This is a genomic window from Nonomuraea sp. CA-141351, from assembly GCF_050944675.1.
Taxonomy (GTDB): Bacteria; Actinomycetota; Actinomycetes; order Streptosporangiales; family Streptosporangiaceae; genus Nonomuraea.
In genome coordinates this window covers 1,786,947-1,842,904 of record NZ_CP191982.1, presented here as the reverse complement: position 1 = coordinate 1,842,904, position 55,958 = coordinate 1,786,947, and the positions used below count along the sequence as shown (strand labels likewise).

At 68.3% G+C, this 55,958-nt stretch carries 54 protein-coding genes (2 of these 54 cut by a window edge); 28 read left to right on the top strand and 26 right to left on the bottom strand.

The window, feature by feature from the left end:
- Positions 1–12, top strand: partial view of a DUF4118 domain-containing protein gene (locus tag ACQPWU_RS09190; protein ID WP_433438401.1) — the end only. Its footprint begins 576 nt before the window's first position; only the last 12 of its 588 coding nucleotides appear in the window; the start codon falls outside the window, past its left edge; the stop codon is at positions 10–12.
- Positions 13–51: 39 nt separating this feature from the next.
- On the opposite strand, the gene ACQPWU_RS09185 is transcribed toward ACQPWU_RS09190, so the two are convergent.
- Positions 52–219 (bottom strand): hypothetical protein, encoded by a 168-nt coding sequence (locus tag ACQPWU_RS09185; protein WP_433438400.1) that lies wholly within the window; start codon positions 217–219, stop codon positions 52–54.
- Positions 219–479, bottom strand: coding sequence for an SAV_915 family protein (locus ACQPWU_RS09180; protein ID WP_433438399.1), 261 nt, complete (start codon positions 477–479; stop codon positions 219–221). Before ACQPWU_RS09180 ends, ACQPWU_RS09185 begins: the two co-directional genes overlap by 1 nt.
- Before the next feature lie 434 nt (positions 480–913).
- On the opposite strand from ACQPWU_RS09180, the gene ACQPWU_RS09175 reads away from it, so the two are divergent.
- Positions 914–2,308 (top strand): TROVE domain-containing protein, encoded by a 1,395-nt coding sequence (locus ACQPWU_RS09175; RefSeq protein ID WP_433438398.1) that lies wholly within the window; start codon positions 914–916, stop codon positions 2,306–2,308.
- Positions 2,309–2,417: 109 nt separating this feature from the next.
- On the opposite strand, the gene ACQPWU_RS09170 is transcribed toward ACQPWU_RS09175, so the two are convergent.
- The 3 genes from ACQPWU_RS09170 to ACQPWU_RS09160 all read right to left on the bottom strand — a co-directional run bounded on the left by ACQPWU_RS09170 (position 2,418) and on the right by ACQPWU_RS09160 (position 5,353).
- Positions 2,418–2,888 (bottom strand): hypothetical protein, encoded by a 471-nt coding sequence (locus ACQPWU_RS09170; RefSeq protein WP_433438397.1) that lies wholly within the window; start codon positions 2,886–2,888, stop codon positions 2,418–2,420.
- The gene (locus ACQPWU_RS09165) at positions 2,885–4,678 is read right to left on the bottom strand and encodes an APC family permease (RefSeq protein WP_433438396.1); all 1,794 of its coding nucleotides are present in this window, start codon (positions 4,676–4,678) and stop codon (positions 2,885–2,887) included. The genes ACQPWU_RS09170 and ACQPWU_RS09165 overlap by 4 nt, the downstream gene beginning before the upstream one ends.
- Positions 4,679–4,870: 192 nt before the next feature.
- Positions 4,871–5,353, bottom strand: coding sequence for a hypothetical protein (locus tag ACQPWU_RS09160; RefSeq protein ID WP_433438395.1), 483 nt, complete (start codon positions 5,351–5,353; stop codon positions 4,871–4,873).
- A 607-nt stretch (positions 5,354–5,960) separates the two neighbouring features.
- Here ACQPWU_RS09160 and kdpF point away from each other — a divergent pair.
- The 15 genes from kdpF to ACQPWU_RS09085 all read left to right on the top strand — a co-directional run bounded on the left by kdpF (position 5,961) and on the right by ACQPWU_RS09085 (position 19,981).
- The gene (gene kdpF, locus ACQPWU_RS09155) at positions 5,961–6,050 is read left to right on the top strand and encodes a K(+)-transporting ATPase subunit F (protein WP_350811823.1); all 90 of its coding nucleotides are present in this window, start codon (positions 5,961–5,963) and stop codon (positions 6,048–6,050) included.
- A gap of 20 nt (positions 6,051–6,070) precedes the next feature.
- Positions 6,071–7,711, top strand: coding sequence for a potassium-transporting ATPase subunit KdpA (kdpA, locus tag ACQPWU_RS09150; protein ID WP_433438393.1), 1,641 nt, complete (start codon positions 6,071–6,073; stop codon positions 7,709–7,711).
- 1 nt (position 7,712) lies between these two features.
- Positions 7,713–9,836: a potassium-transporting ATPase subunit KdpB gene (kdpB, locus tag ACQPWU_RS09145; protein WP_433438391.1), complete on the top strand. Its 2,124-nt coding sequence runs from the start codon at positions 7,713–7,715 to the stop codon at positions 9,834–9,836.
- A complete protein-coding gene (locus ACQPWU_RS09140; RefSeq protein WP_433438389.1) occupies positions 9,837–10,679 on the top strand; it encodes a potassium-transporting ATPase subunit C in 843 nt (280 codons plus the stop codon).
- Position 10,680: 1 nt separating this feature from the next.
- On the top strand, positions 10,681–13,218 hold the full coding sequence (locus ACQPWU_RS09135; RefSeq protein ID WP_433438387.1) for a DUF4118 domain-containing protein: 2,538 nt from the start codon (positions 10,681–10,683) through the stop codon (positions 13,216–13,218).
- Entirely contained in the window at positions 13,215–13,883 is a 669-nt protein-coding gene (locus tag ACQPWU_RS09130; RefSeq protein ID WP_433438386.1) for a response regulator, read from the top strand. Before ACQPWU_RS09135 ends, ACQPWU_RS09130 begins: the two co-directional genes overlap by 4 nt.
- A gap of 78 nt (positions 13,884–13,961) precedes the next feature.
- Positions 13,962–14,153 carry a hypothetical protein gene (locus ACQPWU_RS09125; RefSeq protein ID WP_433438384.1) on the top strand — a complete coding sequence of 64 codons (192 nt, stop codon included), beginning with the start codon at positions 13,962–13,964 and terminating at the stop codon, positions 14,151–14,153.
- A gap of 352 nt (positions 14,154–14,505) precedes the next feature.
- Positions 14,506–14,811, top strand: a complete 306-nt coding sequence (locus ACQPWU_RS09120; RefSeq protein ID WP_433438383.1) for a hypothetical protein — start codon at positions 14,506–14,508, stop codon at positions 14,809–14,811.
- A 243-nt stretch (positions 14,812–15,054) separates the two neighbouring features.
- Positions 15,055–15,621 carry a hypothetical protein gene (locus tag ACQPWU_RS09115; protein ID WP_433438381.1) on the top strand — a complete coding sequence of 189 codons (567 nt, stop codon included), beginning with the start codon at positions 15,055–15,057 and terminating at the stop codon, positions 15,619–15,621.
- Between the two features lie 109 nt (positions 15,622–15,730).
- The gene (locus tag ACQPWU_RS09110) at positions 15,731–16,045 is read left to right on the top strand and encodes an SDR family oxidoreductase (RefSeq protein WP_433438379.1); all 315 of its coding nucleotides are present in this window, start codon (positions 15,731–15,733) and stop codon (positions 16,043–16,045) included.
- Positions 16,046–16,375: 330 nt separating this feature from the next.
- Positions 16,376–16,705 carry a PadR family transcriptional regulator gene (locus ACQPWU_RS09105; RefSeq protein WP_433438378.1) on the top strand — a complete coding sequence of 110 codons (330 nt, stop codon included), beginning with the start codon at positions 16,376–16,378 and terminating at the stop codon, positions 16,703–16,705.
- 2 nt (positions 16,706–16,707) lie between these two features.
- Positions 16,708–17,079, top strand: a complete 372-nt coding sequence (locus ACQPWU_RS09100; RefSeq protein ID WP_433438377.1) for a DUF1048 domain-containing protein — start codon at positions 16,708–16,710, stop codon at positions 17,077–17,079.
- On the top strand, positions 17,079–17,843 hold the full coding sequence (locus tag ACQPWU_RS09095) for an ABC transporter ATP-binding protein (RefSeq protein ID WP_433438375.1): 765 nt from the start codon (positions 17,079–17,081) through the stop codon (positions 17,841–17,843). The genes ACQPWU_RS09100 and ACQPWU_RS09095 overlap by 1 nt, the downstream gene beginning before the upstream one ends.
- Positions 17,844–17,852: 9 nt before the next feature.
- The gene (locus ACQPWU_RS09090) at positions 17,853–18,614 is read left to right on the top strand and encodes an ABC transporter permease (RefSeq protein WP_433438373.1); all 762 of its coding nucleotides are present in this window, start codon (positions 17,853–17,855) and stop codon (positions 18,612–18,614) included.
- Positions 18,615–18,772: 158 nt separating this feature from the next.
- Positions 18,773–19,981, top strand: coding sequence for a cytochrome P450 (locus tag ACQPWU_RS09085; protein ID WP_433438372.1), 1,209 nt, complete (start codon positions 18,773–18,775; stop codon positions 19,979–19,981).
- A gap of 257 nt (positions 19,982–20,238) precedes the next feature.
- Here ACQPWU_RS09085 and ligA read toward each other — a convergent pair whose 3' ends face one another.
- Together ligA and ACQPWU_RS09075 are read right to left on the bottom strand one after the other, a co-directional pair.
- Positions 20,239–22,332 (bottom strand): NAD-dependent DNA ligase LigA, encoded by a 2,094-nt coding sequence (ligA, locus tag ACQPWU_RS09080; RefSeq protein ID WP_433438370.1) that lies wholly within the window; start codon positions 22,330–22,332, stop codon positions 20,239–20,241.
- A 338-nt stretch (positions 22,333–22,670) separates the two neighbouring features.
- Positions 22,671–23,639, bottom strand: a complete 969-nt coding sequence (locus tag ACQPWU_RS09075) for an AraC family transcriptional regulator (protein WP_433438369.1) — start codon at positions 23,637–23,639, stop codon at positions 22,671–22,673.
- A gap of 133 nt (positions 23,640–23,772) precedes the next feature.
- On the opposite strand from ACQPWU_RS09075, the gene ACQPWU_RS09070 reads away from it, so the two are divergent.
- Complete coding sequence (locus ACQPWU_RS09070) at positions 23,773–24,711, top strand: NADP-dependent oxidoreductase (protein ID WP_433438367.1); 939 nt, start codon at positions 23,773–23,775, stop codon at positions 24,709–24,711.
- 245 nt (positions 24,712–24,956) lie between these two features.
- Here ACQPWU_RS09070 and ACQPWU_RS09065 read toward each other — a convergent pair whose 3' ends face one another.
- Positions 24,957–25,277, bottom strand: a complete 321-nt coding sequence (locus ACQPWU_RS09065) for an NIPSNAP family protein (RefSeq protein WP_433438366.1) — start codon at positions 25,275–25,277, stop codon at positions 24,957–24,959.
- A gap of 315 nt (positions 25,278–25,592) precedes the next feature.
- On the opposite strand from ACQPWU_RS09065, the gene ACQPWU_RS09060 reads away from it, so the two are divergent.
- The 3 genes from ACQPWU_RS09060 (at position 25,593) to ACQPWU_RS09050 (ending at position 28,768) form a co-directional block, all read left to right on the top strand.
- Positions 25,593–25,955: an ArsR/SmtB family transcription factor gene (locus tag ACQPWU_RS09060; RefSeq protein WP_360703427.1), complete on the top strand. Its 363-nt coding sequence runs from the start codon at positions 25,593–25,595 to the stop codon at positions 25,953–25,955.
- 434 nt (positions 25,956–26,389) lie between these two features.
- The gene (locus ACQPWU_RS09055; RefSeq protein ID WP_433438364.1) at positions 26,390–27,385 is read left to right on the top strand and encodes a zinc-dependent alcohol dehydrogenase family protein; all 996 of its coding nucleotides are present in this window, start codon (positions 26,390–26,392) and stop codon (positions 27,383–27,385) included.
- Positions 27,386–27,688: 303 nt separating this feature from the next.
- Complete coding sequence (locus tag ACQPWU_RS09050) at positions 27,689–28,768, top strand: LuxR C-terminal-related transcriptional regulator (RefSeq protein WP_433438362.1); 1,080 nt, start codon at positions 27,689–27,691, stop codon at positions 28,766–28,768.
- A 22-nt stretch (positions 28,769–28,790) separates the two neighbouring features.
- On the opposite strand, the gene ACQPWU_RS09045 is transcribed toward ACQPWU_RS09050, so the two are convergent.
- Entirely contained in the window at positions 28,791–29,687 is an 897-nt protein-coding gene (locus ACQPWU_RS09045) for a zinc-binding dehydrogenase (protein ID WP_433438360.1), read from the bottom strand.
- Between the two features lie 81 nt (positions 29,688–29,768).
- Between ACQPWU_RS09045 and ACQPWU_RS09040 the strand changes: the two genes are divergently transcribed.
- Positions 29,769–30,638 (top strand): LysR family transcriptional regulator, encoded by an 870-nt coding sequence (locus tag ACQPWU_RS09040; RefSeq protein ID WP_433438359.1) that lies wholly within the window; start codon positions 29,769–29,771, stop codon positions 30,636–30,638.
- A 210-nt stretch (positions 30,639–30,848) separates the two neighbouring features.
- Here ACQPWU_RS09040 and ACQPWU_RS09035 read toward each other — a convergent pair whose 3' ends face one another.
- Positions 30,849–31,760, bottom strand: coding sequence for an NmrA family NAD(P)-binding protein (locus ACQPWU_RS09035; protein WP_433438357.1), 912 nt, complete (start codon positions 31,758–31,760; stop codon positions 30,849–30,851).
- Between the two features lie 113 nt (positions 31,761–31,873).
- Between ACQPWU_RS09035 and ACQPWU_RS09030 the strand changes: the two genes are divergently transcribed.
- The 4 genes from ACQPWU_RS09030 (at position 31,874) to ACQPWU_RS09015 (ending at position 35,377) form a co-directional block, all read left to right on the top strand.
- Positions 31,874–32,872 (top strand): GlxA family transcriptional regulator, encoded by a 999-nt coding sequence (locus ACQPWU_RS09030; RefSeq protein ID WP_433438355.1) that lies wholly within the window; start codon positions 31,874–31,876, stop codon positions 32,870–32,872.
- 95 nt (positions 32,873–32,967) lie between these two features.
- Positions 32,968–33,708, top strand: coding sequence for an SDR family oxidoreductase (locus ACQPWU_RS09025; RefSeq protein ID WP_433438354.1), 741 nt, complete (start codon positions 32,968–32,970; stop codon positions 33,706–33,708).
- Positions 33,709–33,820: 112 nt separating this feature from the next.
- Positions 33,821–34,552 (top strand): SDR family NAD(P)-dependent oxidoreductase, encoded by a 732-nt coding sequence (locus ACQPWU_RS09020; RefSeq protein WP_433438353.1) that lies wholly within the window; start codon positions 33,821–33,823, stop codon positions 34,550–34,552.
- 33 nt (positions 34,553–34,585) lie between these two features.
- Positions 34,586–35,377 carry an SDR family NAD(P)-dependent oxidoreductase gene (locus ACQPWU_RS09015; protein WP_433438351.1) on the top strand — a complete coding sequence of 264 codons (792 nt, stop codon included), beginning with the start codon at positions 34,586–34,588 and terminating at the stop codon, positions 35,375–35,377.
- Between the two features lie 99 nt (positions 35,378–35,476).
- Here the strand turns inward: ACQPWU_RS09015 and ACQPWU_RS09010 are convergent, their stop codons facing one another.
- Positions 35,477–36,943: a PLP-dependent aminotransferase family protein gene (locus ACQPWU_RS09010; protein WP_433438350.1), complete on the bottom strand. Its 1,467-nt coding sequence runs from the start codon at positions 36,941–36,943 to the stop codon at positions 35,477–35,479.
- A 123-nt stretch (positions 36,944–37,066) separates the two neighbouring features.
- Here ACQPWU_RS09010 and ACQPWU_RS09005 point away from each other — a divergent pair, with 123 nt between their 5' ends.
- Positions 37,067–37,756 carry a YczE/YyaS/YitT family protein gene (locus ACQPWU_RS09005; RefSeq protein ID WP_433438349.1) on the top strand — a complete coding sequence of 230 codons (690 nt, stop codon included), beginning with the start codon at positions 37,067–37,069 and terminating at the stop codon, positions 37,754–37,756.
- Positions 37,757–37,978: 222 nt separating this feature from the next.
- Here the strand turns inward: ACQPWU_RS09005 and ACQPWU_RS09000 are convergent, their stop codons facing one another.
- The 7 genes from ACQPWU_RS09000 to ACQPWU_RS08970 all read right to left on the bottom strand — a co-directional run bounded on the left by ACQPWU_RS09000 (position 37,979) and on the right by ACQPWU_RS08970 (position 46,223).
- On the bottom strand, positions 37,979–38,926 hold the full coding sequence (locus ACQPWU_RS09000) for a LysR family transcriptional regulator (RefSeq protein WP_433438347.1): 948 nt from the start codon (positions 38,924–38,926) through the stop codon (positions 37,979–37,981).
- A 191-nt stretch (positions 38,927–39,117) separates the two neighbouring features.
- Positions 39,118–39,906 (bottom strand): MBL fold metallo-hydrolase, encoded by a 789-nt coding sequence (locus ACQPWU_RS08995; RefSeq protein WP_433438345.1) that lies wholly within the window; start codon positions 39,904–39,906, stop codon positions 39,118–39,120.
- A gap of 237 nt (positions 39,907–40,143) precedes the next feature.
- Positions 40,144–40,974, bottom strand: a complete 831-nt coding sequence (locus ACQPWU_RS08990) for an HpcH/HpaI aldolase/citrate lyase family protein (RefSeq protein ID WP_433438344.1) — start codon at positions 40,972–40,974, stop codon at positions 40,144–40,146.
- Positions 40,975–41,005: 31 nt separating this feature from the next.
- Positions 41,006–41,827: an FAS1-like dehydratase domain-containing protein gene (locus ACQPWU_RS08985; protein WP_433438343.1), complete on the bottom strand. Its 822-nt coding sequence runs from the start codon at positions 41,825–41,827 to the stop codon at positions 41,006–41,008.
- A gap of 2 nt (positions 41,828–41,829) precedes the next feature.
- On the bottom strand, positions 41,830–43,341 hold the full coding sequence (locus ACQPWU_RS08980; RefSeq protein ID WP_433438341.1) for an aldehyde dehydrogenase: 1,512 nt from the start codon (positions 43,339–43,341) through the stop codon (positions 41,830–41,832).
- The gene (locus ACQPWU_RS08975) at positions 43,338–44,552 is read right to left on the bottom strand and encodes a CaiB/BaiF CoA transferase family protein (protein WP_433438339.1); all 1,215 of its coding nucleotides are present in this window, start codon (positions 44,550–44,552) and stop codon (positions 43,338–43,340) included. Before ACQPWU_RS08975 ends, ACQPWU_RS08980 begins: the two co-directional genes overlap by 4 nt.
- A 189-nt stretch (positions 44,553–44,741) precedes the next feature.
- A complete protein-coding gene (locus ACQPWU_RS08970) occupies positions 44,742–46,223 on the bottom strand; it encodes an alpha/beta hydrolase family protein (protein ID WP_433438337.1) in 1,482 nt (493 codons plus the stop codon).
- Positions 46,224–46,762: 539 nt separating this feature from the next.
- On the opposite strand from ACQPWU_RS08970, the gene ACQPWU_RS08965 reads away from it, so the two are divergent.
- On the top strand, positions 46,763–47,644 hold the full coding sequence (locus tag ACQPWU_RS08965) for an MBL fold metallo-hydrolase (protein WP_433438335.1): 882 nt from the start codon (positions 46,763–46,765) through the stop codon (positions 47,642–47,644).
- Between the two features lie 14 nt (positions 47,645–47,658).
- Here the strand turns inward: ACQPWU_RS08965 and ACQPWU_RS08960 are convergent, their stop codons facing one another.
- From ACQPWU_RS08960 to ACQPWU_RS08925, 8 genes are all read right to left on the bottom strand, one after another.
- Complete coding sequence (locus ACQPWU_RS08960; protein WP_433438333.1) at positions 47,659–48,096, bottom strand: winged helix-turn-helix transcriptional regulator; 438 nt, start codon at positions 48,094–48,096, stop codon at positions 47,659–47,661.
- Between the two features lie 480 nt (positions 48,097–48,576).
- Entirely contained in the window at positions 48,577–49,968 is a 1,392-nt protein-coding gene (locus tag ACQPWU_RS08955) for an MFS transporter (protein WP_433438331.1), read from the bottom strand.
- A gap of 410 nt (positions 49,969–50,378) precedes the next feature.
- Positions 50,379–51,716, bottom strand: a complete 1,338-nt coding sequence (locus ACQPWU_RS08950) for an IS4 family transposase (RefSeq protein ID WP_433433055.1) — start codon at positions 51,714–51,716, stop codon at positions 50,379–50,381.
- Positions 51,717–51,845: 129 nt separating this feature from the next.
- Positions 51,846–52,202 (bottom strand): ArsR/SmtB family transcription factor, encoded by a 357-nt coding sequence (locus ACQPWU_RS08945; RefSeq protein WP_433438329.1) that lies wholly within the window; start codon positions 52,200–52,202, stop codon positions 51,846–51,848.
- Positions 52,199–52,642, bottom strand: a complete 444-nt coding sequence (locus tag ACQPWU_RS08940; protein WP_433438327.1) for an SRPBCC domain-containing protein — start codon at positions 52,640–52,642, stop codon at positions 52,199–52,201. The genes ACQPWU_RS08945 and ACQPWU_RS08940 overlap by 4 nt, the downstream gene beginning before the upstream one ends.
- Positions 52,643–53,197: 555 nt before the next feature.
- Positions 53,198–53,632: a DUF6196 family protein gene (locus tag ACQPWU_RS08935; protein WP_433438326.1), complete on the bottom strand. Its 435-nt coding sequence runs from the start codon at positions 53,630–53,632 to the stop codon at positions 53,198–53,200.
- A 304-nt stretch (positions 53,633–53,936) separates the two neighbouring features.
- A complete protein-coding gene (locus tag ACQPWU_RS08930; RefSeq protein WP_433438324.1) occupies positions 53,937–54,635 on the bottom strand; it encodes a sensor histidine kinase in 699 nt (232 codons plus the stop codon).
- A 554-nt stretch (positions 54,636–55,189) separates the two neighbouring features.
- Positions 55,190–55,958: the 3' portion of an NADP-dependent oxidoreductase gene (locus ACQPWU_RS08925; RefSeq protein ID WP_433438322.1), read on the bottom strand. 188 nt of this gene lie beyond the right edge of the window; the window shows 769 of its 957 coding nt (coding positions 189–957); the start codon falls outside the window, past its right edge; its stop codon occupies positions 55,190–55,192.

Here is a 55,958-nt window from a genome sequence, read left to right as displayed (position 1 = left end):
GGCCGTCCCTGACGCCTCAACCGACCGGCGGGCCGGCGCCTATCGAGGTCTTCAGGACTCCGGCTGCGTGGGAGGGAAGGCGTGGCAGCGCATGCCGGACTCGCTCACGGCGAAATCCTCAGGTGTCCCCTCAGCGCCCGCGACCGGCTGGAAGCCGGAGCAGCACTCGCCGGCTATCAGCGACTCCTGCTCTGCAAGGTCCTGGTGAAGGACGCACATCAGGCCACCCGCTTCGCGGGCCTGGTCATCGTGCCCGCCGGGTCGATGACGATGCCGATGACGTCCAGCTCGGCGATCATGCCGCGCAGCGCCGGAGCGGTCAGCAGCATCCACTGCTGGCCGGCTCCGAGCACCTTGGCCAGCTTGAGCGGCGAGGAGAATGCGACCGCCGTCCGCTTGCCCGAGGCCGTGCGGAACAACCGAAGGGTCGAGGCGCACGCACCCACCGTGACGGGCACGCACAATCGGGGCTCTGACATCTGCTTCCTTCCAGCGAAGAGTCGTACCCGGCAGACGCTAGAACCGTCACCGGCCACAATCCTCCATCGCTACGCAATTCGGACGCCGGCCGCGGAAATATTGACGCGACGTTGACAGCAGCACCGCCTTTACTGGCATTTATCCATTTCGTACGTGAAGGGCATCAAGGAGCCGTCAAGGTCGCTTGCGGCGGTATTCGGCACCGCGCATAGTGGAAGGCGCTGACACATCCCGTCCTTCCCAGGACACGTGCAGTGCGAGCCAAGCACAGCGGTCCGCGGCGTGCCGCTCCCCATCCCCGATGACCGGCACGAGGCCTCCCGGTGCGCCTGCGGCCACCGCGAGACACGGCCGGGCATGCCGTGTCACGGTCGGCTCCCCTTTCTCGGGAGGCCCCTTCACCCTCTTCGCATCGACCGGAGTTGAGCCATCCATGACCACCCGCGCCTCGACGAGCGTGGAAACGATCAAAAAGGAGATTCTCCTCCTCGCGGCCAGGGCGCTCGGCGACGCACACGCCCGCGTCCCGAGCGGGCGGTACATGGCTCTCGCAACACGGCTGGCCAGGACCGACGAGGGCTGGCTGATCCGGATGCTCGGCTGGATGGGCCGCCATGCCCCACTGCGCAACCTGCGGCTGGCCACGCTGGCCGAGCTGGCGCAGGCCCGCCTCGAGACCGGCTCCGCGGGCACCCGGCAACTGATCGACCAGTGCCTGCACCGCGCCGACGAGCCCGGTGAGCTGCTCGCCTACTGGCTCCAGTGGTACGGCAGATCTCTCCCCCAGCCCGTCAAGCGCGGCATCGCCGACGCCGCCGCCCGGCTCTATGACGAGCTCGCCCTGGCCACCTACGACAGCCCCGGCGCCCCGTTGCGCTTCGCAGACGTGCTGTCGCTGACGCACCCGGTCCCTCAGGGGACGAGGCAGGCGGCCGTGTTCCGCTACGCCGTCGCTCGCAGGCGCGGTGACCTCGACGACATCCCCGCATCGCTCTCCCTGCTTCGCGCCCGCCGAGCCCTCTACCAGCTCCCTCCCGCCCGGCGTCCTGTCCTGCTGGAACGCTCCGGCGCGGCCCGTACGCTGGCGGAGGCCGCTATGACCGGGGCCACCGTGCGACGCTGGCTGCTCGGCACGATGACCGGTCCGGCCTGGGCGGCCGTGGTGCCGTCAATGTCCTACCGGGACCGGCTCACCCACCTGGCCGCCTTCGACCGCGACGGGATGCCCGACGAGATCGCCCATCAAGTGGCCGAGGAGCTCGCGGAGCCCGCGTCGGTGCTGCGCTCCGGCGTGACGCCGCTGGAGGTTTTCACCGCCCTGCGTTCTGTGCCAGGCTCGCGCTGGAGCCGCGCGCTCCGGCTGGCCATGGAGGTCTCGCCGGCCAACATTCCGGTGCTGCCCGGCCGCACGCTCGTGGTGATCGACCGAGGCGACCTCATGGCCGGTCCGGCGAGCGCCGGCTTGACCAGGGCGGACACCGCCACGGTCTTCGGCGCGGCGCTCGCCTGCCGCGCCTCCCACGCTCAGGTCGTCGTGCTCGGTACGCCCGTCGTCACGGTGACGGTCCGGCCGGGAGAGCCGCTGCTGGACGTACTCGACCGCTTCGGTGAGGGCGTGGGCGGCTCGGCGAGCCCGGCCCAGGTCATCCGCGCCCACGTGACCGGTCAGGACCGGGTCGTCGTCCTCACCCATCCCGACCAGGCGGCCGAAGCCGCCCAGGCCATCACGGGCCCGGGCCAGGAACACGTGATCACCGATGTCACCAGCGGCTGGTTCACCGCGATCCCGCACGTCGAGATGGCATGTACGGCGGACTGGCCCTTCTGACGGAAGCCGGCGCGAGCGCCTTGGGACTACCTGAACGTCCACGGCCAGGTCCGCCGGTTCACCAGTGAGATCGGGTGCCACCGCGACCATTGACCGGGTACGCGCCCCGCTACGGCGCTGAGCCGTAGTCGCGCCACTCCCGGTCCACCCGCACAGACGCCCTGCGGGCGACCCACCACGGGAGCAGCACCGTCACGACCAGCCAGCCGGCCGCTCCGGCCGGAACGGCGGCGATGAGGGCGCCGAGGCCGACCTCCGCCGTCCCGATCGGCGGCGGCGTGAGCCGGCCCTGGTCGTCGAGCCAGACCCGGGCGGCGGTGCCGGAGACGCGGTCCAGCGGCATACGGGCCCAGCCGCTGTGCTGTCCGCCGTCCCACGTGACGCGGGACACGGTGGCCCGCTCCTCGACGACCTCCGCGGTGACCTGCCGGTGCGTGGCGTGGTAGGCGTCGATCTCGCGTATGAGTGAGCCGGCGGCCAGCAGCCCGGCGACGCAACCGGCCAGAAGTGTGACCAGGATTGTGAGGCCGGCCGGCCGGTGCCCGCGCGCCGCCCAGGTCCACTCCCCCGTGGGCCTCATGAGACGCGGAAGCGCATCCGGCACACCACCGCGTCGGTGCGCCGCCGCAGCGCCCTGGCCAGCACCGCGCCGCGCTGGTTCTGCAGCATCCGCTGCCAGGCGTGCTCCGGCTCGACCTCGGCGATCAGCACGAACACGTGCGGCTCGGGAACCTCGGCCAGGTACGACAGCAGCGGCTCGTCCAGCCGACGGCGGGCGTCGAAGAGCTGCACCAGCTCCACACCCGGATCCCAGCGGTCCCAATCCTCGACGAACGCCCGTGCCTGCCGTTCCTCCTCGGGATGGGTAACGTTCACGGCCACCACCCGGTCACCCAGCGACAGCGCCGCAGACAACGCGTCCCGGGTCAGCCGGGTGACCGCGTGCACCGGCACCACGACCAGCGAGCGGCGCGGCCGCGGCGGCATCGGGGTCCTGCCCAGCTCCAGCCGCTCCCCGATCCGCACGTACGAGCGGTTCACCCATTCCATACCCGCCACCAGCAGCGGCAGCGCCACCACGATCAACCAGCCGCCCTCACCGAACTTCGAGGTCGTCACCACGATCGCGGCCACGAAGGTCAGCAGCGCGCCGAACCCGTTCAGCCCGGCCCGCCACCGCCACCCGGCGGGCCGGTCGGAGACCCAGTGCCGGACCATGCCCGCCTGCGACAGCGTGAACCCCACGAACACCCCGATCGCGAACAGCGGCACCAGCAGGTTCATCTCACCGCGGGCCACGATGAGCAGCAGGCCGCTGGCCACGGCCAGGAACGCGATGCCGTAGCGGTGCACCTGCCGCTCCGCGCGCAGGGCGAAGAAGTGCGGCAGGTTGTTGTCGCGGGCCAGCAGCTGGGCCAGCACCGGCAGCCCGCCGAAGGAGGTGTTCGCGGCCAGCGCCAGCAGCACCACGGTGGCGAACTGCACCACGTAGAACAGCGGCCCGTCCCCCAGCGACGCCCGCGTGACCTGCGCGAGCACGGTCACCCCATCCACCGGGGCGATGGCGAACTTCTCGATCAGCGCGGCCACGCCCAGCAGCATGAACGCCAGCAGGGCGCCCAACGCGACCTCGGCCCGCTGCGCCCGCCGTACCCGGGGCCTCCTGAAGGACGGCACCGCGTTGGCGATCGCCTCCACGCCGGTCAGCGAGGCGCAGCCGTTCGCGAACGCCTTCAAAAGCAGCAGCACCCCGACCGTCTGCAGGCTGCTCACCTGGTGCGCGACGTCGACGGTCGGCCCACTCCGGACCAGCCCCGCCACGACGACCAGCCCGATCGCACCCACGTAGATCACGGTGGGGGCGATGAACGCGCGGGCGCTGTGCGCGATCCCGCGCAGGTTGATCGCGGTCACCAGCGCCAGCACCGCCAGGCACAGCTCCACCGTGTACGGCAGCAGCCCGGGAAAGGCCGAGGTCAGCGCGGCGACCCCGGCGGCCACCGAGACGGCGACGTTGAGCACATAGTCGATGATCAGTGAGGCCCCGGCCACCAGGCCGGCCCGCCGTCCGAGGTAGGTCTTGGCCACCCCGTACGCGCCGCCGCCCTCCGGGAAGGCGGCGATGACCTGCCGGTAGGAGAGGGTGAGCACGGCCAGCAGGGCCGCGATGGTCAGCGTGACCGGGATGGTGAACCCGAGCCCGGCGCCACCTGCCAGGGCGAGGACCAGCACGATCGCCTCGGGCCCGTACGCCACCGACGCCATCGCGTCCAGCGACAGCGCGGCCAGCCCGCCGACGACCGACAGCCGATGCCGTTCGCCGGTATCGACCGGCTCCTTGGTAGCGGCGGGAGTTTTGACGATGGACATGGAGAATGCTCCTGAATGAGGGTTTCGTCCCCATGCTGCTCCCGATACACCCCCAGGAACGCCCATATATACGCGTTTCAGACGCGAAGCGCCCTAATACCTACGTGAAATCTACGAGGCTGGTCAGCCGACGTGGACGTGCGGCCTGTGCTCCGGGTCCGGCTCGGCCTGGCGCACCCTGATCGGCGGGTATCACCCGTTGCGGGCGTAGTCGCGCCAGCGCTCGTCCAGGTCCTTGACCGCCTTCCTGGCCACCCATCGGTGCGTCAGGGAGCGGGCCTGCCACAACGCCAGCCACACCGCCCCGCCCGCCAAAGTGCCGGTCACCAGGAAGCCGAAGACGACCTCCACCGGCCCGTACGGGCGGGGCACCGGCCGGCCCTGGCGGTCGAGCCAGATCCGGGCGCGCGTGTCGGAAACGTGGTCCAGCGGTGTGCGCACTTGGCCGGCGCGCTGTACGCCGGCTCCGTCCTTCCAGGTCACCTGGGCGACGATGGCCTTCTCCTCGACCACCTGAGCGACGACCTGATGGTGGGTGGCGCGATAGGCGCGGATCGCGTCGGTGACCAGGACGCCGGCGGCGCAGCCGGCCACGAGCGCGATGACGGCCATGATGGCGCGCGATCCGAGCCGGTACGAGTGGGCGACGGTCGCGGGCGTGACGACGCTGGGCATCAACAGGGCTCCTACGTGGGGATTCTCCTCATGTTCGCCTCGGAGGAGCCGCTTGACGCCCGTCGCTACGGAACCTGGACGCCGTTTTGATGCCCGTCTACGGCACCTTTACGGATGTTCTGTTCCTTGGTGAAGCGCAGGTCCTGCCGGTCCAGATGGCGCCGCAGGCGGCGGGTGTCTTCGCTCGAACTGCAGGGAGCTCCAGCACCGCGCCGGAGACCCCGTTCAGCCGTTTTCGCGCCATGGCAATCCTCCGAGGGCCTTGCTCGAGGGCACTATTCCTTCTCTGGGAACGGTCGTCGCCGGTTTGACAGGTCCTGAACGGTTCGGGGCGAGCTTCTACGGGATCCTGACGCGCCACGAAAGCGGTGCGCGAAGCCGCGCGTAGGGATGCCGTTAAAAATCAGGCTCCGGCCGTATGGAACCCGTCAAGAACGCCAAAATCGCCCAAATCTCGGGGTTTGCTTGCCTTGGAGCCGCCCGGGATAGGTGCGGCCGAAACAACTTGTCCAGATTGAGGAGTGGGGATGGCTGACGTCATCTTCGTCGCCCTGACGATCGCGATTTTCGTGGTCTTCGGGCTGGTGGTGAAGGCGGTGGAGCGGCTGTGAGCGCCGTCAATGCCACCGGTCTTGTCGTAGTCGTCGGCCTGGTGATCTTCATGGTCGCGGCCCTGCTCTTCCCGGAGCGTTTCTGATGAGCATGACCGCGGCAGGGATGATCTTCATAGTCTCCCTGATCGTCGCCCTGGCCCTGGTGTACAAGCCGTTGGGCGACTACATGTACCGGGCTTACACGACCACCAAGCACAACGTCGTCGAGCGCGGCATCTACCGGCTGCTGGGGGTGCGCGCGGATGCCGAGCAGAGCTGGGGCGTGTACGCGCGCAGCGTGCTGGCGTTCTCGGTGATCTCGATCCTGGTCGTGTACGGCATCCAGCGGCTGCAGGACAAGCTGCCGCTGAGCCTGGGCATGAAGCCGGTCACCGACCACATCGCCTGGAACACCGCGATCAGCTTCGTCACCAACACCAACTGGCAGGCCTACTCGGGCGAATCCACGATGGGCCACCTGGCCCAGATGATGGCCCTGGCCGTGCAGAACTTCGTGTCCGCCTCGGTGGGCATGGCGGTGGCCATCACCCTGGTACGCGGCTTCGCCCGCCGCACGTCCGACACGATCGGCAACTTCTGGGTGGACCTGGTCCGCGGCACCGTCCGCATCCTGCTGCCGATCGCCTTCGTAGGCGCCCTCGTCCTGGTGGCCGGCGGGCTGATCCAGAACTTCTCCGGCCTGCACGAGGTGACCACGCTGACCGGCGGCACCCAGTCGATCACCGGTGGCCCGGTCGCGAGCCAGGAGGCCATCAAGGAACTGGGCACCAACGGCGGCGGCTTCTACAACGCCAACTCCGCCCACCCCTTCGAGAACGCCACGAGCTGGACGAACTGGTTCGAGATCTTCCTGATCCTCGTGATCCCGTTCTCACTGACGCGCACCTTCGGCAAGATGGTCGGGCAGGTCAGGCAGGGGTACGCGATCCTCGCCGTGATGGCCGTCATCGCGCTGGCCAGCGTGCTGCTCACCAACGTCTTCGAGCTGTCCGGCAACGCGACAGTGCCGCAGGCCGTCGGCGCGGCCATGGAAGGCAAGGAAGTCCGCTTCGGCATCTCCAACTCCGCCACCTTCGCCGCGTCCACGACGCTGACGTCGACCGGCGCGGTGAACTCCTTCCACGACTCCTACACCCCGTTCGGCGGCATGATGACGTTGTTCAACATGATGCTGGGCGAGGTCGCCCCCGGCGGCGTCGGGTCAGGGCTCTACGGCATGCTGATCCTGGCCGTCATCACGGTGTTCGTGGCGGGCCTGATGGTCGGCCGCACCCCCGAGTACCTGGGCAAGAAGATCGGCTCACGCGAGATCAAGCTGGCGTCGATGTACTTCCTGGTCACGCCGGTGCTGGTGCTGATCGGCACCGCGTTCGCGATGGGCTCGGCCGAGCAGCGGGCGAGCATGCTCAACACAGGCCCCCACGGCCTGTCCGAGGTGCTGTACGCGTTCACCAGCGCCTCCAACAACAACGGCTCGGCGTTCGCCGGTATCACGGTCAACACGCCCTGGTACGACGTGGCGCTCGGACTGTGCATGGCGTTCGGCCGGTTCCTGCCGATCATCCTGACGCTGGCGCTGGCCGGCTCGCTGGCCCAGCAGGCACCGGTGCCCGCGGGCGCGGGGACGCTGCCGACGCACCGGCCGCAGTTCGTCGGCATGGTCGTCGGCGTGACGATCATCCTGGTCGCCCTCACCTTCCTCCCGGCCCTCGCGCTCGGCCCCATCGCAGAAGGACTTTCGTAACATGTCAACCCCCGTGCTCGATGCGCCGGGCCAGGCCCCGGCGCCGAAGCGGAACGGCCGCGTGGGCGGCGGTCTGCTGGACCCGAAGCAGATGCTCAGGTCGCTGCCGGACGCGATGAAGAAGCTCAACCCGGTCACGCTGTGGCGCAACCCGGTGATGTTCATCGTCGAGATCGGCGCCGTGTTCACCACCGTGCTCGCGGTCGTCAACCCGTCGTTCTTCGCCTGGGCCATCGTGATCTGGCTCTGGCTGACGGTCGTCTTCGCCAACCTGGCCGAGGCCGTGGCCGAAGGGCGTGGCAAGGCCCAGGCCGCCACGTTGCGCAAGGCCAAGACGGACACGCAGGCCCGCCGGCTCAAGAGCCGCACCTCGGCCGAGTGGGACGTCATCAGAGCCCCGGAGCTCCAGCAAGGCGACATCGTCATCGTCGAGGCCGGCGAGATCATCCCCGGCGACGGCGACGTGATCGAGGGCATCGCGTCGGTGGACGAATCGGCCATCACCGGCGAGTCCGCCCCGGTGATCCGCGAGTCCGGCGGCGACCGCTCCGCCGTCACCGGCGGCACGAAGGTGCTGTCCGACAAGATCATCGTCCAGATCACGCAGAAGCCCGGCGAGAGCTTCATCGACCGCATGATCGCTCTCGTCGAGGGCGCCAACCGGCAGAAGACGCCCAACGAGATCGCCCTCAACATCCTCCTCGCGGCGCTGACCATCATCTTCCTGGTGGCCACCGCGACCATGCAGCCGCTCGCCATCTACTCCAAGTCCATCAACCCGGGAGTGCCCGACTCCCTGGCGCTCACCGGCGACGGAGTCACCGGCATCGTGCTGGTCTCGCTGCTGGTCTGCCTGATCCCGACCACGATCGGCGCCCTGCTGTCGGCCATCGGCATCGCGGGCATGGACCGCCTCGTCCAGCGCAATGTCCTGGCCATGTCCGGCCGCGCCGTCGAAGCCGCCGGGGACGTGTCCACGCTGCTGCTGGACAAGACCGGCACGATCACGCTGGGCAACCGGCAGGCCAGCGAGTTCGTCCCGGTGGCGGGGGTGAGCGAGGCGGACTTGGCGCAGGCGGCGCAGCTGTCCAGCCTGGCGGATGAGACGCCGGAGGGCCGCTCGATCGTGGTGTTCGCCAAGCAGCAGTACGGCCTGCGCGAGCGCCAGCCGGGCGAGCTGGCCCACGCCGACTGGGTGCCGTTCACCGCTCAGACCCGCATGTCCGGCGTCAACCTGGACGGGCGCGAGGTCCGCAAGGGCGCGGCCACCGCGGTGATGAAGTGGGTACGCGATGCCGGCGGCCACCCCACCGACGAGGTCGGCCACCTCGTGGACGGCATCTCCGCCTCCGGCGGCACCCCACTGGTCGTCGCGGAGAAGGGCCGCGTGCTCGGCGTCATCCACCTCAAGGACGTGGTCAAGCAGGGCATGCGCGAACGCTTCGACGAGATGCGCCGCATGGGCATCCGCACTGTCATGATCACCGGTGACAACCCGCTGACCGCCAAGGCCATCGCCGACGAGGCCGGGGTGGACGACTTCCTCGCCGAGGCGACCCCTGAGGACAAGCTGGCGCTGATCAGGAAGGAGCAGGAGGGCGGCCGGCTGGTCGCGATGACCGGCGACGGCACCAACGACGCCCCCGCCCTGGCTCAATCCGACGTCGGCGTCGCCATGAACACCGGCACCTCGGCCGCCAAAGAGGCCGGGAACATGGTGGACCTCGACTCCAACCCGACCAAGCTGATTGAGATCGTCGAGATCGGCAAGCAGCTGCTCATCACCCGGGGCGCGCTGACCACGTTCTCGATCGCCAACGACATCGCCAAATACTTCGCGATCATCCCGGCCATGTTCGCGGCGGTCTATCCCGGCCTGGACGCGCTGAACATCATGCGACTGGCCAGCCCGCAGTCCGCGATCCTGTCCGCGGTCGTGTTCAACGCGCTGGTGATCATCGCGCTGATCCCGCTGGCCCTGCGCGGAGTCAGATATCGGCCCTCCAGCGCTTCCAAGCTGCTCTCCCGCAACCTGTACGTCTACGGCCTGGGCGGCATCATCGCGCCGTTCATCGGCATCAAGCTCATCGACCTGCTCATCCAGTTCCTTCCGGGGATGTCATAAATGGAACGCATGCCTAGCTGGATCCGCCAGCACCTCGCCGCGATCCGGGCGGTCGTCGTCCTGACCGTGCTCCTCGGCCTGATCTACCCACTGGTCACCACCGGCGTCGCCCAGGCACTGTTCAACGGCAACGCCAACGGGTCGATCGTGCAGGCCGGCGGCAAGGACGCCGGCAGCGCGATCATCGGCCAGTCCTTCACCGACGCCGACGGCAACCCGGTCAAGAAGTACTTCCAGTCCCGCCCGTCGGCCGCCGGCGACGGCTACGACCCGACCTCGACCAGCGCCAGCAACCTCGGCCCCGAGGACGTCGTGGACACGCTGCCGGTGCCTGGCACCGAGGACGAGGGGAGGCAGTCGCTGCTCACCCAGGTGTGCGCCCGCTCCAAGGCGATCGGCGAGCTGGAAGGCGTCAGCGGCGCCCGCCCGTACTGCACCTCGGACGGGGTCGGCGCGGTGCTCAAGGTCTTCCCCGACCGCGCGGTCAGCGTCAACCAGGCCTGCCCCGCCACCCCCTTCGTCACCACCTACCAAGGGCTGAAGGTGGAGTGCGCCAAGCCGGGCGAGGACTACGCCGCGGGCCGGACCGTCCCGATCAAGGGGAACGCGGGCACGCCCGCAGTGCCCGCCGACGCCGTCACGGCGAGCGGCTCCGGCCTCGACCCGCACATCTCCGTCGCCTACGCCGAACTCCAGGCGCCTCGCGTGGCCAAGGAGCGCGGGATCTCCGTCGAGCAGGTCAAGGCGCTGATCGGCGACCACACGACGGGCCGGGCGCTCGGCTTCATGGGCGAGCCTGCCGTCAACGTGCTCGAACTCAACCTGGCACTCGACGGGAGGTGACATGAGAGGGCGGCTGAGGGTCTACCTGGGCGCGGCGCCCGGGGTGGGCAAGACGTACGCAATGCTCTGCGAGGGCCGCCGCGGGCTGGAGCGCGGACGGGACGTGGTCGTGGGCTTCGTCGAGACCCACGGCCGCCCCCGCACCACGGCCCTCCTGGAGGGCATGGAGGTGATCCCGCGCAAGACCCTGGTCTATCGCGGGGCCACCTTCACCGAGCTGGACGTGGACGCCGTCATCGCGCGCAAGCCCAAGATCGCGCTGATCGACGAGCTGGCCCACACCAAAGTGCCAGGCGCCAGGAACGTCAAGCGCTGGCAGGACATCGACGAGATCCTCGACGCCGGCATCGACGTCATCTCGACGGTCAACATCCAGCACCTGGAGTCCGTCAACGACGTCGTCCAGGAGATCACCGGCATCCCGCAGCGCGAGACCGTACCCGACGAGGTGGTCCGGCGGGCGAACCAGGTCGAACTCGTCGACATGTCCCCGGAAGCGCTACGCAGGAGGATGGCGCACGGCAACGTCTACGCACCCGAGAAGCTCGACGCGGCCCTGTCGAACTACTTCCGCATCGGCAACCTGACCGCCCTCCGTGAGCTGGCCCTGCTCTGGGTCGCGGGAAAAGTCGATGACCAGCTCGACCGCTACCGCGCCGAGCACGGCATCGCCACCACCTGGGAGACCCGCGAACGCGTCGTGGTCGCACTCACCGGCGGCCCGGAAGGCGACACTCTGGTACGCCGGGCGGCTCGCATCGCCGCCCGCACCAAGGGCGCCGACCTGCTGGCCGTCCACGTCACCAGCGCCGACGGGCTGACCGGCGGCGACCCGGCGAACCTGGCCCGCCAGCGCTCCCTGGTGGAGAGCATGGGCGGCACCTACCACCAGGTCGTCGGCGACGACATCCCGAGAGCCCTGCTCGACTTCGCCCGCGGCGTCAACGCCACCCAGCTCGTGCTCGGGGCATCCAGAAGAGGCCGCTTCGCGCAGGTCTTCTCCCGCGGCGTCGGGGTCGAGACCACGGCCCAGTCCGGCTCCATCGACGTCCACATGATCACCCACGAGGAGGCGCAGAAGGGCCGCAGCCGGCCCGAACGCTCCCGGGCGGCGTTGACCACGAAGCGCCGTTTGACCGGCTGGGTGCTGGCGGTGGCCGGGATGCCGCTGCTCACCGCCCTGCTGTGCCCGTTCAGGGACGTGCTGTCGCTGCCCAGCGAGATCCTCTTCTTCCTCTGCCTGACGGTCGGGGTCGCGCTGGCCGGCGGCATGTGGCCGGCCATCACCGCGGCCGTCGGAGGGTCGCTGCTGCTCAACTACTACTTCACGCCGCCGATCGGCGAGTTCACCATCAACGACCCGGAGAACTTTTTCGCGCTGGTCGTGTTCGTGCTGGTGGCGGCCGCGGTCAGCACGATCGTGGACCTGGCGGCCCGCCGTACCAGAGAGGCGGCCCGCGCCCGGGCGGACGCGGAGGCGCTGTCCACGCTGGCCGGGCACGTGCTGCGCGGCGAGGCGGCACTTCCGTCGCTGCTCGGCCGCCTGCGCGAGACGTTCGGGCTGGATTCGGTCACCCTGCTCGAACGCCTCAGTGAGCCCACGCCGGACGACCAGTCCGAGCCCGGAGCCTGGCGCATCCTCGCCACCACCGGCCAGACCCCGTGCGCCAACCCCGCCGCGGCCGACACCGACGTACAGATCGACGACCGGCTCGTGCTCGCCGCCCGCGGCCGGCTACTGGACGCCAGCGACCGGCGCGTCCTGGAGGCGTTCGCCGCCGAAGCCGCCGTCGCGCTCCGGCAGGAACGCCTGCAGGAGGAGGCCCAGCAGGCCAAACCCCTGGCCGAAGCCGACAAGATGCGCACCGCCCTGCTCGCCGCCGTCAGCCACGACCTGCGCACCCCGCTGGCCGCCGCCAAGGCCTCCGTCGAGAGCCTGCGCAGCCCCGACATCGAGTGGTCGCCCGAGGATCGCGACGAACTGCTCGACACCGCACACCAATCGCTGAACCGCCTCGACCGGCTGGTGGAGAACCTGCTCGACATGAGCCGCCTGCAAGCGGGAGTGCTCGGCCTGTCACTCCAGCCCGTCGCGCTGGAGGAGGTGGTCCCCCGCGCCGTCGACGACCTCGGGACCCTCCGCGACCGGATCGAGGGCGACATCTCCGTCGAACTCCCCGAGATCGTCGCCGACCCCACGCTACTCGAACGCGTTCTGGTCAACCTGATGACCAACGCCGTCCGCTACAGCCCAGCCGACCAGAAGGTGCTCATCACTGCCAGCTGGCACGACGACCAGGTCGAGATCCGCGTCATCGACCGCGGCCCCGGAATCCCGCGCGAATACTACGACCGCGTCTTCCTGCCCTTCCAGCGGCTCGGCGACCGCGACAACGGCACCGGCGTCGGTCTCGGGCTCGCGCTCTCCCGCGGCCTGACCGAGGCCATGGGCGGCGCGCTCGTACCCGAAGAGACACCAGGGGGAGGTCTCACCATGACCGTCCAGATGCCCATCTCATCGCAGGCGATGACAGCATGACCAAGATCCTCGTCGTCGACGACGAACCGCAGATCCTGCGAGCGCTGCGCATCAACCTGGCCGCCCGCCAATACGAGGTCGCGGTCGCCGCGGACGGCTCCTCCGCACTGCGCCAGGCCGCCGAATGGCACCCCGACCTCGTCGTGCTCGACCTCGGGCTGCCCGACATCGACGGCGTCGACGTCATCCACGGCCTGCGCGGCTGGACCCGGATCCCCATCGTCGTGCTGTCCGGCCGGGCCGGCAACCAGGACAAGATCGATGCTCTGGACGCCGGAGCCGACGACTACGTGACGAAACCGTTCAGCATCGAGGAGTTCCTCGCCCGCGTCCGCGCCGTCTCCCGCCGCGCCGCCATCCACGAAGCCGAGCTCGCCAGCATCCAGATCGGTGACCACAAGGTCGACCTGGTCGGCAAGACGATCTCAGGCGGCGTGCGGCTCACTCCCACCGAGTGGCACATCCTGGAGATCCTGCTCCGCAACCCCGGCAAGCTCATCCCCCAGCGCTACCTGCTGACCGAGGTATGGGGCAGCAAACACGTGAAGGAGACCCACTACCTGCGCCAGTACATGGCCCAACTCCGCCGCAAACTCGAACGCGACCCCGCCCGCCCCCTCCACCTGATCACCGAACCGGGCATGGGCTACCGCTTCACCCCATGACTCCCCAGCACGAAGTGTTCGCGTCAATACGCGTCATGAAGGCTTTTCCTGCTCACGCCCGCGAGAGACAGTTGAGGTATGAGCGGACGGACACTCGATCTGGCCATCCTCCGCACCTGGGCGGTCGTCTTCGTGATCGTGTCGCTGGTCGTGCCGGGGATCGCGAATCTCATCGTGGCCTGGGTGGGCGGCGTCGCCCTCCTCTGGTACGACGACCTGGCGCGTCACAGCTCGGGGTATGGCTCGCTGCGCCCCCGCTGGCTCCACTGACACGTTCCCGCGCCAGCCTCAACTCGGCCTGGCGCCGCGCTGCCGTGCTGCACCTGCCCGCGGCAGAACGGTGCACCAGGGCCGGAGAGCTGCTCGAACGCTTCGACCTCAAAGCCGTGCGCCTTCGCGCCGGCCTGGTCACCAAGGCCGTCGGCGGCGCGAGAGCGGCGGTGCGCAGTCGAAGGCTACTTTCATTCGAAATGAAGCCGTCGCGGCCCTGAATCTCCTTGTCTTTTTACCGCAAACAGCGAGTAATACTCCAATCAGAGGATCAGTCGGATCGAGATCAGCACCCCTTCACGGGTATAGCTTCTGACGTCACTCATCGCCAGCAGGAGGGTGCGCCGCGAAAATGACGCGTCACGTCGCCGAGAACAGGCCCGTCGGTGTACGGCGGATGATGCTGTTCACGCTGGCGGTGGTCGTACCGGGGATCATCGCGATGTCGTCGGCACCTGCACACGCAATGGCGATCCACGGGCCCCCGAACTGGGGAAACGGCAAGCACAACAAGAACTACGTGGCGGTGAAGAGCCCCACCATCATGCATGGCGCACAGCAGATATCGGTTTCCATCAGCAGCAGGACAAAAACGCAGGCCGCCTTCTGCAAGAGAAGGGCCTGGACCTGCAAGATCTCCCAGAGAATAGGTTACTGACCGATTATCCGCCTCACCCGTCCGACGCCGCCGGAGTCGGACCTGTCAACTCGGCGCTCGCTAATGGCTTGGCAATGACCTGGCCGCGGAGTGTCGAGTACAGATCGACACTCCGCTGGTCAGTATGCTGGCAAATGACTCCACACCCCTTATTAGTAGGGCGACAAAAGAATGATTTGTCAGCATCACGGCAGAGCAGTCAGATCGTACTTTCTTGCCTGCGCGTTCGCTTCGACGATATTCATGGGGTGCCTCACGCCGCTTTCTGCGGATGCGACCACATCGAGCGCCCAGCCGAAGCACAAGGCGAAGAGCCTCGACGTCGATTCAGATGCCGATGGCGGATCCGTGAACAGCAAGACGATCTCCGTGGACAGTCCTACCAACAACCAGGGCAACCAGCACACGTCGACCAGCACTCCCGGCGGGACCACCAGCGTTCAGAACGCTCTTTGCCGGCGAACCCCGGTGTGCAGGATCACCCAGAAGGTCATCGTGGTCGCTCCCGGAAAGGCCAAGGAGACCGTTCAACCATCGGAGAGCACCGCCACGCCGCAAGAGATCGATCCCTCTGAGCCGGAAAGCGCCGAAGCGCTCAATGCCGAAAAAGCCATCGACCCTGCGCCGGAGCGAAACGAGAACCTCCCGATCAAGGAAGCCGTTCGCGACCTGGAGATGGCCCTGTTGTCGCGGATGATCGAGGACGTCCGTAGCGGGCGCCCGACCACCGACCTGGCCGACCCGTTCAGGTGGGGTCCGCTCGCTGGTAGGCCGTGCTCATCGCTACCGCCGCCGTCACGATGCTCATGACGATGCCGTACACAGGGCCGCCTTCGACGGAATGAGGCCACCGCGAAACGCGGTGACCTGCGGCGCGAGTCCGGCCGGGACAGGGCGTCGCACTGCTGGAAGTCGGCGAGTGCCCGAGCAGCCGTACGCGATGAGCAAGGTCCCCGTCGAGGTGCTCCGCCGTTCCCTGGCCCAGACCATCGGCGCGCGAGAAATCACCGTCAACGCCGTGGCATCCGGGCCGACGGTCACCGACATGAACCCGTGGATGCTCGGCAACCCCAAGGTCCAGCAGATGGTCGCGACGGGCAACGCCATCCCCCGCGTCGGCCGGCCCGAGGACGTCGCCGACGTGGTGGCCTTCCTGGCCTCCGAGGCCGGTCGCTGGGTGACCGGGCAGGTCATCGACGCCTCGGGAGGGTGCTTCCTCGGCCCTCGGATATGAGCTGACAACGGCGCAACCGGCGGCGATCAGGTCTGATGCGGTGTCGTATCAGCGGCCGTGTCAGCACGGCGACGGCCCGGTGTCAGAGCGGTCGGCGATGGTGGACGCCATGAACAGTTCAGCGATTGCGACCCAGGCCCTGTTGTTCACGTGGTCGCGGGGTTGGCCGGAGGGTCTTGAAGCCGCTGATGGCCTGGCGGTTCCCGCCGTTCACGCCTGCAGGTGGCAGGAGCCGGCACCTCCCACCGCCACGAGGAGCTTGCGTCACCGCTATTCAGCGTTACTATATACCAGTAGCTAGCAGCGCTTAGTAGCTGAAGGGGGTGTTCCATGGGCAAGCAGATGACGGAGATGCTCAAGGGAACGCTGGAGGGCATCGTCCTCGCGATCTTGTCCGGCCGGCCCGCGTACGGCTACGAGATCACGGCGTGGCTGCGGGATCAGGGCTTCTTCGACATCGCCGAGGGCACTGTCTACGCGCTCCTCGTCAGGATCGAGCGGCGCGGCCTGGTCGACGTGGAGAAGGTCCCGTCCGAGAAGGGGCCGCCGCGCAAGGTGTACTCGCTCAATTCTCAGGGGCGGGAGTATCTCGAAGAGTTCTGGAGGACCTGGAGCTTCCTCGCCGAACGGCTCGAACAGCTCCGAAAAGGAGGAAATTAGACATGGCCTCAGGATGGATCGAAAAGGTCACGGGGTCACTCGAGGACAAGAAGCGCTACCGGCAGTACAAGGAGCGCATCCGACAGCTTCCCGCGACCTATCGCACAGCGGCTGAGGCGCTGGAGCGGTATCTGATGCAGTTCGGGTGGGGGGACGGCGCCGGCTGGCTTTCGATGTACGAGGACCTCCTCTACCTGTTCGAGCAGAGCGCGGCGAACAAGACCCCGATCCGCGAGATCGTCGGGGAGGACCCCGTGGAGTTCATCGAGGATTTCGTTCGGAGCTACCCGGCGGGCCAGTGGAGGCTCCGGGAGCGGCAACGACTGATCAACGCCATCGAGCGCGCCGCTGGAGAAGAAGAGGAGGCCGTCTGATGACGACACAGCACGCCCAGGCGATTCATGTGCAGGGCCTGGAGAAGTCGTACAAGGAGCTGCAGGTGTTGCGCGGCGTGGACTTCGACGTGGCGCGGGGCAGTATCTTCGCGCTGCTCGGCTCGAACGGGGCGGGCAAGACCACGGTCGTGAAGATCCTGTCCACGCTGCTCAAGGCCGACGCGGGCACGGCCAGCGTCAACGGCTTCGACGTCGCCACGCAACCGGCGAAGGTGCGCGAGTCCATCAGCCTCACCGGGCAGTTCGCCGCCGTCGACGAGATCCTCAGCGGGCGCGAGAACCTGGTGCTGGTCGCCCGGTTGCGGCACCTCAAGGATCCGGGCAAGATCGCCGACGACCTGCTCGAGCGTTTCTCGCTGACCGACGCCGGCGCGCGGAAGGTGGCGACGTACTCGGGGGGCATGCGCCGCCGCCTCGACATCGCGATGAGCCTCATCGGCAACCCGCCGCTCATCTTCCTCGACGAGCCGACCACCGGGCTCGACCCCCAGGCACGCATCGAGGTGTGGCAGGCCGTCAAGGAACTCGCCGACCAGGGCACGACGGTGCTGCTCACCACCCAGTATCTCGACGAGGCCGAACAACTCGCCGACCGGATCGCGATCCTCCACGAGGGCCGGATCATCGTCAACGGCACCCTCACCGAGCTCAAGCAGCTCCTCCCGCCCGCCAAGGTCGAATACGTCGAAAAGCAGCCGACCCTCGAGGACATCTTCCTCGCCCTCGTCGGCACGAAGGCATAAGGAACAACGATGAGCAAGCATTTCTTCGGCGACACCACCGTCCTGTTAGGACGATCCCTGCGCCACATCACGCGCAGCGTGGACACCATCATCACGACCGCGGTCATGCCGATCGCCATGATGCTGCTGTTCGTCTACGTCTTCGGCGGCGCGATCAACACCGGCTCGGATTCTTATGTGAACTACCTGCTGCCCGGCATCCTGCTCATCACGATCGCCTCGGGCATCGCCTACACCGCATACCGGCTCTTCATGGACATGAAGAGCGGCATCTTCGAACGCTTCCAGTCCATGCCGACCGCACGCTCATCCGTCCTGTGGGCGCACGTGCTGACCTCGCTGGTCGCCAACCTGATCTCACTCATCGTCGTCGTGCTCGTCGCCCTGCTCATGGGCTTCCGCTCCGGGGCGGGCGTGCTCGCGTGGCTGTCGGTCGCCGGCATCCTGATCCTGTTCACCCTGGCACTGACGTGGATCGCCGTCATCCCCGGCCTGACCGCGAAGACCATGGAAGGCGCGAGCGCGTTCTCCTACCCGCTCATCTTCCTGCCGTTCCTCAGCTCGGCCTTCGTGCCCACCGCCACCATGCCCGGCCCGCTGCGGGTCTTCGCCGAGAACCAGCCGGTGACCTCCATCGTCAACGCCATCCGCGCCCTGTTCACCCAGCAGCCGGTCGGCACCGACATCTGGATCGCCCTCGCCTGGTGCGTCGGCATCCTCATCGTCGCCTACGGCTTCGCCATGAACGCTTACCGCCGCAAGATCTCCTAGGGCCGTGCTGATGGAGGGCGTCGACTCCACCGAGCAGGCGCTGATGTCGCCCCGATGTCGTGGTCCAGGGCGGTCCGCGCCGCCGCCGACCCGGCTTCTGAATGCAACATAGCTTTCGAGCTGCGAAAAACACGTATATCGCGAGATGAGGAAAGATCATGACTGAATCCCTCCACACCGTCACGACGATGCCGACCGCGCGTCAGCCCGGCTGCCCCTTCGACCCGCCCAAGGAGCTCATCGAGGCCCGCGAGCACGGCCCGATCAGCCGCTTCCCCTTCCCCGACGGACACCAGGGCTGGCTGGTCACCGGCTACGACCTGCTCCGGTCGGTCCTGGCCGACCCGCGGTTCAGCTCACGCAAGGAGCTCATGAGCCATCACCCGCTGGTCGACTTCGGCGAGATCGAGGTCCCTCCCGCGCCGCCCGGCGAGTTCCTCCTCATGGACGAGCCACAGCACAGCCGCTACCGCAAACCGCTGGTGGGCAAGTTCACCGTCCGGCGGATGCGACTGCTCACCGAGCGCGTCGAGCAGATCACCGCCGAACACCTGGACGCCATGGAGAAGGCCGGCCCGTCGGCGGACCTGGTGACCGCGTTCGCCAAGCCCATCCCCGCCATCATCATCTGCGAGCTGCTGGGCGTGCCGTACGAGGACCGGGGCTCCTTCCAAGAGAACATCGACAAGTTCCTCGGCGGCGAGGTCAGCGACGAAGAACTCATCGCCGCCTACACCGCTACTCAGCAGTACCTCGCCGAACTGGTGGCCGCCAAACGCGCCAACCCCACCGACGACGTACTCAGCGACCTGCTCGACAGCGACCTGACCGACGAAGAACTGAAGGGGATCGCCCTGATCCTGCTGTCAGCCGGCTTCGACACCACCGCCAACATGCTGGCGCTCGGCACCTTCGCACTGCTGCAGAACCCGGAGCAACTCGCCGCGCTGCGCGCCGACCCGTCGCTCACCGAGCAAGCCGTCGAGGAACTGCTCCGGTATCTGACCGTCGTCAAACAACTCGCCCGGGTCGCGCTGGAGGACGTCGAGCTCGGCGGCCAGACCATCAAGGCCGGGACCACGGTCATCCTGTCGTACAACACCGCCAACCGCGACCCCGAGCGCTTCACCAACCCCCACACCCTCGACCTCCGCAGGCAGGACGGCGGGCACCTGGCCTTCAGCCACGGCATCCACCAGTGCCTGGGCCAGCAACTCGCCCGCGTCGAGCTGCGCGTCGCGCTCCCCGCACTGCTCAACCGCTTCCCCACCCTGCGCCTCGCCGTACCGGCCGAAGAGGTCGCCCTGCGCCCGGAGACCGCGGACGTCTACGGGGTCAAGAGCCTCCCGGTCACCTGGGACGCGTGACCGCGAGCCAACGACGCGGCCGCCCTGTGGTTGCCCGCCTGCGACGATCGCGTCCGCGGCCCGTTTCCGCCCGTATTCCGGTGGCACCCGGACTTTGCGGCTCGGTCACCGAATCCGCAAAGTCCGGCGCTCCACCGCTTACGCAGCACTCGTGCGAGGCTGACCAGCACCTGTCCCATCCCGCACCACCCTGGTCGACGTCGAGTCCAGGGTGACGTCACCGATGCGATCCGCGCAGCAGGCTAAATGCGTGAGCGTCAAGCATCGCCCGTCGACTGTTGCAGAAAGGCGCCGACCTGGGCGGCGAACTCCTCCGGGCTGACGATCCGTACCCCCAGGGTCTCGGCCTTGGCCCTCTTGGAGCCTGCCTTCTCCCCTGCCACCAGCAGAGCCGTCCTTGCCGACACGCTGGAGGACGCCTTTCCGCCCGCCCGTTCGATCAGCTCGTTCATCTCGTTACGCGACAGCGCCGCCAGCGGCCCGGTCATCGCGCCCGTGACCACCACCGACATCGACGCGAGCGGTAGCTCGGCCCCGACCTGCACAGTCTCCTGCCCTTCGGCGGGCGGCGTGGCTCCGGGCTCGGTCATGTTGACCCCCGCCTGGACGAGCTTGTCGACGAGCGGGGCGAGCTCGATCAGCTCGGCCACCACGACCGGCGCCTTCTCCGAGCCGAGGCCCTCCACCTGCTGGATCGCCTCGGCGTCGGCCGCGCGGATGGCGTCCATCGTGGCGAAGTGACGGGCGATGCGGCGGCTCATGCTTCGGCCGGTACCGCGCACTCCGAGCGCTGCGAAGATCCGGCTGAGCGGCCGTGTCTTGGCCTGTTCGATGGCGGTCAGCAGGTTGTCGGTGCTGGTCTCGCCCATGCGTTCCAGGCCGAGTAGTTGCTCGCGGGTCAGGAAGAAGAGGTCGGCGAAGTCGGCGATCAGCCCGGCGTCGAGCATCTGCTTGATCCGGTTTTCCGCCAGGCCCTCGATGTCGAGCTGGTCGCGGCCGACCGCGTAGATGATGGATGCGATCGCCCGGCAGGTGCGCCCGCGCACGCACCGCCAGCGCTCCTGCGTGGCGTCGATCGCGTCACCGCAGGACGGGCACACCTTCGGGATCTCGATCGGCCGCTCGTCGCCGGTGCGCAGATGCACCACGGGCGCCTCAACGCGGGGGATCACGTCGCCCGCTTTGTAGACAGTGACGCTGTCGCCCAGCATCAGCCCGCGGCGCGTGATATCGGCGACATTGTGCAGGGTGGCATAGGTGACGACGCTGCCGTCGAGCTCGACCGGTTCCAGCACCGCGCGCGGGGCGATCACGCCGGTACGGCCGGTGTTCCACTCCACCGCGAGCAGCTTGGTGATCTTCTCAGTGGCGGGCAGCTTGTAGGCGATCGCCCATCGTGGCGCGCGCGAGCCGAACCCGGCCTCGGCCTGGTCGGCCGCCAGGTCGCACTTGATCACGATGCCGTCGATGCCGAACGGCAGCTCGGGCCGGATCGCCGCGATCTCCCCAACACGTTCCTGCACCCGATCAAGAGTTTCAGCCACGATTCCGGCCACGGGCGTGGCCGCGGTCGTTTGCACTCCCTGGCCGGCGACCCACGTCATGACCTCGCTATGCGGTAGCTGGCGCAGTCGTCGGGCGAGCTCGGAGGTGTCGTCGGGGTTGGGCAGCGCACCGTAGCCGAAGAAGGTCAGCTCGCACACGTAGGGCCGCTCCCGCGTCCGCAGCGTGCCCGCCGCGGCGCTGCGCGGGTTGGCGAACGTGGTGCCGTCATGTGCCTGCCGCTTCGCACACGCCTGCTCGAACTGCGCGGCCGTCATCATGATTTCGCCACGCAACTCCACGGTGACCGGATCGGCCAGCCGGTCGGGCAATCCTACGATGGTGCCGATGGCGTGCGAGACGTCCTCGCCCGCGTTTCCGTCGCCGCGTGTGATCAACTGGGCCAGCCGCCCGTGCTGATAGCGGGCCGAGATCGCCAAGCCGTCAAGCTTGGGCTCCACGCTCCAGGCCGTGACCGGACGGCCCAGCCTACGTTCCACCCCGGCCGCCCAGTCGACCAACTGCTCGGCTCCGAAGACGTTGTCCAGGCTCAGCATCGGCACAGTGTGCGCTACGTCGCCGACCGCGGCGCCGGCGGCGACCTTGCCCGTTGGCGAGGACGACAGCACCGACTCGGGATGCTCCTCCTCATACGCCTGGATGCCGCGCACCAGCCGGTCATAGGCGTCGTCGTCGAGCGTGGAGGTGCCATCGGCGTAGTAGGCCGCGGCCGAGTCAACCGCCAGTTGAACGGCCTCGGCATACGCCGTGTCATCGGCCAGGACCGTGAGAGGGGGTGCATCGCTCATGGCTTCACCATGCCTGATGCCTCCGACAATTCCATGCCGGCATCGATCGGCTCCTGTGCTGGACGACTCGCCCTGCCACCTGCAGCAATCAGGAAACAGGGCATTCCGTGGCGACATGCCGCCACACACGGGGGCGATGCGTGGCATGGCGCCGCCTCGCCGTTCGAGGCTTGGTCAGAAGCCCTATCCTGGCCCACAACCCGCGAGCAGCCGGACCGCTGCTCAAGATCGAGTGCTCCCTGCACGAACCAGACCGCATCTGCGCTGCCCCCGACCAGGAACGATGCGGCTAAGGAAGCTCGCGGTCGCCGGGCGAATCAGTCTTCCTGGCTGATCGATCAGCTGCCGCACCCCTGATTCAGGCAGTCGTTGCGGGTGCAGGACATCGATAACGGCCTTGATCTCGCCCTGTAGGTGTGCCGGAACCTGCCGGGTGGCATCCCGAACTCACGCTTGAAGGCCCTGGCGAAGGCGAACTCTGAGGTGTATCCGACCTGATCGGCGACCGCGCCCAGGGGAGCGTCGGTATCGCGTAGTAGCCGTGCGGCCGTGGTCATCCGGCACCAGGTCAGGTAGGCGAGCGGTGGGCAGCCCACCAGACCTGTGAACCGGCGTGCGAACGCCGCGCGCGACAGCCCCGCGCGTTCGCCCAATTCTGCGACGGTCCATGGCCGGGCCAGATCGCTGTGGACGGCGTCCAGCGCGGCCAGGATCGAGGGTGCGCTCAGCGCGCCGGCCCAGCCGGTGGTGATGCCGTCGTCGGCCCGGTCGTCGAACCAGGCCCGCAAAATGTAGAGCAGCAGCAGGTCCACCAGTGCGGGTACGGCCGCGCCGGCGCCGGGCTTCGCCGCGTCCAGCTCTCGGCCGAGCAGGTCGACGGCGCCACGCAGCGACGCGTTGCGGCCGGGCCTGGCCGGCAGGTGGACGACATCGGGCAGGTCCCGAAGGAGCGGGTGTGGCCGGGCGAGGTCAAGTTGGTACGCGCCGCACAGCAGCATCGTGCGGGCGCCGGGACCGTCGTGCCGGAGCTCACCCCCGTGCGCCGGCGGGAACGCCGTGAGCGGGGTCGCCGGGTCGTCTGCGAGACCGTGCCCCCGCCCGCTGCGCAGGAACACGACGTCGCCGGGTCCCAGCGCGACGGGTGCGCCGTCCGGCGGCAGCAGCCAGCATGACCCTTGCAGCACCACGTGGAAGCCGGCTCCCGCGACCTTGTCGAAACGCAGACCCCATGGAGCGCGCAGGTCCGTGCGTGTGGAACTCGGTCGTCCGGTGCGCATGGCGGCGATGGCATCGCTGAGCACGTCCATGAGCGGAGCATACCGATCCGCTTTCGTGATGAGACGATCGGGTATAAAGCGAAGACGAGATGTTATTGGGCATCTCATCAGGCTGGCATACGATCAGGCCGTCCAAAGCGTACGGCTTCTTCAGGAGTTCCCCTTGCCAGCACGCATGCACGCGATCAGGCAGCGCGCCTTCGGTGGCCCGGAGGTCCTCGAGTTCGTCGAGGTCGACCGACCGGTCCCCGGCCCCGACGATGTCGTCGTCCGGGTGCTCGCCACGAGCGTCAACCCTGCCGACTGGAAGATCCGCTCAGGCACGGCCGCCCTGCCCGTTGAACTGCCGTTCGTCCCTGGGTTCGATGTTGCCGGTGTCGTCGAGCAGGTCGGCGATCAGGTCACTCGCTTCCGCCCCGGCGACGAGGTCCACGGCATGCCGACGCCGTTCGCCGGCACATATGCCCAGTACGTGCGCGCGCCTGCCGCCGATATGGCGACCAAGCCCGCCGCCCTGGACCACATCCGAGCCGGCGCGCTGCCCTCCGTAGGGCTCACCGCCTGGCAGGCGCTCGTCGGCATCGCCCGGATCCAGGCCGGGCAGCGGGTCCTCATTCACGCCGCGGCGGGAGGCATCGGCCACCTCGCCGTCCAGATCGCCAAAGCGTACGGCGCTCATGTGATCGGCACCGCCCGCGCCACCAACCACGCCTTCCTGCGCGACCTGGGCGCCGACGAACTCATCGACTACACGGTCGAGGACTTCGCCACCGCCGCCCGCGATGTCGATGTCGTCCTCGACAACATCGGGGACACATACGGCGTCAGATCCCTCGACACCCTCGTGCCCGGCGGCCACTTGGTGAGTGCGATCTGGGACCACCCCGGCGTGACCGCCGAGCAGGCCGCACAACGCGGCCTGCGATTCGACCCGGTCATGGTCGCCCCGTCAGCGGCTGACCTGGAGGAACTCGGCAAGCTCGTCGACCGGGGACTGCTGCGCGTGCACGTCGAGGCGACCTTGCCGCTGCGTGACGCCGCCAAGGCGCACGAACGGAGTCAGGCCGGAAGTGTCCGCGGCAAGCTCGTCCTCGTTCCCTGACGACCGGGGCTGAGGAATTCAGGAACAGTGGTTGGCGGTAGGGTCCAGGGCCTGTCGTCCGCCGGTTTCCCGCTCGGCCGTGCTCTCCCCAATGCCCGTGGTCGGATCATTCCGTTTCCGGCTCCCGCCGCATCGAACTAGGCGTGCGGTTCTCCCGCACCCAGCTCACCGACGCCGTTCACCGCCGGTATTCGGTTCCACCCGCAGGGCTTGCCGCCTCTGACAGACGGATCCGCAAGGAATCTTCAGGAAGAAGTCTCGTCCGGAAGGAGGGGGCGCATGAAGGTCCGTTCGTAGCGGATGACGCAGGCGCTATCGTCGCGGATCTTGTCGGCGGCGATGAATTCGGGGTCACGTCCGAACAGCTGACGGTACTGTTCGTAGGTCGCGAGGCTGGGGAAGCTGAAAAGGGCGAGAGCCTTGTCGCTGGCTCCCTCGGCGGGCAAGAAATATCCGTGATGCGTGCCGCCATGCCGGTTGACCAAATCGATCCAGCGGCGCGCGAACTCTTCGAACGCCTCGATCTTCGACGGATCGATGGTGTAGTCGACGACGCAGGTGATCATCGTTGTCCTCTCGCGTTGAGGTTGACGGCGTTCGGTGGAATCTTCCCGAGGCGACTGCCTTGACTCGGTTGGCCACCGCTCTCGCGATGCGGCCGAAGCCGCTGAGCGCGAGCGTCGCACCGGTGATGTCGGTGCCGAGCATGCACGTCGGCGACCAGCCGGGGAAGCCGCGGCTCCTCGATCTCACGGATCTCCGTGCGGTCCGCTCCCGGGGAGGGCTCGGTCATGATCAGTTGTTCCATGACCCTCCTTCGATTTTCGTAGTACGTCGAAAATAGTACATCGGTTAAGATGACTGAGAAGGAGTGGTGTTGGATGCCGAGATCGAAGGGCCGTTGGGCGGCGCTCGTCCATCCGGAGTCAGACGAGTTCGATGTGCTGGACATCCTGCACGCGCTGTCCGACCCCACCCGGATGACGATCGTGCGGACGCTGCGGGCCGCGCCGGAACGTGCCTGCGGCACTTTCCCCGTGGAGGTCGCGCCCTCCACGCTCACCCACCACTTCCGGGTTCTGCGCGAGTCCGGAGTCATCCGCCAGCGAGAGGACGGCACCCGCCGGTGGACCGCACTCCGCGAAGAAGATCTTGAAAGGCGCTTCCCCGGCCTCCTGGACAAGATCGTGACCGCCTACGAGGACGGGCTTACCCACCTCACTGATGGTGCCCGGGAGCGGTGAAACGCTCTTTTCTGGAAGGTACCCGCTCGCCCTCGTGGTCAAGGCCAGATCTCAGATCAAGATCGTGGCCGACCTCAAGGGGAAACGGATCGCGGACCCGTCGAGCAGGGAGTCGTCGTACCAGCTGGTCATTTGCGCCACTGGCGATCACAGACTCCGGCCGTCTATGCCTGGCGGTCCTACGAGCGTGCGTGCGTAGCCCGACTGCAGCCGGGGTGATGCCCAAGCTCGCGAGTTGGAGCGGGCGGCGCGCCTTCCGGAGGCAGCGTGCATAGCGATGATCACCTGATCGAAGAGCCGTCATAACAGTCTAAATAAGCAGACGAATGATTGGTTGATGTGGACGATTACTTATTGAAGGTATTGGTGCGCGCTCCTACGGTGGTGAGGCGCGGCCCGCATCGGTGCGGGCGGCACGATGAAGGGGGTCCGTGATGACCAGGGCAGTGTTTTTCGACGAGCTCGGTGGGCCGGAGGTGCTCCGGCTGGAGGAGGTGCCGCTCGGCGAACCTGGAAAGGGTGAGGTCCGCATTCGCGTCGACGCGATCGGCCTGAACCGGGCGGAGGCGAACTTCCGCGCCGGCACCTACGTCTACCAGCCGAACCTTCCCGGGTCCCAGATCGGGTACGAGGCCGCCGGGGTCGTGGAGGCCGTCGGCGAAGGCGCGGACGGCTTCGCCCTTGGCGATGCGGTCAGCGCAGTGCCCACCTTTTTGATGACCGAGTACGGCACTTACGCCGAGTCGGCCGTCCTCCCGGCACACGCCCTGGTGCACCGCCCCAACGGCGTTGACGCAGTGACCGGCGCCGCCACCTGGATGGCCTACACCACCGCCTACGGCCTGTTGGTGGAGTTCGGCGGAGTCAAGCCGGGCGACACGGTGCTCATCAACGCGGCATCCAGCAGCGTCGGCCTTGCCTCCATCCAGGTCGCCAATCACATCGGCGCCATTCCCATCGCCACCACCCGCACCAGCACCAAAAAGCAGCGCCTCCTGGATGCGGGCGCCGCCCACGTCATCGCCGCAGAGGAGGAGGACCTCGTCAAAGAGATCCACGCCTTGACAGGTGGCCAAGGGGTGAAACTGGCCATCGACGCCATCATGGGCCCGGCAGTGAACACCCTCGTCCAGGCGGTCGCCCCGGACGGCACCCTCCTGTTCTACGGCTGGCTGGACCCCACCCCCGCGCCGATGCCCCTCGCCCCCGACTTCCTCGGCCGCAACATCCGCACCTACGCGTTCACCGAGCTCACCCTCGACAGCGAGCGGCTACGTCGCGCCAAGCACTTCATCAACGCCGGCCTGCGCGCCGGCTCCCTCTCCCCCGTGATCGACCGCTCGTTCGACCTGACCGACGTCGTCGCGGCCCACCGCCACCTGGAGTCCAACACCCAGTTCGGCAAGGTCATCCTCACCGTCCAGCACTAGCGACAAGACCGTGTGGCCGAGGAGCCGGGCGCAGTTGTCGAACCGGAGTCCTTGCAGGACCTCCGGATAGCTGGAGCCTGGTGATCGGCATCCCTTCCCGTTTCGCCGCAGCTCAAGCTAGGCCAGGTGCATCGAAATTACCGCCGCTCGTCCAGCGATCACCGTACCCACTCTCATGCCTCGCTCGGGTTGAGATCAAGGTGCATGGTCGTGGGCCGCGGCGGTACTGGTCGGGAACGTGGACGTCGTCGAGGAAGGTGCGCACAACGGTCAACCAGGTTCGCCGATGGAGGACGGCATCCGATGCCAGGAACCGAGGAAATTGCGCTGTCGATTTACCGCATGCTCAGCGTCCAAGGAGCAATGGCGGTCGAGGAGTTCGCGGAACTCGCAGGACTGGACGAGGAACAGGCCGCGCGCGGCCTGCGGCGCCTGCGCGAGCTCGGCTTGGTTCATGAGGACAACGTGCAGATCGAGCCGGTCGCATTGGACAACGCTGTGGCGCGCACGATGGACGCATACGACGCGATCCTGGCCGAGCAGGCCGGCGCCGCTGCCGTCATGCAGCAGCTCACACACTCACTAAGGACGGTGTATCAGCCGGCTGTCGCCCGCGAGAAGTCTCGGGTGCGCGTGGAATCTCACGCGGGCAGACGGACCATCGAGCGGACGCTGCGTGATCTCGGCACAGCAGTCAAGAAGACCTCTGAGGCGCTGCACTCTGGGCCGATACCTCCGAAGGACGTCCTGAAGTCCTCCCTGGCCCATGACGCGAGGATGATCCGCAGGGGAGTCGGGCTCAGACATCTGTATCCGCGCGACATCATGCGAAGTCCCGAACACGCCCGATACCTCAAGGACCTGACCGAGCCGGGCGCGAATGTGCGGCTCATCGATCACGCGCCCGGCAACATGCTGATCTTCGACCGCTTGGTGACCGTCATCCCCTGCGATCCGCACAACCCCAACGAGTCGCTGGTCGTGATCAACGGATCGGTCCTGACCGAGGCCTACATGGCGGTGTTCGAGGATTACTGGCTGCGCTCGGTCTCGTACAAGCAGGCCGTGTCCGAAAGCCGCCCGGCCGAACTCTCGCCGCAGGAGAACACCATTCTCAGTCTCCACTCCGGTGGACTGAGCGACGATCAGATCGCCCGCAAGGTGGGCGTCCACCGCAGGACGGTCCAGCGGGCGGTCACCAAGCTCATGGATCGCCTGGGGGCCTCTAACCGCTTCCAGGCCGGCCTGAAACTCGCACGATGCAACAGGACCACGCGAGTGGTCCCCGGCCCGGAGTCTCTGACATCGCGTTCCGCCGGCCCGGGGGTGCTGCACGTCGGCTCGGGTGAAGCAATGGAATCGCGTCCCTTCCCGCGACGATGACAGCGGCGGCCCATGTGCATCGTCACAGGGTGAGGACGACCTTGCCGGAGACACGGCGGTCGCGCAACGCGGCAAGCACGTCCTGCAGCTTGGACCAGTCCTCGACCAGCCCGAGCGTCGGATGCAGCCGCCCGGCCGCGACGAGCCCGACCAGGACCTCCAGGCCGGCGGCGGGCGGCTCCGGGTGGGCGTATGAGAGGTGGCTGATGATCCGCGCCCCTTCGTGACCGATGAAGTCGTAGATGTCGATAGGGGTCTTTTCTCCGCTGCTGGCCCCGATCAGCATGATCGTGCCCCCGGGCGCCACTTTGCCCAGCGCCGCCGCCAGCGACGCCCCGCCGACCGACTCGACGATCAGGTGGTACGGCCCGGCCGCCGCACCCGGGTCGGCCACGACGTCGTGGGCACCGAGCGCGATCAGCTCGCCGGCCTGCCGCGCCACAGCGGTCACGGTGGCGCCTCCGAGCGCGGCGAGCTCGACCTGGAACCGGCCCACGCCGCCGTTCGCCCCGGTGATCAGGACACGGCGTCCCAGCAGGTCGCCGCCCTCGCGCAGGGTACGCAGCGCGGTCAGCCCGGCCAGCGGCAGCGCCGCCGCCTGCTCCAAGCCGACCTCATCGGGCACCACCGCCAGCCGCCCGGTGGGGATCGCGACCTGTTCCGCCCAGCCCGCCTGCTCCACCAGGGCGACCACCCGCGTGCCCGGCGCCGGCCCGGACCCGTCGGCCGCCGCCTCCACGACCACGCCCGCCACGTCCTGGCCCGGACGCCAGCCGCCGGTGCGGGTCTTCAGCAAGGCCAGCTCGCCACGGTTGACAGAGAACGCCCGCACCGCGACCAGCGCCTCGTCCGGCGCGGGGACCGGCTCCTCGGCCTCCGCGATGACCGCGCCCTCCGGTGTGTTGATCACTGTTTTCATGCGTCCCAGCCAAGCGCGGGAACATGCCCGCATCCAGACGCGCTTTCCCTGCCGATGTATCACCGATCGTGATAGGACGTCATGGAGATCAGGCAGCTGCGGTACTTCGTCGCCGTCGCCGACGAGGGCGGTTTCGCCCGCGCGGCCGAGCGGCTGCAGATCGTCCAGCCCGCGGTGAGCCAGCAGGTCGCGCGGCTGGAACGCGAACTCGGGGTCCGGCTCTTCGATCGGTCCAGCAGGCGGATCCGGCTGACCGGCGCGGGTGATCGCCTGCTTCCCGAAGCCCGCGCCCTGCTGGCCGCCGAGGAACGTATCCACCGCATCGCCGCCGACATCGCCACCGGCCGTGACGGCGTGCTGCACCTCGGCACCAGCCAAGGCCTGGGTGACCGGCTCGGCCAGGTGCTGCAGGAGCTGGCGCCACGACTTCAAGTGCGGCTCCGCGCGCTACCCCACGACGAACGGCTCACAGCGGTACGGACGGGAGAGCTCGACGCCGCTTTCGTCCGGGCCGTCGACGAGGCGCACGGCCTCGAACTGCTGCCCGTGTGGAGTGATCCCCTGGTGGTGGTGCTGCCTGCCGTACATTCGCTGGCGGGCAAACCCGCCGTGGACCTGGCCGACCTCGCGGACCTGCCGCTCCGGCTGGCGCCCCGCGCGCACAACCCGCCGCTGCACGACCTGCTCATGACCGCATGCCGCGAGGCGGGATTCGAGCCGAGACCCGGCCCCGCGTTCACCAACATCCAGGACACCATCGCCGAGATCGGCACCGGCCCGGCCTCCTGGACCATCCTCTACCAAGCCGCCGCGGACATGGTCCCGGTCCGCCGCGTGGCCCTACGTCCCCTGGCCGGGGTGCGGGTGACCACCTCCCTCGCCGTGTCACCAGGCCCGCCCGGCCCCGCCCTCCGCCTGCTGCTCGACGCCGTACGCAACCAGACCCCGTGAGCCCGGCCGACCAGGCGGAAGCCTTCCTGCGGCCGGTTTCTCCAGACCCGGGGCGTTGCCGTCACGGGGCGAGATCCGCGATCCCGTGCTGCAAGAGGCTCCGCGCGACGGACCGGCATCGCCTATCGCCCGGCACGGTGACTGGCAAAGGTCGTGGCGCGTCCGCAACTCGCGGCTCGCTACCTGACGGCCTGAAGCGTAGGGGGGAGGTCACGACGAGGGCTGTTCCGCGGGTATGAGGGTCGCGATCCGCGCCGCTCCGCCGGTGGCCAGCCAGCGGTCGAAGGTCAGCAGGCCCGGGTGGAGTTCCCGGGCGCGAGCCAGGTCGGCGCCGTAGCCGCCGTTGCGGTTGAGGAAGTCCACGGCCTCGGCGAACGCGGTGCTCTGCTCCCGGACGGCCTCGAGCGGGACCGGAACGTACGGAACGGCACGGCCGAGGGCCTGGCTCAGCACCTGCGCGATCCGCGGCGGGGTGAGCTCGTCGCCGGCGATGTCGACGGCCTGACCGAGGTAGCCCGCGGGGTCGTCGAAGGCCAGGGCGGCGAGGACGCCGATGTCCGCCAGCGCGATGAGCTGCTCGGGGACGTCGGCCGCGAGCGGTGTGGCCAGCGCGCCCGAGCCGAGGCCGAACGCGGGATCGGCGTAGTTGTCCATGAACGACACCGGCCGCAGGATCGTCGCCGGCGCGCCGATGCGGTGGAGGTGGCGTTCGATCCGCAGTTTGGGCTCGAACGCGCGGACGCCTTCGCTGCGCGGGGCCCCCGCCACCGACGAGAACACCAGGTGGGCCGCGCCGGCGGCGAGCGCGGCGTCGGCGATGGCGCACCCCCAGGCGATCTCGTCGTCATACGGCACCGGCGCGGCGCCCAGCACTCCCGGCTGGACGCTGAACACTCCGTGGACGCCTGCCATGGCGACCTCCAGCGCCGCGCGGTCGCCGGGCCGGCCCGCCGCGATCTGCGCGCCCGCGGCGGCGAGCTCTTCGGCCTGCGGGGAGTGCGGGGACCGGGTGAGCGCCCGCACCGTCCAGCCGCCCGCGAGCAGCCGGGCCGCCACCGCTCCCCCCTGCCTGCCCGTCGCCCCGGTGACCAGGATGACCTTGTTCCGGTTACGTTCCGCCATGACACCTCGCCTTTCCTCGTGATCGGTTCGGTGCCAGCCTGGCCGGGCGGCGGACCTTGCCAACAGTGGCCGCATTGCCGATGATCGCGGGTTTCGTGCCATGATGCCGAGCCGTGGGGTTCCAGCGGGTCGTCGCCTATGCGCCGAGCGGGGTCACCGCCCTGGCTCTGGGCATCGTGAACGGGGTGTTCGGGGGCGGGCCGGATCGCCCTGCCTTCGAGACGGTCGTCTGCGCCGAGCAGCCCGGCGACCTGCGTACCGACCTCGGTCTCACCCTGCGGGTCGATCACGGCGTGGCAGCGCTGGCCGGCGCCGACCTGGTCCTGGTGCTGCCCGGCGACGGGTTCCGCGCCGAACCCGGCGCGGCGGTCCTGGACGGGCTGCGCGGCGCCCGCGCTGCGGGCGCCGTCGTCGCCGCGCACTGCACCGGGGTGTTCCTGCTCGCCGCCGCCGGGCTGCTGGACGGCCTGGAAGCGGCGACGCACTGGCAGTTCGCCGACGAGCTCGCCGCCCGCTATCCGGCGGTACGGGTCAGGCCGGACGCCCTCTACATCGACCACGGAGGTGTGGCCACCGGAGCGGGCGCCGCCGCCGGGCTCGACCTGTGCCTGCACCTGCTCCGGCGCGAGTACGGCGCCGCGCTCGCCAACCGGATCGCCCGCGGCCTGGTCACCCCGCCGCACCGGGACGGCGGCCAGGCCCAGTACATCAGCGCCCCGGTGCCCGGCGACGGCGACGACCGGCGGCTCGCCGAGGTCATCACCTGGGCCCGCGACAACCTGCACCGCCGCATCCCCGTCGCCGAACTGGCCGCGCGGGCGCTGATGAGCCGCCGCACCTTCGCCCGCGCCTTCAAGGCCGCCACCGGCGCCAGCCCGCACGCCTGGCTGCTGGCCCAGCGCCTCGACCGCGCCGAGCAGCTCCTGGAGACGACCGACCTGCCGATCGAGGAGATCGCGCACCGCGTCGGCTACGGCACCGCGACCGTCTTCCGCGAGCAGTTCATCCTGCGCCGCGGCGTCGCACCCCGCGACTACCGCCGGGCTTTCCGGCAGTACCCGCATCCGGTCGGGCGAGATGCCGTACTCACGACGGATCGCCGTGACATGTGACTCACATCACCTATCTGTCTTTGACGACGGCGACGGATTTTCCGGTGGCGGCCGGTCTTGATACCGACCGAACCGACCACCCTACGGAGGGTCCGATGTCGAATCCCTTCCAGACCGCCGTCGTCACCGGTGCCGGCCGGGGCTTCGGGCGCGCGATCGCCGCCGCGCTCGTCGCCGCCGGCACCGGCGTCGTCGGCATCGCGCGCGACGAGGAAGAGCTGCATGCTGTACGCGACGACCTCGGCACGGCCTTCACGCCCCTCGCCGCCGACGCCACCGACGAGACGCTCGCGCAGGACGTGATCCGCGAGCACCGTCCCGCCCTGCTCGTCCTCAACGCGGGGGTCGCGCCGCACCTGGCGCCCCTGCACGAGCAGACGTGGGAGACCTTCAGCCGCACCTGGCACGCCGACACCCGGCACGTCTTCGCCTGGGTACGGGCGGGGCTGCGCGAACCGCTGGCGCCCGGCAGCGTGATCGTCGCGATGTCCAGCGGCGCCGTCCTGGCCGGGTCCCCGCTCAGCGGCGGATACGCCGGCGCCAAGGCCGCCATCCGCTACATCAGCCGATACGCGACCGAGGAGTCGAAGCGGGCCGCGCTGGGCATCCGGCTGGTCACGCTGTTCCCGCAGCTGACCCCGGCCACCGGTCTCGGCTCGGCCGCGGTCGCCGAGTACGCCGCGCGTCAGGGCGTCGAGCGGGACACCTTCATCGAGGGGCTGCAGCCGATCCTCACTCCCGGCCAGGTCGCCAAGGCGGTCGTGGACGTCGCCCATGACCCCGCCGGCGCCCCCGAGTACGTGATCACCGGCGCCGGGCTGCGCCCGATCGACTGAGCCTGGTGGCGACGTTCGAGGCTCACCCCCGCGCTCGCCATCTGAACGGCGCGCAGGCCTGACGCAGGCCCGCGCGCACCGAACACACACAAGGAACGAGAGATCACTCATCATGACGACAGTCACTGACAAGACAGTTCTGATCACCGGCGGCAACCGCGGCATCGGGCGGGCCCTGGTGGAGGAGGCCCTGAACCGGGGCGCCAAGCACGTCTACGCCGGCACGCGCCGACCCCTGACCCACCCCGACAAGCGCGTCACCCCGCTGACGCTGGAGGTGACCGACGCGGCCCAGATCCAGCAGGCCGTCCACGATGTCGGTGCCCTGGACGTGCTCGTCAACAACGCCGGGCTGGCGCTCTACGACGACCTGAGCGACCCTGCCGTGGTCGAACGGCACCTCGCCGTCAATCTCTTCGCCCCCTACCGGATGATCCAGGCATTCCTGCCGTTGCTGACACGTTCCGGGGGTGCGGTCGTCAACAACCTGTCGATCAACGCCTTCGCTCCCCTGCCGCTCATCCCGGCCTACTCGATCTCCAAGGCGGCCGCGTTCTCGCTGACCCAGTCCCTGCGCGCCCTCCTGGCCTCACGAGGCGTGCGGGTGCACGCCGTCATGACCGGCCCCGTGGACACCGACATGACCGAGGGCCTGGACATCCCCAAGGCCGCGCCGGAGTCCGTCGCGCGCGCCATCTTCGACGGCCTGGAGAAGGATGAGGACGAGATCTTCCCCGACGCCATGGCGGAGGGTATGGCCGACAGCTGGCACAACGGCGCGGCCAAGGCGCTCGAACGCCAGTACGCGGCCGTCGCCGCACAGGTCCAGCAGGCCAGGCCGTAAGCAGCGATTCACGACACATCAGGAAGCATGAACATGTCACTTGAGAACAAGAACGCGGTCATCTACGGTGCGGCCGGCGCCGCCGGCAGTGCGGTGGCCCGCGCGTTCGCCCGCGACGGCGCACGCGTCTTCCTGACCGGACGAGACCTCGGCGCCCTCGACGCGCTCGCCAAGGACATCTCGGCCGCGGGCGGAACGGCCGAGACGGCCCGGGTGGACGCGCTCGACGAGGAGGCCGTGGAGCGCCACCTCGATGCCGTCGTGCAGAAGGCGGGCACGATCGACGTCTCGTTCAACGCCATCGGGATTCCGCAGCAGGGCATGCAGGGCATCCCGCTCACCGAACTCCCGCTCGAGAGCTTCACCCGGCCGATCAGCACCTATCCGCAGGCGCATTTCCTGACCGCCAGAGCGGCCGCGCGCCGCATGATCGAGCAGCGGTCCGGGGTGATCCTCATGCACACGCCGGATCCTGCCCGCCTGGGCATACCGCTGCTCGGCGGCATGACCCCGGCCTGGGCGGCGCTCGAGGGGCTCAACCGCGCGTTCTCGGCGGAGTGGGCGCAGCACGGTGTCCGCACCGTCTGCCTGCGTACGACGGGCATGCCGGAGACGGAGACGATCGAGGTCGTCTTCGGCCTGCACGCCGAGGCACATGGCATCACGCAGGAGCAGTTCGAGGCCTTCATGACCGGCATGACCCACAACAAGGGCCTGACCACGCTGGCGCAGTTCGCCGATGTCGCCGCTTTCGTCGCCTCCGACCAGGCGGCCGCGATGACGGGGACCGTCGTCAACCTCACCGGCGGTGCCATCGTCGACTAGGACCACCTCGGGAGGTCAGTGCTCGCCGACGACCACAGCCGCTCCCAGGACATCTCCACGGGGCCCATGTCACGCACCGACCAGAGCGGGCCAGTGTTCTCAGGCAACCCAGTGTGGTTGCTGGTGCTGGTTGGCGAATGGCAGTGGGAGGCCGTCGGCGAGTGCGGCGGCCATGCGGTGCACAGCCTCGCGCAGCGTGTCGGGGGGCGCTGTGTAGGGGAGGCGGAGACGCTGTTCGAAGAGGCCCGGGTCGGTGGCGAAATAGGCGCCGCCCTCGATCCGTACGCCGTAGTGCAGTGCGCGCTCGGCCAGCGCCGAGGCGATGGGCTCGCCCAGGTCGACCCACAGCGACAGACCGCCGGGCGGCAGCTCCCAGGTCCACTGCGGGATGTGCTCGGCCAGGGCGGCGGTCAGGGCCATACGCTGTTCACGCATGTGCTCCAGGCGGAGCGGCACCAGTTCCGCCTCCCTGACCAGCAGGTCGAGGGCCAGGAGTTGGTCCAGGACCGAGCCGCCCAGGTCATTGGCGATCCGCTGGGTGGCGAGTTCGTTCACCAGACGCGAAGGGGCGCGCAGCCAGCCGATCCGCAGGCCGCCCCAGTAGGTCTTGCTCATTGAGCCGATGGTGATGATCTGTCCGGACCCGCCGGGCACGGCGTGGGAGGCGAAGGGCGGCGGGGCGGGAACGTCGAGGGCGAGATCGGCCAGGGTCTCGTCGATGACCAGCCAGCTACCGGCGCGCTGAGCGGCGCGCAGGATGCGAACACGTTCCTGGTCAGGCATGAGCAGACCGGTCGGATTGTGGAAGTCAGGGATCAGGTAGGCCAGTTGGGGCACTACTTCGCGCAGGGTGGATTCGATGATCTCGATCTCCCAGCCGGTGTGGGTCACCGGCACTGACACGGTGCGAAGCCGGGCTCGGCGCATGGCCTCCAGAGCGTTCGGATAGGACGGGTTCTCGACCATGACGCGGTCACCGGGCGTGGACAGAAGCCCGATGACCAGCGTGAGCGCGTGCTGAGCGCCGGAGGTCACCAGGATCTGCTCAGGCAGGGTGGCCAGTCCCCGCCGGGTGAAGCGCTCGGCGATGGCGGATCGCAGCTCCGGCAGGCCGAAGGGGTGGTAGCCGGGAGTGTGCGTGTGCTCGGCCAGCCGAGGGGCCGCTGTGTGCAGAGCCTCGACAAGAATCTGGCCCGGCAGCCCGGGGGCGGCCCTGGCCAGGTCGATGGCGGTGTCCCGGGCCTCCAGGATCCGTGCGACGCCGGTGGGGACAGAGCCCTCAGGCAGCGCTGTCCAGGTGCCTGAACCCTGGCGGCTGCGGGCGTATCCGCTCTGGCGCAGCACATCGTAGGTGGCGGTGATGGTGGGCCTGCTGGTGTTCAGGGCGGCGGCCAGTTCCCTCTCGGCGGGAAGCCTGGTGTGCAGGGCGATCCGTCCGTCGAGGATCAGCGTACTGATCGCCTGGGCCAGGTGGCGGTAGGCGGGTCTGGCTCCTGCCGAGTCGGGCAGCATCGCGGCGAGCTGCCGGCTTCCCAGCGTCCGTCCGGGACGGTCGATCCTGTCCATTGGCCGAAACGGAGTCGCACTCGCCATACCACTCTCCGGAGATTGGACATGTTGCTGCAACCAATCACTGTACAAAATCGCCCCCAGTGGCATTGAGTCATGAGCACTCCTGAAGGAATTGGTATGGAGCAGAAGCCGGATTGCGGCGAACGGCGGCACGACCATGACGAACCCGCTCGACCACCCCTCACCTACGTCCCCCTCGGCAGGCATCCGCTGAGACGCCTTCCCCAGTTGTTCATCGGCCTCGCCCTGTACGGATTCAGCCTCTCCGTGATGGTCCGGGCCTCACTGGGCGTCAACCCCTGGAGCGTCCTGTACGAAGGGCTGACCCTGCGCACGCCTCTGAGTTTCGGCACGATCAGCGCCGTCCTGGGGGTTCTCGTGCTGCTGCTGTGGATTCCCCTGAAGCAGCGGCCGACGTTCGGCACCGTCGCCAACATCGTCGTCCTGGCGTATTCATCGGATCTCGGTCTCTCGCTCATCCCCGAGCACCTTGGCCTGCCGGCCCGGGTCGGCATGCTGATCGGCGGTGTCCTGCTCAATGGGTTTTCCGTCGCCGTCTACGTCGGCGCGCGTTTGGGACCCGGCCCCCGGGACGGGCTGATGACCGGGGCGGCCGCCACGACCGGGCGCTCCATCCGGCTCGTTCGCACTCTGATCGAGATCACTGTGCTCGCCGCAGGCTGGCTGCTGGGAGGAAGTGTGGGCGTCGGCACTGTGCTGTACGCGCTCATGGTCGGCCCGACCGCCCAGTTCTTCATGCCCTGGTTCGCCTACCGCGGCCACGAGCTCCAACGTGAACCCCAATAGGGGCAAGGGCGGCCATCGCCGAGATGTACTGCGCGACCGGTTAGGACGCGGTCGGGGCTGCGGGAGCGGTGCGGCCTTTGCGAGGGGCGGCGGAGCGGGGCGGCTGCACACCACGACGCTCCTGATCGGGTACCGACCGCTCCGAACTCGGTCGGCACCCTCCGCAGACTCATCGACAGCACCACGACCGGCATAGCCCGACGGGCACCAGCGGCGGCCGCCTCAGGGATCACCGCCGTCCTGTGCAAGGGCCGCTGGCGGGGCGTCGATCCGGGAGCGCGTCAACGTCCATCCGCGAAAGCGGCGGGCGGCGGCTGACAGGCGCCGGTCGAGATGCCAAGACACACCAATGGTCCGGTAGGCGTCCTCGTCCCTCAACGGGACGAGCGTGACACCTTCGACCACCGGTGCTGTGGGTCCATCTGGAACGATGGCGACGCCGAGCTTGGACCGCACGAGGGCCCTGATGGTCGCGATCTCCGCGCTCTCGAGGACGACGTCCATATGAACCCCTCGAGCCGCGAAGAGGGCGTCGGTGGTCTGTCGAAGCCCGAACTCTTCCGGCATGGCGATGAAACGTTCGTGGAGGACTTCCACTATCTCGACATGGGGCCGATCGGCGAGCGGATGACCTGACCATGTCGCGAGGGCCAGCGGCTCATCGCGAAGCGGGACCCAGCTCAGGAGCGGGTCGCGAGGCCTTGGACTCGTCAGGATGAGATCTGCTCTCCCGTCGGCGAGACGAGCGGCTACTTCGTCCGCCGAGTCCTGGTGGAGCAGGAATTTCGTCCGGGTGTCGATGCCGGCGTACTCACTCAGGAGATCCGGCACGAGCCAGGTGCCGAACGAGTGGAGGAACGCAAGCGCCACGGTGCCGGTTCGCGGTCCAAGCATGATGGCGATGTCGTCCTCGGCCTGGGCCAGCTCACGCAGCGCGGCCTCGACGCGGGCCTTCAGCGCCTGGCCGTACCGATTGAGCCGAAGGCGGCGGTTGGGCCGGTCGAAGAGCTCCACGCCGTAGGCCTGTTCGAGTCGTCTGATGGTCCGCGACAGCGCCGGTTGCGAGAGGTTGAGCGTCGCCGCGGCACGCGAGACGTTCTGTGTTTCCGCGACCACGAGAAACCAGCGCAATTCGTCGAGACCTACGTGACTCAATTCCGTTCTCGGCATTTCATTTCATAAGGATTCGTGTCGCGATGATCTGTCGATGAGGGAAGATCCACCATTCGTCGTGAACCGGCTCGCACCGCACCGCCCAGCACGTCGGACAAACAGATGCTAATGGCCCTCGGCCGGAAGTGGCAACGACCAGGAAAAGCATGATCGAGCCGGGTTTGCGGTGGGCGCTGCCGGTCCTCGCATCACCCGCTGAGCGGAGACCAGTACCGGCGGCCCTGCCCGGTCATGACGCGTCCGAACGCGGAGCCGCTGAAGTGGCAGGCTCCGACAGTCGTGCCGGTCTCCTCCAGCCTCGCCAGCACGTCCTCGCGCCACTGGCGAGCACGAACCGGATCGACGTCGAACATGAAGGTCAGGTCGGGCTCCTCGAACTGGGCCGCAGTGTGAATGGTGTCGCCGAGGACAATGGCACGCTCAGTGCCTGAGGAGACCACGACACACTGGTGACCAGGGGTGTGTCCCGGTGCTTGGACGATCTCGACGCCCGGCGCGATGGTCTCTCCGTCCACGGACTCCTCGAACCGTGAAGCGAAGGGCAGCTGCTCGGCGGGGGCGAACGGCTGCTCCGCGTGAGCGCGCCAGTGGTCCACCTCACCCGGTCCGGCGAGATGGCGAGCGTTCCCGAAGGTCAGCGCATCGCCTGTAACGGTCCAACCAGTGTGGTCGGCATGCATATGCGTGTACACGACGACGTCGATGTCGGCGGGGGCGGAGCCGGCCTCGCCGAGGCTCTTGAGCAGTCTCCCGCTCCGCGCGGTCACAAAGTCCGGCACCTCGAGTTCGGTGTCGCCGAGGCCGAGGTCGACGAGGACCTTCTTGTCGCCGGACTCGATGAGGAAACCGCCGACGCTGCACACCCAGCGGCCGTTGTCGGTCTGTGCGGCTTGGCGTACCCAGCACTCCTCTGAGGAGCCGGGGAAGACACCGTAGGAGAAGTGCGCGACACCGTCCGGCAGATAGGTGATTCGCACATCTCCCACGGCAATGGAATTGTGAGGAGCGGGTGTGGCGGGCATGCGACTGTCTCCTGAGAATTGATGTGGGGTCCCATCGGCGGGAAAAGGGTCTCGCGCGTTATGCCGATGAGCGCTTTCATTATTGACTGGGACGAGCGCCGTTAGAAGTGCGTGTTGACGCCCGGGTCATGCGCGGGACGCATGACAGCCGTTCCGGGCCTCGGCACGGTCGTGACGGGCCGGCGACGAGCATCACGCGTTCTGACCACTGGCGCGGCCGATGATCCGTCGGGCGCGTTCGACGACCGGTCGGTCGAGCATGTGCCCGTCCTTGCCGACCGCGCCGTTCGGGGTCTCACGAGCGGCGTCCAGGACGCCGCGAGCCCACTCCACTTCGTGGTCCGTCGGCCGAAATGCCTCGGCGGCCGGGGCCACCTGGGCCGGATGGATGAGGAGCTTTCCCCCGAATCCCAGCGCCCGCGCCCGACGAGCGTCCGACGCCGCTGCCGTCGGAGCCAGGTTTGTGGTCACCGAGTCGACCGGCGCCGGCTTGCCTGCCGCGCGCGAGGCGATGACCAGCGTGCTCCGAGCCAAGAGGAGCGCGTCGTCGCCGTCGTCCGCGTCGATGTCGAGAGCGAAATCGAGCGCTCCGAAGGCGAGCCGGGCGACAGGCTCACAGTCCACGATCGCTGCCGCGCTCAGGACCCCTCGTGCCGACTCGATGAGCGCCATGAGCTCCGTGCCCGGAGCGACTCGACCGGCCAGCGCCACCAGGTCTGACGCTCGCTCCGACTTCGGGACCACGATGCCCCGCAGCGCCGCCGAGCTCCCCAGGACGGAGATGTCCTCGTCGTACCACGGTGTCCCCGGCGCGTTCACGCGAACCCATGACTCGCCCCCGGCTGCGAGCCAGTGCAGCGCCGCGCGCCGCGCTCGAGCTTTCGCCTTCGGTGCGACGGCGTCCTCGAGGTCGATGATGACCTGGTCGGCACCTGACGCGACGGCCTTGGCGAAGCGTTCCGGCCGGTCACCCGGCACGAACAGCCACGTCGAGGACAGGGCCGCGCCCCTCGGAACGCTCACGGAACTCGGCCGAGTCCCGTGAGCGGCGCGTCTATGCCTCATACGGTGTCCGACGGATGAGCCGGCCCGTCGCCGTGGTGCGCCCGCGCCGATCGCGTACGCGGGTGGCCACGTCGCCGTCCTGCTCGGCCGCGTCGACGACCAAGCCCTGACCGAGCGTCAGCGGAGAGACCAGCCGGTACTCGAAACGCGTTCCGGTCGAGACGGTCGAGCTGCCTGCATGGCGTCGCGCTTCCTCGCTCATCAGCAGGGCCTGCAACGGGCCGTGGACGACAAGGCCGGGGTAGTCCTCTTCGTCGCGGCAGTAGTCCACGTCGTAGTGGATCCGGTGCGTGTTGTAGGTCAGCGCGGAGAACCGGAACAGGTAGGCCTGGTCGACGGCGATCTCCGTTCCGGTGACCTCGTCGCGAACGGGGTCGGCCTCCATGGGGCTCACGGTGGCCAGCCGGGTCGCCTCTCGGTAGATGATGTCGACCTCGTCGGTGACGGCGACCTCGCCCCGCTGCCGGATCGTGCGGCGGGTCGTGACGATGGTCATCCAGCCGGAGCGTCCGTTCCGTTCGCGTGTGTCGACGACCTCCAGCGTCGAGTCGGCCTCCTCCCCCAGCACCAGCGGGCGGTGCGACTCGACCCGCCCGCCGGCGTACATTCGCCGAAGCCCTTCCCGGGGTGGACGCGGAACTCCGTGCTTGTCATGGCCCTCGGGGCCGAGGTCCGACTGGGACGGCCGTTCCAGGAAGTACATCCAGTGCCACAGGGCCGGAAGCCTCCACCCGTGACCGATGGAGTCGGTCGGCAGGTCGAGCAGCGCGGCCAGCCCGATGGCCGGCCCAGGTAGGAGGAGTTCGTCCATTTTCATCCCATCACAAACGGGTCGCGGGTCCGTCCACTGAGCTGAACCCAGACCGCCCGGTTCTCGAGGTATTCGTCCACCGCGCCGATGCCGTTCTCACGGCCGATGCCGCTGTCGCCGAATCCGCCGAACGGCACGCTGGGGGCGACTACGCGGTAGTCGTTGATCCAGACGTTCCCGGCCCGGATCTGACCTGCGACCCGGTGTGCGCGGTGGACGTCCTTGGTCCAGACCCCGCCCGCGAGCCCGAATGGTGTGTCGTTAGCGAGACGAACGGCCTCGGATTCTTCGGTGAACGTGTAGACGCTCAACACAGGCCCGAAGATCTCCTCGCGTACCACGGTCGAGCCGGGGTCGACCCCTGTGAGGACGGTGGGACGGACGAAGTAGCCGCCGAGCTCGTCGTCAGGGCCTCCGCCGCACGCGACGTGGGCACCCTCCTCGACGGCAGTGCGCAGGTAGCCGAGCACCTTGTCGTACTGCGGCTTGTTGGCTATGGGACCCATCTCGGTCGCCGGGTCCTGCGGGTCACCGAGACGCAGAGTGGACGCCCTTTCGCTGACGAGCCGGACGAGTTCGTCATGGACGTTCTCGTGCACGATCAGCCGGGACCCGGCCATGCACGTCTGGCCCGTGGCCGCGAAGACTCCGGAGACGACACCGTTGGCGACGGCTCGCAGGTCGGCGTCCTCGAACACGATGTGCGGGGATTTGCCCCCCAGCTCGAGCGTGACCCGGTTCAGGTTCTTGGCGGCGGAGCTCGCAACGGAGCGGCCGGTGGAGGTGGCACCCGTGAATGCGACAGCGTCGACGCCGGGATGACCTGCCAGGGCGGCGCCGACTTCCCCCCGGAGGCTGGTGACGACATTGAGGACGCCGTCGGGGAACCCGGCCTCGCCGAGGAGGGACGCGAAGACCACCGTGGAGATCGGTGAGTGCTCGGACGGCTTGACGACCATCGTGCATCCGGCCGCCAGCGCCGGTGCGAGTTTCCACGTCAGCAGGAGCAGCGGCGAATTCCACGGAGTAATGGCGGCCACGACGCCGACCGGCACCCGTGTCGTGTAGACGAGGTAGTCCGGATTGGGGGTCGGAATCGAGCGGCCTTCCAGCTTGTCGGCCAGCCCGGCGTAATAGTGGTACCAACCACCCATCGCCCTCATCTGGCCGACCATCTCGCGAAACAGCTTGCCGGAGTCGTTGACCTCTAGTCTCGCCAGCCGCTCGGCATTCACCGCGACAAGATCACCGAGGCGTCGCATCAGGACGGACCGCTCGAAACCGGTCAGCGCCCCCCACTCACCTTCGAACGCCGCCCGAGCAGCCGTCACCGCCGCATCGACATCCTCGGGACCACCGTCCGACGCCTTCGCCCACACCCGGCCGGTGTACGGGTTCACCGTGTCAAAGGTGTTCCCGGACAGCGCGTCAGTGGACTTCCCCCCGATGAGCAGCTGGAAGAGCTCCACCTCGTGCTCACCGATCTCGGGGCTGCTGACCTGCTCTTGTGTCATACCTGCACGCCTTCCTCTGCATCATGGTCACCTCTCGGGTCGAACCGCTCGGGCGAGGGCCCCTCGAGCGCATCGAGCCACGCACGCACGTCGTCGGTGTGTTCGCCGAGCGCTGGAACCGGCCCTGACGGAGTCGGCCAATCGGCGGTCACGGCCGGCTTCAGCACCTCGACGGGCCCGGCCGGCGTCTGTGCGGTGCGCCATCGCTCCCGCGCCGCGAGCTGTGGGTGAGCCACGAACTCGTCCAGCGATCGTTGCTGCGCGTACGCAATGCCGGCGCGCTCGAGCCGACCGACCGCCTCGGACAGGTCCAGCTCGCCGAAGACGCCCCCGACAATTCGGTCCAGCGCACTGCGGTGCTCGACGCGGTGCGCGTTGCTACCGAACCGCGGGTCGTTGGCCAGGTCGGGTCGCCGAAGGACCTCGCTGCAGAAGACGGCCCACTCACGCTCGTTCTGCAGACCGAACGTGACGGCTTGCCCGCCGCCTGTCCTCACTGGACCGTAAGGCGCGATCGTGGCGTGGCTCGCGCCGGCTCGAGCCGGCTGCGTTCCGCCGTACCGGTTGTACAGGTAGGCGTAGCCCATCCATTCGCCCAGCGCTTCGAGCATGGATACCTCGAGAGCTGCGCCGCGCCCCGTCCGATGACGCTGATGCAGGGCACTCAGGATCCCGGAGTAGGCGTACATGCCCGCCGCAATGTCACCGATCGAGATGCCGACCTTCGACGGCGTACCAGGAGTACCGGTGATGGCGACCAGTCCTGTTTCGGACTGAATCAAGAGGTCGTACGCCTTGCGCTCCTCGTAGGGGCCGCCACTTCCATAACCGGAGATGTCGCACGCGACGAGGCGTGGATTTCGGGCCGTCAGCTGACGGGCGGACACACCGAGCGTGCGAGCAGCTCGTGGAGACAGATTCTGGATAAAGACGTCAGCGTGTTGCAGGAGGCGATCGAGCAGCTTTCGTCCGTCTGCGGCTTTGAGATCCGCCACGACGCTCTCCTTGCCGGCATTGAGCCATACGAAGTGGCTGGACAGGCCGTTGACCGTCGTGTCGTATCCGCGAGCGAAGTCTCCACCGTCAGGCCTTTCGACCTTGATGACACGCGCCCCCAGATCGGCGAGCTGGCGACTGGCGAACGGTGCGGCTACAGCTTGTTCGAGTGCCACGACAATGAGACCGTCGAGTGGTCCACAGGTGGTCGTCATGTCCAAAGTCTCGATGCGCTCGTGGCACGAATGCCAATGTCGATAACGGACACTGCGATGCCGGGAACGCATACCTCTGGCACCCCCAGGGTGCCGAATGAGCCGGACACAAAGTCAACGTCCAGCAAGGTGAGGCCTTGCGGGTAGCTGCTGCCCTGCGGAATGGCCGGGCCGCGGCGGTTCGGTGTGCTACGACCGCGTTCTGGTGATCATCGTCACTTCCGGGTACGGCTTCGACGCGCCGGTCAGCAGGGCCGACGGGCGCTCTGCGAGGTGACGGTCGAAGAACGCCACGGAGTAGGCGTCGACGATGGCGAACCCGCGCCCGCCGCCGATCGGGCCGCTCATGCCGAGCCGGGGTGTGAGCGGCGACCACAACGGAGCGTCGGTGAAGTTGAGGTGGAACATCCCCGGGATCTCCACGTAGTAGCCGTCGCCCGGCAGGCCGTCGTAGACCGCACGCATGGTGCGCCGGGTGCGTGCGATGTCCTCCTCCGGCCAGCCACCGGCCCGCTCGCGTTCCAGGCGCATCGTGCCGGCGTCGCGGGTGATGAGCATGGTCGGCTGGCGCAGGCCCTTCCCTACCACGTCCGCGGGGAGGTCCACATCCATGATGAGGCACGCTTTCAGGCGCGCGTCCTCCAGGCACGCCTTGGCGGCGTTCATCCCGCCCAGGGATATCCCGAAGACCCCGGCGCGGTGCAGATCGAGGCGGCGAGTCAGGAGGCGGTGGGGGTCGTCGGCGTCGAGCCCGGCCAGCCGGTCGAGGGCGAAACTGACATCCTGCGCGAAGTAGGGGATGATGCCGTTCGGCAGGGCCTGTCCGTGGAGAGTCGGCGCCGTCGGCCGCGGGGTGACGCTCTGGGTCACCAAGGGTTGCATCTCATCTCTCGGCCGCCCCGGTATCAGCCGTCCGCCGGGGAGCCGTACGGCCGCGACGGCGCCTGGCTGGTCGAGCCCCACGACGACGTAGCCGTGCGAGACGAGCTCTTCGATCTGGAACGTGCCGGCCGCGCGGAATCCGTTGAGCCCGGTCAGGTAGACGAGTACGGGGTAGCGGGCCGGCCGGCGTGCGACGGGCGCGCCTTCAACGGCATGCGTGGTCACGTACCGGAAATGGGTCAAAGCGAAGTCCGGGAAGCGGAACAGCTGCGCCATCACGGGGGTGACGGCGTCGGCGTCCGGAATGTACGGGGCGTGCGGGCCTGGGACGTCCTTCTCGGCCGGGTACCAGACCTGGGCCAGGAGTTCACGATGGTCGCCGGGGTCGGCGGTGAAGAGCTCCGGCCGGCTCGCGTCCACCCAGTGATACGTCGTGGTGCCGATACCGTACGGTCCGGTCGGCGCGCGGAACCGGAACACCGGCGCCGCCACGGGCAGCGCCACGGAGACGGCGAGCGCGACCGCACCCACCAAGGTCCCGAGGACGACGACGAACCGGCCCGGACGCACCGCGCGGCCCACCCACCACGTCAAGGGCAACAGCCCGGCCAGCACGTACATCGGGATCAGCGGCCAGCGCGGACCCTCCACTGTCGCCTGGACGACGGCCGCCGCCGGCGCCAGGAGCAGCAGACAGCCCGCCAGGCGCCACCCGCGGAGCCGGGGAACCGCCAGCACCGTGAACGCCACCAGCCCGGCGAGCGACAGAACAGCTTCATACGGTCTCATGGAATCGGACTCCCCGTCCTGGCGAGCCGCGCGGCGGCCTGCGACGGACTGGTCAGCGGGTCACGGTCAGCGACAGGGCGGGGCGAGCCCTGCCGCCGCGGTGCGAATGAGCGGCACGCCGAGCGCGCCGGGGCGCCTCGGTCGACGATCTGCTCCACGATCAGACGACCAATGGCGCCGGTGGCTCTGGTGATGAGGACGGTCATGACCAGCCCCTCCTTACGGATTGAGCGGATGAGACGCCGATGGCCTCGCGCGCTCGCGGTCCGGCATCGAGGAAAGCGGCCCACGCGCATGGGGGCGCAGCCGTGATCTCACGCCGTCTCGTTTCGTTCGCTCTCCTGAGATGGTCATCGGGACCGGCGTGTGACGTCGTGCCGGACAATGTGATCGGTGTCTCACCTCGCCATCGCTCCGTGTCGCGACTGAGGGTGTCTTGACCACAGCCCTCGTACGCACTTGCAAGTGCGTACTTGCCGCCCGCCAATCACTAACCAATAGTTAGCGATGAGCTCGGCTCAGCAACAAGGAGGCACACCATGCTCGACGCGGCGTCGCGCAGCCAGATCACCCTCGGGACGACCACCGTCACCTACCTGCCCGACGGCGAGGCGCATCTCCACCCCGCCGTCATCTTCCCCTCGGCGGGGCCGGACGGCTGGGCCGCCCACGCGCCCTACCTCGACGCCGACGGCCGGCTCCCGGTCAGCATCGGCTCCTTCCTCATCGACACCGGCGCACACCGGATCCTGGTGGACCTCGGACTGGGGGCGGTCGACTTCGAAGTACCGCAGATCGGCTCGTTTCACGGTGGCGCGCTGCTCGACAGCCTGGCCGCCGAGGGCCTGCGGCCGGACGACGTCGACACCGTCGTCTTCACCCACCTGCACCACGACCACGTCGGCTGGACCACCGACCTCGCACCCGCCCCCTGCAACGAGCCCGCCAAACCGGAGCGGGGCCTCACCTTCGCCGGCGCGCGGCACCTCGTGGACCGCGCCGAGTGGGACCACTGGCACGGCACCGCCGAGATCACCGGTCCCGACCCGCTCGCCGTACAGGAGCCGCTCGCCGAGGCCATCGAGTTCGTACGGCGCGGCGAGCCGATCGTGCCCGGCGTCCTGGCGATCTCCACCCCCGGACACACCCCCGGCCACCTCAGCCTGCTGATCACAGACCCGGGCACGGACCGACGGCTGCTCGTCCTCGGCGACGTCATGCACACGCAGGCGCAGGTCAGCGAGACGCACTGGAACTTCCTCTTCGACGTCGACGCCGACCAGGGCACCAAAACCCGCCGCGCGCTGCTGGAGGACTACCAGGACGAACGCACACTCATCGCGGGCGGCCACTTCGCCGGCGAGGTGTTCGGCCGGTTCCTCCCAGCGCGGCTCCAGCACCGCTGGGCCGTCGCCCGCTGACAGTCATGCCTGTGTCACCACAGGTCGGGCTCGCGCCCGGCGTCGGCAGCCTCGCGGGCCCGTTCAACGTCGTTGATGTAGCGCTCGGCCCAGGCCCGGATGGCGTCCATCGGCTCGCCCAGGGTCCGGCCCAGCGGCGTGAGGCGGTAAGTGACACCCCGATCCGGGCCGGGACGACGGAGGACCAGCCCGTCGCGCTCCAGGCTACGCAGCGTCTGGGCGAGCATCTTCTCGCTGATGCCGTCGACCCGCTCGCGCAGTTGCCCGAAGCGCAGCGGGCCGTTCTCCAGGGCACCGATCAGCAGCACACTCCACTTGTCAGCCAGCCTGTCGAGGGCCTGGCGCGAAGGACAGACCGCACTGTAGACGCTGGCCAGGTGGCCGTCGGGCAGACGGGCGCGAGAAGGCCTCCGACTGCCCGGACGCGGACGGGGCACCGGCGTGCTCGGCATGACCATAAGCTAACCAACAGAAAGCTCCCTGGGCAACCCCAGCCGGACCGGCGTATCGCGCGCCAACTACCGCCGCATCACCGATCCAGCTGGATTGGGCAGCCCCGGGCGTACGCCGACGAGACCGGCTCGGCAACGATCTGGCCCCCGAAGGTCAGACGTTCTTGATCATTACTCCGTCGATGAGATACTCGTTGCCGGTGATGTTGATGGGCGAGGCCAGGAACGCGATGAGCCGCGCCACCTCCTCCGGTGCGGCGATTCGGCCGGTGGTCGCCCCCCGAACTGCTCGGCGATCACATTGGTGAGCGCGAACTTGGATACGTTTCGGCGAGCAGGGTGCGGACGAGCGCCAGGCCGATCCCCTTGCTGCCGCCGGTGACGACCGCGGTCTTACCTGTCAGTTGCAGATCCACTGGGTGTCTCCTCTTCCCTGGCCGCAGCGGGAGCTGCGGTGCGGGTGAGTTGCGGGTGTCGTGCCTAGTTCGCCGCCGGCAGGGCCGACGTGCCCGTGCTCTGCTCGGCGCGCGGCCGGAGGCCGATCCAGATGAGCGTGACGCTGACGAACGTGACGATCACGTTCACGGTCAACGCCAGGTGGATACCGTTCAGTTCCGACGCCTGGGTGGCGGCGATCGCGCTCAGAATCGGGATGCCGACCGTGATGGCGACGTTCTGGGTCATCGTCGTCAGGCCGGTGGCCAGGCCCTGCTCCTCGTTCGGCAGGCCGGAGGTGCCGGTGACCGTGTAGGCCACGATGGACGTCACGTGCCCGAAGAAGCTGATGAGCAGTGCCGGGATCAGGACGGCCAGCCCCAGCCGGCCGGAGCCGATGAAGATCAGCGGGACCGTGGCGAGGCTCTGCACGGCCAGGCCGGCCGGCAGTACCTTGCGGTAGCCGTAGCGGCCGATGAGGCGACCGGCGATCGGGCCCGCGAGCACCGCCGCCAGCCCGGGGACACCGAAGATCAGGCCGGTGACGAGCGGGTTGAACTTGAGGACGTTCTGGAGGTACAGCGTCATCATGAAGATCATCGCCGTCTCCATGCTGAACACCACGAGACCGGCGTAGTTGCCCCACTTGACGGTCGGGCGCCCCAGGATGCGGACCGGGGCGAGCGGCGCGGCCGCGCGCAGCTCGATCACCCAGAACGCGGCCAGCAGCGCGATGCCGATGACACCCACGAGGATGCTCTGCTCGATGATCGCGTAGACGACGGCCAGCAGACCGCCGGTCACGGTGATCGCGCCGGGCACATCCAGTCTGACCCGGTCGGGCAGCTTGCTCTCAGTGATCAGGAACGGTGTGAGCGCGAGGATGACCACTGCCACAGGCGCGTTGATGAAGAACGCCGAGCGCCAGCTCAGCAGGCTGACCAGGGCGCCGCCGACGAGCGCGCCGATGGTGAAGCCACCCGACAGCAGCGCGCCGTTGAGGCCCAGGACGCGGTCACGAGTCGCGCCCTCCTCGAACGTGGTGGTGAGCAGGGACAGCGAGGCCGGGATGGACAAGGCGGTGGACAGCCCCTGGAGCGCGCGGGCGGTCAGCAGCATCTCGGGGTTGGTGGCGAAGCCGCCCAGCAGCGAGGCGGCGGCCAGCAGGATCATGCCCGCGATGAACAACCGGCGGCGGCCGAACAGGTCGGCCAATCGCCCGAACAGGAGGGTGAAGCCCGCCGCGGGCAAGGCATAGGCGGAGGCGATCCAGGGCAGCGCCGTCAGATCCAGCCCGATGCCCTCGCCCACCTCCGGCAGCGCGACGTTCAGGATGGAGAAGTCGACGGACAGCATGAACCCGGCGCCGAGCAGGATCAGCAGGATCAACCGCTGCCGGCTGGTGAAGCGGGGCGGTGAGGTCGTGTCAGTGGTCAAGAGACGGTTCCCTTTCTCAAGAACCCGGTGTGGTGCAACATCGGTCCGGTCCGGCCCGGTCGAAGACGCGTCCCCCGGGGGGGCGTCGCGGATCTCCCCCGGCGACCGCCGCGGGTTGCGGCCGTCGTGGCCTTCGCGGAGAGCTGGGCATGCAAGGCGTCGTGCCGGGCCGCCCATAGTGATCCATCCGGAAGGGGACGGTCGGCGGGCCGGGCCCGGCTTCACTCGGTTTCATGGCAGGCTCAGGACACCCCGCGGCCCGAGGTATGTGCCGTGAGCCCCTTTTCCAGACCTGCCTTCGGGTTCACTCACGAAGGCAGGTCGTTCGTGCCCCGGTCCCAGCGGGGGGCGAGCATCTACTACTGGCGGGCTAGCCCCAATGCCAGAAAGTTAAGGGTTCGGGCTGTGGGTCAAGGGTCTGTGATGAGGATGTCGATGCTGATGGTGGCCTTGTAGCTGGTCCGGTCGACGGTGCCCTTGGCGTTGTATTTGGAGATCGCACGTTTGACGACGCGTGGCCGGGTCCGGATGCGCCGGGCGGGCATGAGGTCGGCTAGAACGTGGCGGCCGATGGTGCCAACGAGGTCGATGACGGTGTCGGCGATGATGCCCGTGGCTTGGATGACGAGGTCGCGGGCGGTGTGCAGGGCGGTCGTGAAGCTGGCCCGGTCAGGGTCGATCTCGGGCTGGGTGCCGGTGGCGTCGGCCATCGCCAGGCGCAGGAGTTGGTAGGTGAGTAGCAGGGCGTAGATCTCCTGGTCGATGCCGTCGGGAGTGCGGGCGCGCAACACTCGACCGCCGAGGATGGTGGATTTGATCTCCAGGAAGGCTGTTTCGATCTCCCACCGCTCGTGGTAGAGCGTGACCAGTTCGGCGGCGGGGTGGGTGCGATGATCGGTCAGGGTGGTGACCAGCCGGTACAGGCTGGTGCGGCGGCCGGTGGCGGTGGCGATGGTGATCTCGCAGTCGATGACGCGGACCGCGACGGTGCCCAGCATCGACCGGTAGGAGCCGTCGGCCAGGCGGCGCAGCACGGGCAGCCGGCGGCTGTTCTTGATACGGACCAGTGTCTGGGCACCGGTTGCCACGATCGCCGCTATCAGGGACTGGTCGGCGAAGCTGCGGTCCAGCAGCACGATCATGCCCGCGTGCAGGCTGCGTAACAGACGCGGTGCATACGTGGTCTCTCCGTGCGCGGTCGTGCCGAACACCGCGTCCAGCAGGGCGCGGGTGCCGCAGGAGACCAGTACCAGCAGCCGGATCTGCGGATAGCCCGAGCCGCCGTTGTTGCAGCGATGCTTGGTGAACCTGCTCAGATTGGCCGCAGTGTCGGGCGCCGCCATGGTGGTGCCGTCGATCGCGCAGATGCGCAGTCCCCGCCACCACACGCCTGTGGTGGCGATCCCCGCGGCCGGGCCACGCAGCAGCTCCCACAGCCACCGCACCGGTTCGACACCCACCCGTCGGCGGGCCTGCACCAGCGCAGCCGCGGTCGGGACGGCGAGCTTCAGTCCGGTCAGCCCGGCTGTCAGCCGCTGCCAGACCTGCCGCCACCCCAACTCGGGGAACAAGCATCCGGCCAGCAGCAGATACACCACCACCCGCGAGGGCAGATCCCGCACCCGCACCTGCGTCCTGCCGGTGCGTGTCAGCGCCTCATCGACCATTTCGAACGGAATGAGCCGGGTCAGTTCACCCAGATGGCCGGGCGCGAACGCGCCTGCGGCCACCACAACATCACGACGCATGACAGACTGGACATCCAACGGAGCTCCCGCCGAACAGTGATCTTGGTCGACACCGTTCTAGCAGGAGCTCCGTTGTCGTCTTCACGAGCTTGACACGGCCGCCACCACGTTAACTAAGCGGCATTGGGGCTAGCCCTGTTCCAATTCGGCCGCCTCGGCGATGCGCTTGATCGCCGCCAGCCGCCTGTCCCACTCGGCCGCGACCGAGGCCATCCACTGCGCAGTCGCATCCAGCGTCGTGGGCCTCACCGCGTACCGCACCTCCCGTCCCACCCGGCTGCCGGACACGAGCCCGGCGGCGTCCAGGACGGCGAGGTGCTTGACGATCGCCTGCCGCGAGACGGGCAGCCGTTCGGCGAGCGTCGTCGCGGTGGCCTCGCCCTGCGCGGCGAGCAGGTCGAGCAGTTTGCGTCGCGTGGGGTCGGCCAGGGCATCGAGGACGCTGCCGACCTCCTCGACGGCGCCGCGACGTTCCTCTGTGGTCATCCGGCCTGTTCGGCCCGGTTCTTCAGCGCGTCGAACACCAGAGACCAGCCGCTGGTGTTGAACCGCACCGCCTCGTCGCGCAACTCCTCGGACGTGCTCAGTGCCGCGAACCCGCTCTCGACCACGCGCAGACGCGTCTTGTCGCCCTCCGAGGTCAACGTGAACTCCACCAGGGTGCTGTTGTCCTCACGCAACTCCTGGCCGGGGAACGCACTGGCCCAGCGGTACGCCACGTACGTCGGCGGCTCGACCTTCTCCACGCGCACCGAGACCTCACCGAGATTGGGGTTCTGCGCGACCAACGACGCGCCCTCCTCGGCCACGGTACCGGCCACGGTCGCCTCGTCGGCCACCCAGAAGCCCGGCGTGGCGACGAGCGACCACACGCGCTCCAGCGGTGCCGCGATCAACGTTTCACGCTCGATCCGGTCTTCACTCATGAGAAGGACTCCTTCACTGTGGACATAAGACGCAACCTATAGTTGCATGTCACACCAGCAGGCGCAACCCGTGGGTTGCACTTGCGTTGTGCCGCCTAACCGGTGAGAACGCAGATCCCCGTGGAGACCCTGGCCTCGTCCGGTTCGGGGCTTGTCCTGGCATTGGTGGCGGCGAGTCGGCCCCTATCAGAGGCGCTGGCGGGTCGAGGTCGCCGACGGTCCGCGAAGAGGGTGGGCATAGCAGGCACCGCAAATACGCCCGGTTCGACCTGCGCCAACTGCGCTACAGGCCGCTACGTCCGCTGCGGAGAGGAAACCTCCGCCCGCGCCGAGCACGACCCCGTCGCACGCTGTCTATGCCGGAACTTCCCGCCCAGTGCTAACAGGATGACCGCCCCGAGAATGAGCACACCGAACTTCCTCGAAATCGTCCGGGCCAAGGTGCCGTGCCGCAGGTCAGCGCCTGTCCCTTCCGCTGACTTCATCTGGAAGGGACATCCAGCTGTAGATCGTGATCCTCGTCGTTTGTGGACAGATCGCCGCTTGCCGTGCAGGTCAGCTGACTCGCAGCATCCTGACGACCGCGATGGCCTCATCCAGCAAGTCGATAGGACAGCCCCAATAGTCATAGATGCCGCCTCGGGCGCGGTTGCTGCCGCAGATGACGAATACGCCGGTCCCCAGCTCAACCTTGAGGTGGGTGGCCAGCCAGCCGACGAAACCGCTGTTGTCCACATGGCCGGCGAAGTGAAAGGAGAAGATGCCGAAACGTTCGACACCGTCGCGTTCCTGGGTGAGCGGGACCAGGCGGCTCCAGCTCTCCTGGTCCCGGACGACGGCCAGTGTCTCGCCGGTGAGCGCCGGCGGTTGGTCGGCCGGAAACTCTTGAAAACACCAGACGCCGTCATGCACGACGAGGTCAGCCTGGGAGATCACACGGCGGAGCCGCTCCTCTGTCTGTTCCGCAGTCTCAATACTCACACTGACCATCAGCGGGCCTCCTTGATGCCGTGATCCCACTCGGGGATCAACGCGCGGTCGCCTTCCCTGGCGGAACGAAGGCTCCTGACAGGGCAACCGCAACGCCTCCGCCGCCTTGTCTATTCCACACGAAGGTCTTTCTAGCTGCGGAACCCATGACGAGTAGAACCACGATTTTCCTGATCGTTGGGTGGCTTGTCTTCGGTAGTGGCTGGCGCGGGCTCGGTGACGGCGTCGCCAGGCGGACGTCAACATTCCGATACCGGCGGCGCCTGGGCTGCGCGTGCATCCCGGCCAGGTCAGATTCTGCATGTCAGACGAGCGAATGCACCGGTCTTCTTCCCTCCGATGATTCTTCGTCCGCGGCCTCCGAGGAGGAGAACGGCAGACGGACAAGGAATCGCACGCCGGGGTGGACATTCTCGACCCTGATGTTCCCGCCATAGGCTTCGGTTATCTCCCTGGCTACGGTGAGACCGACGCCGGTGGCGCCATATGTGGTGCGTCTGTCGGTGTCTCGCTGGTGGAACGGCTCGAAAATCCGCTCGCGATCGCCCTCTCGGATGACGTCACCGTCATTGCTCACGCTCAACATGACAGATCGCCCGTGGCAGAGGACGGCGATCGAGACGCTGGTGGCTGCGAAGGCTGCCGCATGATCGATCAGGGTTGTCACGATCCTCGTCAGCAGCGAGAACGATCCGTCGACAATCGCCCCTTCCGTCAGCTCCATCTGGATATGGCAGGGAGGACGTATCCGGCTCGACTGGCGGCGTGCAACGTCGGCGGCCACCAAGCATGCCATGTCCATGGACTGATTGACGGCGTCCGGGCGGCCTGAAATCAAAGTCAGCACGATCAGGTCAGCGACAATCGCTTCCAGCCTTCTGAGTGTGTACAAGGCATTGTGGACGGCTACGGGCGCGTCTTCCGGGTGCATGTGAGCCTCCTCCAGATTGGCGCGCACTCCTGTAAGCGGAGTAAGAAGCTCGTGGGTGGCGTTGGCGGCCACTCGACATCCAAGTTGATGCCATCGCCCGTCCGCTGATCCAAGGGTCAGGTGCTTCGCCTGGACCCGGTCATGTGACGGCCTGGTTTCTCGCAAGAGGTCGCTGATCATGGCCTCCAAGCGGGTGAGGGCGTGCAGAGCCCCGTCAACGGCCACGGACGCGTGCTGTGGGTACAGACCGGCCTCCTCCAAGTGGACGCGCACGCCAGTTAGAGCATTGAGAAGCTCGTGGGTGACATCCGGGATGGTCGAATGCGTCCGATCCCAATGACTTCGCTGTGCCAGAAGACCCGCCCCCGGCTTGAGGAGTGCGGTGCAATTGCATGTGCTGTTCATGGTGCGCCCCCTGATAGCCGCTGACGCGGCGGCTGTGATCGTTCGATGGCACAAGCCTGACCTCGGGAGCCACCCGTATGGGACCGATGAATTACCTCGAGCACTACCTATGTCACCCAGACAGGTAGCGCAGCCATCACGAGAGCCCACCGCAAGAGGCGGCCTCGCCGAAGGCGCCGATGAGGTGTTCGCCGCCGCTGCAGATGCCCAGGATCCACACTTCACTCGACGTTGAGGACGATCTTGCCGGTGGTGCGGCCGGTCTCCCCAAGGCTGTGTGCCTTGGCGGCCTGCGAGAGGGGGAGGACGGTCTTGATCGTGGGACGGAGCCGGCCGGTGGCCGCCAGGTCGGCGATGGCGGTCAGGGTGGCGTGGTCGGGTTCGACGAGCATAAATCCGGCGCGGATGCCGAGGGTCGCGGCGTGCGGCTTGAGGGCGTCATCGGCCGGTGAGACGAGCGAGACCAACGTTCCCCCGGCGCGTAGCACGCTCAAGGAACGGGTCCCGTAATCGCCGCCGATGGTGTCGAGCACGACGTCGACGTCCTGGACGGCGGTGGTGAAGTCCGTGGTGGTGTAGTCGATGAGTTCGTCGGCGCCGAGTCCGCGCAGGAAAGCGTGCTTGTCGCGGCGCGCGGTGCCGATGACGTGGGCGCCGCGGGTCTTGGCGATCTGGACGGCGATGTGCCCGAAACCGCCGGCGGCGGCGTGGATCAGGACCCGGTGGCCGGGCTGCAGGTGCGCGGTGTCGAAGAGCGCCTGCCAGGCCGTCAGCGAGACCAGCGGCAGGGCCGCCGCCTGGATATGGTCGATGTTGGGTGGTTTGCGGGCGAAGTGCCGAGCGGGCGCGGTCACGTACTGCGCGTACGCCCCGGCTTGGTGGGGGAAGCGCGGCATTCCGAAGACGTGGTCGCCCTCCTGGAACAGCGTCACCCCCACACCGACGTCCTCGACCGTGCCCGAGACGTCCCAGCCGACGGCGGGTGGATCT

What these genes read in the sequence shown, in the direction of transcription:
- ACQPWU_RS09040 (WP_433438359.1), top strand. Translation starts at nt 29,769, where the DNA reads ATGGAGATCAGGCAGCTGCGGTACTTCGTCGCCGTCGCCGACGAGGGC.
- ACQPWU_RS08950 (WP_433433055.1), bottom strand. Translation starts at nt 51,716, where the DNA reads ATGCGTCGTGATGTTGTGGTGGCCGCAGGCGCGTTCGCGCCCGGCCAT.
- ACQPWU_RS09095 (WP_433438375.1), top strand. Translation starts at nt 17,079, where the DNA reads ATGACGACACAGCACGCCCAGGCGATTCATGTGCAGGGCCTGGAGAAG.
- ACQPWU_RS09125 (WP_433438384.1), top strand. Translation starts at nt 13,962, where the DNA reads ATGAGCGGACGGACACTCGATCTGGCCATCCTCCGCACCTGGGCGGTC.
- ACQPWU_RS09045 (WP_433438360.1), bottom strand. Translation starts at nt 29,687, where the DNA reads ATGAAAACAGTGATCAACACACCGGAGGGCGCGGTCATCGCGGAGGCC.
- ACQPWU_RS08970 (WP_433438337.1), bottom strand. Translation starts at nt 46,223, where the DNA reads ATGAGACCGTATGAAGCTGTTCTGTCGCTCGCCGGGCTGGTGGCGTTC.
- ACQPWU_RS09060 (WP_360703427.1), top strand. Translation starts at nt 25,593, where the DNA reads ATGCCGAGATCGAAGGGCCGTTGGGCGGCGCTCGTCCATCCGGAGTCA.
- ACQPWU_RS09140 (WP_433438389.1), top strand. Translation starts at nt 9,837, where the DNA reads ATGGAACGCATGCCTAGCTGGATCCGCCAGCACCTCGCCGCGATCCGG.
- ACQPWU_RS09075 (WP_433438369.1), bottom strand. Translation starts at nt 23,639, where the DNA reads ATGGACGTGCTCAGCGATGCCATCGCCGCCATGCGCACCGGACGACCG.
- ACQPWU_RS08965 (WP_433438335.1), top strand. Translation starts at nt 46,763, where the DNA reads ATGCTCGACGCGGCGTCGCGCAGCCAGATCACCCTCGGGACGACCACC.
- ACQPWU_RS09065 (WP_433438366.1), bottom strand. Translation starts at nt 25,277, where the DNA reads ATGATCACCTGCGTCGTCGACTACACCATCGATCCGTCGAAGATCGAG.
- ACQPWU_RS09160 (WP_433438395.1), bottom strand. Translation starts at nt 5,353, where the DNA reads ATGCCCAGCGTCGTCACGCCCGCGACCGTCGCCCACTCGTACCGGCTC.
- kdpA (WP_433438393.1), top strand. Translation starts at nt 6,071, where the DNA reads ATGATCTTCATAGTCTCCCTGATCGTCGCCCTGGCCCTGGTGTACAAG.
- ACQPWU_RS09100 (WP_433438377.1), top strand. Translation starts at nt 16,708, where the DNA reads ATGGCCTCAGGATGGATCGAAAAGGTCACGGGGTCACTCGAGGACAAG.
- ACQPWU_RS09135 (WP_433438387.1), top strand. Translation starts at nt 10,681, where the DNA reads ATGAGAGGGCGGCTGAGGGTCTACCTGGGCGCGGCGCCCGGGGTGGGC.
- ACQPWU_RS09165 (WP_433438396.1), bottom strand. Translation starts at nt 4,678, where the DNA reads ATGTCCATCGTCAAAACTCCCGCCGCTACCAAGGAGCCGGTCGATACC.
- ACQPWU_RS09085 (WP_433438372.1), top strand. Translation starts at nt 18,773, where the DNA reads ATGACTGAATCCCTCCACACCGTCACGACGATGCCGACCGCGCGTCAG.
- kdpB (WP_433438391.1), top strand. Translation starts at nt 7,713, where the DNA reads ATGTCAACCCCCGTGCTCGATGCGCCGGGCCAGGCCCCGGCGCCGAAG.
- ACQPWU_RS09020 (WP_433438353.1), top strand. Translation starts at nt 33,821, where the DNA reads ATGACGACAGTCACTGACAAGACAGTTCTGATCACCGGCGGCAACCGC.
- ligA (WP_433438370.1), bottom strand. Translation starts at nt 22,332, where the DNA reads ATGAGCGATGCACCCCCTCTCACGGTCCTGGCCGATGACACGGCGTAT.
- ACQPWU_RS08980 (WP_433438341.1), bottom strand. Translation starts at nt 43,341, where the DNA reads ATGACACAAGAGCAGGTCAGCAGCCCCGAGATCGGTGAGCACGAGGTG.
- ACQPWU_RS09090 (WP_433438373.1), top strand. Translation starts at nt 17,853, where the DNA reads ATGAGCAAGCATTTCTTCGGCGACACCACCGTCCTGTTAGGACGATCC.
- ACQPWU_RS08935 (WP_433438326.1), bottom strand. Translation starts at nt 53,632, where the DNA reads ATGGTCAGTGTGAGTATTGAGACTGCGGAACAGACAGAGGAGCGGCTC.
- ACQPWU_RS09025 (WP_433438354.1), top strand. Translation starts at nt 32,968, where the DNA reads ATGTCGAATCCCTTCCAGACCGCCGTCGTCACCGGTGCCGGCCGGGGC.
- ACQPWU_RS09055 (WP_433438364.1), top strand. Translation starts at nt 26,390, where the DNA reads ATGACCAGGGCAGTGTTTTTCGACGAGCTCGGTGGGCCGGAGGTGCTC.
- ACQPWU_RS09120 (WP_433438383.1), top strand. Translation starts at nt 14,506, where the DNA reads ATGACGCGTCACGTCGCCGAGAACAGGCCCGTCGGTGTACGGCGGATG.
- ACQPWU_RS09015 (WP_433438351.1), top strand. Translation starts at nt 34,586, where the DNA reads ATGTCACTTGAGAACAAGAACGCGGTCATCTACGGTGCGGCCGGCGCC.
- ACQPWU_RS08975 (WP_433438339.1), bottom strand. Translation starts at nt 44,552, where the DNA reads ATGACGACCACCTGTGGACCACTCGACGGTCTCATTGTCGTGGCACTC.
- ACQPWU_RS09180 (WP_433438399.1), bottom strand. Translation starts at nt 479, where the DNA reads ATGTCAGAGCCCCGATTGTGCGTGCCCGTCACGGTGGGTGCGTGCGCC.
- ACQPWU_RS09130 (WP_433438386.1), top strand. Translation starts at nt 13,215, where the DNA reads ATGACCAAGATCCTCGTCGTCGACGACGAACCGCAGATCCTGCGAGCG.
- ACQPWU_RS09105 (WP_433438378.1), top strand. Translation starts at nt 16,376, where the DNA reads ATGGGCAAGCAGATGACGGAGATGCTCAAGGGAACGCTGGAGGGCATC.
- ACQPWU_RS09035 (WP_433438357.1), bottom strand. Translation starts at nt 31,760, where the DNA reads ATGGCGGAACGTAACCGGAACAAGGTCATCCTGGTCACCGGGGCGACG.
- ACQPWU_RS09175 (WP_433438398.1), top strand. Translation starts at nt 914, where the DNA reads ATGACCACCCGCGCCTCGACGAGCGTGGAAACGATCAAAAAGGAGATT.
- ACQPWU_RS09050 (WP_433438362.1), top strand. Translation starts at nt 27,689, where the DNA reads ATGCCAGGAACCGAGGAAATTGCGCTGTCGATTTACCGCATGCTCAGC.
- ACQPWU_RS09005 (WP_433438349.1), top strand. Translation starts at nt 37,067, where the DNA reads ATGGAGCAGAAGCCGGATTGCGGCGAACGGCGGCACGACCATGACGAA.
- ACQPWU_RS08945 (WP_433438329.1), bottom strand. Translation starts at nt 52,202, where the DNA reads ATGACCACAGAGGAACGTCGCGGCGCCGTCGAGGAGGTCGGCAGCGTC.
- ACQPWU_RS08985 (WP_433438343.1), bottom strand. Translation starts at nt 41,827, where the DNA reads ATGGACGAACTCCTCCTACCTGGGCCGGCCATCGGGCTGGCCGCGCTG.
- ACQPWU_RS09000 (WP_433438347.1), bottom strand. Translation starts at nt 38,926, where the DNA reads ATGCCGAGAACGGAATTGAGTCACGTAGGTCTCGACGAATTGCGCTGG.
- ACQPWU_RS08940 (WP_433438327.1), bottom strand. Translation starts at nt 52,642, where the DNA reads ATGAGTGAAGACCGGATCGAGCGTGAAACGTTGATCGCGGCACCGCTG.
- ACQPWU_RS09170 (WP_433438397.1), bottom strand. Translation starts at nt 2,888, where the DNA reads ATGAGGCCCACGGGGGAGTGGACCTGGGCGGCGCGCGGGCACCGGCCG.
- ACQPWU_RS09185 (WP_433438400.1), bottom strand. Translation starts at nt 219, where the DNA reads ATGTGCGTCCTTCACCAGGACCTTGCAGAGCAGGAGTCGCTGATAGCC.
- ACQPWU_RS09010 (WP_433438350.1), bottom strand. Translation starts at nt 36,943, where the DNA reads ATGGACAGGATCGACCGTCCCGGACGGACGCTGGGAAGCCGGCAGCTC.
- ACQPWU_RS09115 (WP_433438381.1), top strand. Translation starts at nt 15,055, where the DNA reads ATGGGGTGCCTCACGCCGCTTTCTGCGGATGCGACCACATCGAGCGCC.
- ACQPWU_RS08960 (WP_433438333.1), bottom strand. Translation starts at nt 48,096, where the DNA reads ATGCCGAGCACGCCGGTGCCCCGTCCGCGTCCGGGCAGTCGGAGGCCT.